General features: G+C 70.1%; 50 protein-coding genes and 1 pseudogene (2 of these 51 cut by a window edge). 30 read left to right on the top strand and 21 right to left on the bottom strand.

Annotated features, from left to right (window positions below):
- Both FMP39_RS01015 and FMP39_RS01010 read left to right on the top strand, forming a co-directional pair.
- On the top strand, positions 1-649 hold the 3' portion of the coding sequence (locus tag FMP39_RS01015; protein ID WP_228557542.1) for a lipase maturation factor family protein. It extends 1,265 nt beyond the left edge of the window; 649 of the gene's 1,914 nt are visible here — the last part of the coding sequence; the start codon falls outside the window, past its left edge; its stop codon occupies positions 647-649.
- A 112-nt stretch (positions 650-761) separates the two neighbouring features.
- Positions 762-1,595: an Ig-like domain-containing protein gene (locus FMP39_RS01010; protein WP_141588162.1), complete on the top strand. Its 834-nt coding sequence runs from the start codon at positions 762-764 to the stop codon at positions 1,593-1,595.
- Positions 1,596-1,611: 16 nt separating this feature from the next.
- On the opposite strand, the gene traB is transcribed toward FMP39_RS01010, so the two are convergent.
- The 4 genes from traB to FMP39_RS00990 all read right to left on the bottom strand — a co-directional run bounded on the left by traB (position 1,612) and on the right by FMP39_RS00990 (position 8,491).
- Positions 1,612-3,243, bottom strand: a complete 1,632-nt coding sequence (gene traB / locus FMP39_RS01005; protein ID WP_141588161.1) for an outer membrane exchange protein TraB — start codon at positions 3,241-3,243, stop codon at positions 1,612-1,614.
- Positions 3,240-5,342, bottom strand: coding sequence for an outer membrane exchange protein TraA (traA, locus tag FMP39_RS01000; protein WP_228557541.1), 2,103 nt, complete (start codon positions 5,340-5,342; stop codon positions 3,240-3,242). Before traA ends, traB begins: the two co-directional genes overlap by 4 nt.
- Before the next feature lie 167 nt (positions 5,343-5,509).
- A complete protein-coding gene (locus tag FMP39_RS00995) occupies positions 5,510-6,580 on the bottom strand; it encodes a hypothetical protein (protein WP_228557540.1) in 1,071 nt (356 codons plus the stop codon).
- Between the two features lie 168 nt (positions 6,581-6,748).
- Entirely contained in the window at positions 6,749-8,491 is a 1,743-nt protein-coding gene (locus FMP39_RS00990) for a GTPase domain-containing protein (RefSeq protein WP_194858178.1), read from the bottom strand.
- 107 nt (positions 8,492-8,598) lie between these two features.
- On the opposite strand from FMP39_RS00990, the gene FMP39_RS00985 reads away from it, so the two are divergent.
- The gene (locus FMP39_RS00985) at positions 8,599-9,954 is read left to right on the top strand and encodes a thioredoxin family protein (protein WP_141588157.1); all 1,356 of its coding nucleotides are present in this window, start codon (positions 8,599-8,601) and stop codon (positions 9,952-9,954) included.
- On the opposite strand, the gene FMP39_RS00980 is transcribed toward FMP39_RS00985, so the two are convergent.
- The 3 genes from FMP39_RS00980 to FMP39_RS00970 all read right to left on the bottom strand — a co-directional run bounded on the left by FMP39_RS00980 (position 9,926) and on the right by FMP39_RS00970 (position 12,896).
- Entirely contained in the window at positions 9,926-11,095 is a 1,170-nt protein-coding gene (locus FMP39_RS00980; RefSeq protein WP_141588156.1) for a metallophosphoesterase, read from the bottom strand. The genes FMP39_RS00985 and FMP39_RS00980 overlap by 29 nt on opposite strands.
- Positions 11,092-12,219: a helix-turn-helix transcriptional regulator gene (locus FMP39_RS00975; RefSeq protein WP_141588155.1), complete on the bottom strand. Its 1,128-nt coding sequence runs from the start codon at positions 12,217-12,219 to the stop codon at positions 11,092-11,094. The genes FMP39_RS00980 and FMP39_RS00975 overlap by 4 nt, the downstream gene beginning before the upstream one ends.
- 329 nt (positions 12,220-12,548) lie before the next feature.
- Positions 12,549-12,896 (bottom strand): hypothetical protein, encoded by a 348-nt coding sequence (locus FMP39_RS00970; RefSeq protein ID WP_141588154.1) that lies wholly within the window; start codon positions 12,894-12,896, stop codon positions 12,549-12,551.
- A 226-nt stretch (positions 12,897-13,122) separates the two neighbouring features.
- Between FMP39_RS00970 and FMP39_RS00965 the strand changes: the two genes are divergently transcribed.
- Positions 13,123-14,121, top strand: a complete 999-nt coding sequence (locus FMP39_RS00965) for a hypothetical protein (RefSeq protein WP_228557539.1) — start codon at positions 13,123-13,125, stop codon at positions 14,119-14,121.
- Entirely contained in the window at positions 14,121-16,907 is a 2,787-nt protein-coding gene (locus FMP39_RS00960; RefSeq protein ID WP_141588152.1) for a DUF4105 domain-containing protein, read from the top strand. The genes FMP39_RS00965 and FMP39_RS00960 overlap by 1 nt, the downstream gene beginning before the upstream one ends.
- Here FMP39_RS00960 and FMP39_RS00955 read toward each other — a convergent pair.
- Positions 16,849-17,373 carry a hypothetical protein gene (locus tag FMP39_RS00955; RefSeq protein ID WP_141588151.1) on the bottom strand — a complete coding sequence of 175 codons (525 nt, stop codon included), beginning with the start codon at positions 17,371-17,373 and terminating at the stop codon, positions 16,849-16,851. The genes FMP39_RS00960 and FMP39_RS00955 overlap by 59 nt on opposite strands.
- 266 nt (positions 17,374-17,639) lie before the next feature.
- Between FMP39_RS00955 and FMP39_RS00950 the strand changes: the two genes are divergently transcribed.
- On the top strand, positions 17,640-18,125 hold the full coding sequence (locus FMP39_RS00950; protein ID WP_228557538.1) for a hypothetical protein: 486 nt from the start codon (positions 17,640-17,642) through the stop codon (positions 18,123-18,125).
- A 25-nt stretch (positions 18,126-18,150) separates the two neighbouring features.
- On the opposite strand, the gene FMP39_RS00945 is transcribed toward FMP39_RS00950, so the two are convergent.
- Entirely contained in the window at positions 18,151-18,825 is a 675-nt protein-coding gene (locus FMP39_RS00945; RefSeq protein WP_141588149.1) for a dienelactone hydrolase family protein, read from the bottom strand.
- A gap of 105 nt (positions 18,826-18,930) precedes the next feature.
- Here FMP39_RS00945 and FMP39_RS00940 point away from each other — a divergent pair, with 105 nt between their 5' ends.
- Complete coding sequence (locus FMP39_RS00940) at positions 18,931-19,434, top strand: GreA/GreB family elongation factor (protein WP_141588148.1); 504 nt, start codon at positions 18,931-18,933, stop codon at positions 19,432-19,434.
- A 7-nt stretch (positions 19,435-19,441) separates the two neighbouring features.
- Here the strand turns inward: FMP39_RS00940 and FMP39_RS00935 are convergent, their stop codons facing one another.
- Positions 19,442-20,158, bottom strand: coding sequence for a class I SAM-dependent methyltransferase (locus FMP39_RS00935; protein WP_141588147.1), 717 nt, complete (start codon positions 20,156-20,158; stop codon positions 19,442-19,444).
- Between the two features lie 126 nt (positions 20,159-20,284).
- On the opposite strand from FMP39_RS00935, the gene FMP39_RS00930 reads away from it, so the two are divergent.
- The 5 genes from FMP39_RS00930 to FMP39_RS00910 all read left to right on the top strand — a co-directional run bounded on the left by FMP39_RS00930 (position 20,285) and on the right by FMP39_RS00910 (position 23,990).
- Positions 20,285-20,716, top strand: a complete 432-nt coding sequence (locus FMP39_RS00930) for a hypothetical protein (protein WP_228557537.1) — start codon at positions 20,285-20,287, stop codon at positions 20,714-20,716.
- A 121-nt stretch (positions 20,717-20,837) separates the two neighbouring features.
- The gene (locus FMP39_RS00925) at positions 20,838-21,563 is read left to right on the top strand and encodes an SDR family oxidoreductase (RefSeq protein WP_140800261.1); all 726 of its coding nucleotides are present in this window, start codon (positions 20,838-20,840) and stop codon (positions 21,561-21,563) included.
- The gene (locus FMP39_RS00920; protein ID WP_141588145.1) at positions 21,560-22,399 is read left to right on the top strand and encodes a dihydroneopterin aldolase; all 840 of its coding nucleotides are present in this window, start codon (positions 21,560-21,562) and stop codon (positions 22,397-22,399) included. The genes FMP39_RS00925 and FMP39_RS00920 overlap by 4 nt, the downstream gene beginning before the upstream one ends.
- A gap of 30 nt (positions 22,400-22,429) precedes the next feature.
- Complete coding sequence (locus tag FMP39_RS00915; RefSeq protein ID WP_141588144.1) at positions 22,430-23,209, top strand: SDR family NAD(P)-dependent oxidoreductase; 780 nt, start codon at positions 22,430-22,432, stop codon at positions 23,207-23,209.
- A gap of 40 nt (positions 23,210-23,249) precedes the next feature.
- Complete coding sequence (locus FMP39_RS00910; protein WP_194858177.1) at positions 23,250-23,990, top strand: queuosine precursor transporter; 741 nt, start codon at positions 23,250-23,252, stop codon at positions 23,988-23,990.
- A 17-nt stretch (positions 23,991-24,007) separates the two neighbouring features.
- Here the strand turns inward: FMP39_RS00910 and FMP39_RS00905 are convergent, their stop codons facing one another.
- The 6 genes from FMP39_RS00905 to queD form a co-directional block, all read right to left on the bottom strand.
- On the bottom strand, positions 24,008-24,916 hold the full coding sequence (locus FMP39_RS00905) for an alpha/beta fold hydrolase (RefSeq protein WP_141588142.1): 909 nt from the start codon (positions 24,914-24,916) through the stop codon (positions 24,008-24,010).
- Complete coding sequence (locus FMP39_RS00900; protein WP_141588141.1) at positions 24,913-26,037, bottom strand: alpha/beta fold hydrolase; 1,125 nt, start codon at positions 26,035-26,037, stop codon at positions 24,913-24,915. The genes FMP39_RS00905 and FMP39_RS00900 overlap by 4 nt, the downstream gene beginning before the upstream one ends.
- A 1-nt stretch (position 26,038) precedes the next feature.
- Positions 26,039-26,482: a hypothetical protein gene (locus FMP39_RS00895; protein WP_141588140.1), complete on the bottom strand. Its 444-nt coding sequence runs from the start codon at positions 26,480-26,482 to the stop codon at positions 26,039-26,041.
- Positions 26,483-26,532: 50 nt separating this feature from the next.
- The gene (locus FMP39_RS00890) at positions 26,533-27,096 is read right to left on the bottom strand and encodes a Uma2 family endonuclease (protein WP_141588139.1); all 564 of its coding nucleotides are present in this window, start codon (positions 27,094-27,096) and stop codon (positions 26,533-26,535) included.
- A gap of 138 nt (positions 27,097-27,234) precedes the next feature.
- Positions 27,235-27,984, bottom strand: coding sequence for a bifunctional NADP-dependent 3-hydroxy acid dehydrogenase/3-hydroxypropionate dehydrogenase YdfG (gene ydfG / locus FMP39_RS00885; RefSeq protein ID WP_141588138.1), 750 nt, complete (start codon positions 27,982-27,984; stop codon positions 27,235-27,237).
- A 42-nt stretch (positions 27,985-28,026) separates the two neighbouring features.
- The gene (gene queD / locus FMP39_RS00880) at positions 28,027-28,389 is read right to left on the bottom strand and encodes a 6-carboxytetrahydropterin synthase QueD (protein WP_141588137.1); all 363 of its coding nucleotides are present in this window, start codon (positions 28,387-28,389) and stop codon (positions 28,027-28,029) included.
- A 401-nt stretch (positions 28,390-28,790) separates the two neighbouring features.
- On the opposite strand from queD, the gene FMP39_RS00875 reads away from it, so the two are divergent.
- The 3 genes from FMP39_RS00875 to FMP39_RS00865 are packed head-to-tail and all read left to right on the top strand — an operon-like array spanning position 28,791 to position 34,392.
- Positions 28,791-30,449 (top strand): nitrous oxide reductase family maturation protein NosD, encoded by a 1,659-nt coding sequence (locus FMP39_RS00875; protein WP_228557536.1) that lies wholly within the window; start codon positions 28,791-28,793, stop codon positions 30,447-30,449.
- 54 nt (positions 30,450-30,503) lie between these two features.
- Positions 30,504-32,486, top strand: a complete 1,983-nt coding sequence (locus FMP39_RS00870) for a PAS domain S-box protein (RefSeq protein WP_228557535.1) — start codon at positions 30,504-30,506, stop codon at positions 32,484-32,486.
- Positions 32,476-34,392, top strand: coding sequence for a GAF domain-containing sensor histidine kinase (locus FMP39_RS00865; RefSeq protein WP_228557534.1), 1,917 nt, complete (start codon positions 32,476-32,478; stop codon positions 34,390-34,392). Before FMP39_RS00870 ends, FMP39_RS00865 begins: the two co-directional genes overlap by 11 nt.
- Before the next feature lie 8 nt (positions 34,393-34,400).
- On the opposite strand, the pseudogene FMP39_RS00860 reads toward FMP39_RS00865, so the two are convergent.
- Positions 34,401-35,360: pseudogene (locus tag FMP39_RS00860) on the bottom strand (bifunctional methionine sulfoxide reductase B/A protein); the annotation flags it as partial.
- Between the two features lie 341 nt (positions 35,361-35,701).
- Positions 35,702-36,592, bottom strand: a complete 891-nt coding sequence (locus FMP39_RS00855) for a general secretion pathway protein GspE (RefSeq protein WP_141588134.1) — start codon at positions 36,590-36,592, stop codon at positions 35,702-35,704.
- A gap of 325 nt (positions 36,593-36,917) precedes the next feature.
- Here FMP39_RS00855 and FMP39_RS00850 point away from each other — a divergent pair, with 325 nt between their 5' ends.
- From FMP39_RS00850 to FMP39_RS00825, 6 genes are all read left to right on the top strand, one after another.
- On the top strand, positions 36,918-37,655 hold the full coding sequence (locus FMP39_RS00850) for a MotA/TolQ/ExbB proton channel family protein (protein ID WP_011556787.1): 738 nt from the start codon (positions 36,918-36,920) through the stop codon (positions 37,653-37,655).
- A gap of 122 nt (positions 37,656-37,777) precedes the next feature.
- A complete protein-coding gene (locus tag FMP39_RS00845; RefSeq protein WP_141253243.1) occupies positions 37,778-38,266 on the top strand; it encodes a biopolymer transporter ExbD in 489 nt (162 codons plus the stop codon).
- 25 nt (positions 38,267-38,291) lie between these two features.
- Complete coding sequence (locus FMP39_RS00840; protein WP_090487714.1) at positions 38,292-38,876, top strand: biopolymer transporter ExbD; 585 nt, start codon at positions 38,292-38,294, stop codon at positions 38,874-38,876.
- Between the two features lie 86 nt (positions 38,877-38,962).
- The gene (locus FMP39_RS00835; RefSeq protein ID WP_141588133.1) at positions 38,963-39,622 is read left to right on the top strand and encodes an HAD family hydrolase; all 660 of its coding nucleotides are present in this window, start codon (positions 38,963-38,965) and stop codon (positions 39,620-39,622) included.
- A gap of 177 nt (positions 39,623-39,799) precedes the next feature.
- Complete coding sequence (locus tag FMP39_RS00830) at positions 39,800-40,987, top strand: lipopolysaccharide assembly protein LapB (protein ID WP_228557532.1); 1,188 nt, start codon at positions 39,800-39,802, stop codon at positions 40,985-40,987.
- Entirely contained in the window at positions 40,984-42,105 is a 1,122-nt protein-coding gene (locus tag FMP39_RS00825; RefSeq protein ID WP_141588131.1) for a HupE/UreJ family protein, read from the top strand. Before FMP39_RS00830 ends, FMP39_RS00825 begins: the two co-directional genes overlap by 4 nt.
- A 57-nt stretch (positions 42,106-42,162) precedes the next feature.
- Here FMP39_RS00825 and FMP39_RS00820 read toward each other — a convergent pair whose 3' ends face one another.
- Entirely contained in the window at positions 42,163-42,384 is a 222-nt protein-coding gene (locus tag FMP39_RS00820) for a hypothetical protein (RefSeq protein WP_026114050.1), read from the bottom strand.
- Positions 42,385-42,515: 131 nt separating this feature from the next.
- Here FMP39_RS00820 and FMP39_RS00815 point away from each other — a divergent pair, with 131 nt between their 5' ends.
- Positions 42,516-45,044 carry an MASE1 domain-containing protein gene (locus FMP39_RS00815; RefSeq protein WP_141588130.1) on the top strand — a complete coding sequence of 843 codons (2,529 nt, stop codon included), beginning with the start codon at positions 42,516-42,518 and terminating at the stop codon, positions 45,042-45,044.
- A gap of 30 nt (positions 45,045-45,074) precedes the next feature.
- Here the strand turns inward: FMP39_RS00815 and FMP39_RS00810 are convergent, their stop codons facing one another.
- A complete protein-coding gene (locus tag FMP39_RS00810) occupies positions 45,075-46,064 on the bottom strand; it encodes an alpha/beta hydrolase family protein (RefSeq protein ID WP_141588129.1) in 990 nt (329 codons plus the stop codon).
- Between the two features lie 52 nt (positions 46,065-46,116).
- On the opposite strand from FMP39_RS00810, the gene FMP39_RS00805 reads away from it, so the two are divergent.
- The 7 genes from FMP39_RS00805 (at position 46,117) to FMP39_RS00775 (ending at position 53,000) form a co-directional block, all read left to right on the top strand.
- The gene (locus FMP39_RS00805; protein ID WP_141588128.1) at positions 46,117-46,728 is read left to right on the top strand and encodes a hypothetical protein; all 612 of its coding nucleotides are present in this window, start codon (positions 46,117-46,119) and stop codon (positions 46,726-46,728) included.
- Positions 46,729-46,774: 46 nt separating this feature from the next.
- The gene (locus FMP39_RS00800; protein ID WP_141588127.1) at positions 46,775-47,431 is read left to right on the top strand and encodes an LON peptidase substrate-binding domain-containing protein; all 657 of its coding nucleotides are present in this window, start codon (positions 46,775-46,777) and stop codon (positions 47,429-47,431) included.
- Between the two features lie 78 nt (positions 47,432-47,509).
- The gene (nadE, locus tag FMP39_RS00795; RefSeq protein ID WP_141588126.1) at positions 47,510-49,402 is read left to right on the top strand and encodes an NAD(+) synthase; all 1,893 of its coding nucleotides are present in this window, start codon (positions 47,510-47,512) and stop codon (positions 49,400-49,402) included.
- Between the two features lie 90 nt (positions 49,403-49,492).
- On the top strand, positions 49,493-50,704 hold the full coding sequence (locus FMP39_RS00790; RefSeq protein ID WP_141588125.1) for a hypothetical protein: 1,212 nt from the start codon (positions 49,493-49,495) through the stop codon (positions 50,702-50,704).
- A 150-nt stretch (positions 50,705-50,854) separates the two neighbouring features.
- Positions 50,855-51,178 (top strand): FKBP-type peptidyl-prolyl cis-trans isomerase, encoded by a 324-nt coding sequence (locus FMP39_RS00785; protein WP_011556774.1) that lies wholly within the window; start codon positions 50,855-50,857, stop codon positions 51,176-51,178.
- A gap of 13 nt (positions 51,179-51,191) precedes the next feature.
- The gene (trxA, locus tag FMP39_RS00780; protein ID WP_011556773.1) at positions 51,192-51,569 is read left to right on the top strand and encodes a thioredoxin; all 378 of its coding nucleotides are present in this window, start codon (positions 51,192-51,194) and stop codon (positions 51,567-51,569) included.
- A 195-nt stretch (positions 51,570-51,764) separates the two neighbouring features.
- A complete protein-coding gene (locus FMP39_RS00775; protein ID WP_141588124.1) occupies positions 51,765-53,000 on the top strand; it encodes a hybrid sensor histidine kinase/response regulator in 1,236 nt (411 codons plus the stop codon).
- A gap of 7 nt (positions 53,001-53,007) precedes the next feature.
- On the opposite strand, the gene FMP39_RS00770 is transcribed toward FMP39_RS00775, so the two are convergent.
- Complete coding sequence (locus FMP39_RS00770) at positions 53,008-53,919, bottom strand: hypothetical protein (RefSeq protein ID WP_141588123.1); 912 nt, start codon at positions 53,917-53,919, stop codon at positions 53,008-53,010.
- A gap of 92 nt (positions 53,920-54,011) precedes the next feature.
- Between FMP39_RS00770 and FMP39_RS00765 the strand changes: the two genes are divergently transcribed.
- Positions 54,012-55,956, top strand: the 5' portion of a protein-coding gene (locus tag FMP39_RS00765; RefSeq protein WP_141588122.1) for a TonB family protein. The gene runs 686 nt beyond the window's last position; 1,945 of the gene's 2,631 nt are visible here — the first part of the coding sequence; it begins with the start codon at positions 54,012-54,014; the stop codon falls past the right edge of the window.

Below are 55,956 nucleotides of genomic sequence, written 5' to 3'. Positions count from 1 at the left end.
TCCCGCTCAGCCACGGCCCTGGTGGCGTACCGGCGTGTCCGCGCTGGTGGTGTCGCCGCTGCTGGTGCTGGGGGCGTCGGAGGTGCTTCGCCGGTTCGAAGGGTGGCAGCGGTACCGGCCCGAGCGCGTCGGCGCGATGCTGACGTGGCTGGAGTCCCGGGCGCGGCCCCTGCGTTCGGTGAATCCCTACGGCCTCTTCAGCGTGATGACGGTGCAGCGGCCGGAAATCGTCGTGGAGGGCTCCGACGACGGTGTGGAGTGGAAGGAATACTCCTTCCGCTACAAGGTGGGGGACCCGGCCCGGCCTCCCCGGCAGGTGGCTCCCCACCAGCCGCGGCTGGACTGGCAGATGTGGTTCGCCGCGCTCGGCTCGCCCCCTGGCTGGTTCGTCGCGTTCCTGGCCCGGCTGCTGGAGGGCTCGCCGGACGTCCTGGGCCTGCTGGCGGGCAGCCCCTTCCCGGACCGGCCGCCCCGGATGGTGCGAGCGGTGCTGTACGACTACCGGATGACGGACGTGGCCGAGCGGCGGCGCACGGGCATCTGGTGGCGGCGGGAGCGGCTGGGCCTCTACGTGCCGCCCCTCTCGCTGGCGCCCGGACCCCGGCCTCGTGGACGCATTCCCGCGCTGCAATGGCATGCCGGGGCGTGAGGCGGGTGGGAGCAGGCGTGCGGCCCTGAACCTCGAAGGCCCCTTTTCGTACGCCGCTGATGGGGTGGGGCTACAATGGGGGCTTCCCACCCATCTCCGCCGTCGTGACGCCGTGAAGACGCCGCGCATTCCTATTTGCCTCCCCCTTGTCGCCGTCATCGGGCTGCTGAGCGCCTGCGGGCCCACGCCCACCACCATGAAGCTGGAGCCGCTGGAGACGAAGTACCTCCGCACACCTGGGCAGACCGTGAAGCTGGCGTACGAGGTCTTCGACGCGGAGGGCCAGCCCATGTCCAACCCGAAGCTGCGGTGGACCAGCTCCGCGCCGGACGTGGCGCAGGTCCAGGAGGGCTTGCTGACGGTGCGCAAGTCGGGGAAGACGACCATCGGGGCGACGGGTGGCAAGGTCCGCGCGGCGTTGCCGCTGGAGCTGACCATCCTCAACTCGCTGGACGTGCGTGCCCCAGGTGCGGACTTCCTCGAGGTGGGGCGCGTCATCAAGCTGCGCGTGGTGGCGAGGAACGAGCAGGGCTCTTCGTTGCAGGACGCCATGCCCACGTTCCGCTCCTCGGATGAGACGGTGGCGCGGGTGGAGGATGGGCAGTTGGTGGCCGTGCGCCCGGGCAAGGCGACCCTGAGCGCGACACTGGGGCACCTCAGCCGGCACATCGCGGTGCAGGTGGTGCCGGCGGACTTCGCGCGGCTGGGCCTCAACCTCACGCACCACGCCTTCCAGCGGAGGGGGCAGTCCGTGCAGCTCCAGGCGCGCGCCTTCAATCGCAGCGGCGTCGTGTTGGACACGGTGCCGCTGGAGTTCTTCACCTCGGACTCCGCCGTGGTGTCGGTGTCACCCGAAGGCCGCGTGACGGCGGTGGGGTCCGGGCGCGCGGTGGTGTCCGTGGTCGCCGGTCGGCGCCGGTCGGCGGCGGAGTTCGTCGTCCCCTAGCGAGTCTTCCCCGCGTCTACGGCTTCGGCGCCGCGGGAGCCTTCGACTTCGCCTTGGGCGTGGCAGGCGCTTTCTTGGTGGGGCGCTTGCGCTTCTTGTCCTCCGCGTCCTCCGGGCAGGGCGGACGCGGTCCGTCGCTCGGCGGCTGGATGGTGAAGTCGACGCGGCGGTTGAGCGCCATGCCTTCTTCCGTCGCGTTGTCCGCCAGCGGCCGCGAGCGGCCAAAGCCCTGCGAGCACAGCCGCTCCGCCGCCACGCCGCTCTCCACCAGGAAGCGCATGACGCTGGCCGCGCGGCGGCGCGATAGGTCCAGGTTGTACGCATCGCTGGCGCGAGAGTCGGTGTGACCCTCGATGTGCACCCGGTCGGCCTCGGTGTTCTCGTTCATCACCCGCGCGACCTCCTCTAGGATGGGGAAGGACTCGGAGAGGATGATGTCCTGGTCGGTGGCGAAGTTGAGCTGCTCCAGGATGACAATCCGGTTGCCCTCGCGGCGGGCCAGCGGGCACCCGTCCTTGCCGCGGCTGCCAGCGGGCTGGTCCGGGCACCGGTCAAGCCGGTCGACCACGCCGTCGCCGTCCTTGTCCGTGTCCGGGCAGCCCATGTTGGCCACGGGGCCGGCCACGTCGGGGCACGCATCCGACTCGCCAATCACGCCGTCACCATCCGGGTCGATGGGCGGCGGCGGGGGCTCGGGCGGCTCCTTGAAGCGCTCCAGGGCCTCCCACTCGCGCGTCTTCGCCGGAATCCACAGGATGGACGTGAAGAAGCTCAGCGAAGGCGAGGCGATGGAGCAGCCGCAGCCCATGCCGCCGCCGAACGTGAAGGTGAGGCCGGTGGAGCTGTACCAGCGCAGGCCGAAGAGCGCCTCCGCGGGGACCTGTCGGGGCTCATTTGGCTGCTTCTGCAATCCCACCGCGCCGTGCACCATGCCCACCGCGGTGACACCGCTGCCGCGAAGGATGGGGACCTCCGCGCCGACGCCGAAAGGCATCATGTCGCCCACGGACACGCCGCTGAAGACGCGGTCCGGGCGCTTCCAGAAGCCGCCGTTGAGCGCCAGGAGGATGCCGTTCTCGAAGCGGTAGTCCAGCACCAGGCCCGGGGCCCAGGTCAGCTCGCCGTCTCCGGCGAAGGCGTCCTGGGCGCCGGTGGGGAAGCTCACGTTGAGCGTCACCGCGCCGCCCCAGCCCTTGCCCTCGGCGGGCCGGCGCAGGCCCGGGATGGCCACCTTGCCGGTGAGCCGGAGGTCACCGAGCACGAAGCTCTCCACGCTCCCCTCGGTGCCGATGACCTCCAGGTTGGCGCCGCCCTGGGCGAGGATGAGCGGCATGTCCACGCCGACCTCGGCCCAGTCGAAGAGGCCAATGGTGGCCATGACGTCGAGTTGAAGGCGGTTGCCGACCAGGTTGATCTTGCTCAGGTCTCCGCCCTCGGGAATCAGGGACAGGGGGTTGAGCGAGTAGCTGAGGTACGGCCCGGCCGAGATGGACAGGTGTGACAGCGGACGCGACTGCTGCACCACGACCAGGTCCTGGGGCGCGCCGGACGGACGGAAGAGCTGAATGTTGAAGCGTGCGTCTGGCTGCGCAGTGGCGGCGGTGGACAACCCCAGCGCCACGATGAGGAACAGGTGCGAGGGCTTCATCGAGCAGGGCGCCGGGGGCGGAGGAACGTGAGACCCGCGGCGAGCAGTAGCAGGAAGGTGGTGCTTCCAGCGGGCGTGGCGTCTGCGGTGGTGCCGCAGCAGAAGGCGCCGCCTTGGGGCTCGGTGCCAGGCTTGCGGCGGCCGCGCTCGCACTCCATCGTCTTCGCGGAGCAGTGCTCCACGCCCAGGCAGTCTCCGCTGTCGGAGCAGGCGGTGGAGCAGGTGTTGGTCGCGGTGTCGCAGGTGCCGCCGCAGGGGCAGTGGGCATCCGCGAAGCACTCCACGCAGGAGGTCCCGTCACAGACCGTTCCCGGCTCGCACGTCACCGCGCACGCGCCCGAGTTCTCACACGTGCGCGTGGTGGGATTGCACACGCCGCTCCCGCAGTCTCCGTCATCCGTGCAGCCCACGCAGGTGCTGCCCTGCGTGGTGCCGTTGGAGAGGCAGAAGGGGGTGTCACCACCGCAGGCGCCACAGCGGGGGCCGCAGTGCTTGTCCGTGGTGCAGGACGCGCATTCGCCACTGAGGCAGAACTGGCCGTCGCCGCACTCCAAGTCGTTGCGGCACTGGACGCAGACTTCGCCGTCGAGGCAGTAGGGGCGCTCGCCGGGGCACTTCACGCAGCCAGGGCCGCAGCTGTCGGCCGTGTTGCACGAAGGCACGCTGTCCACGCAGCGGCCGTTGGCGGTGTCGCACTGCTGTCCTTCGGCGCACTGGCTGCTGGTGGTGCACTCCACACAGGTCGGCGTGGCACCGGGCGTCAGCGCCAAGCACTGGGTGCCGTTGGGGCAGCAGTTGCAGGAGTTGCCAGCGCACGAATCATTGGTGGCGCAGGGCGAGCACACGTTGTCGGTGCAGGACTCGCCTTGAGGGCAGTGGGAGTCTTGCGTGCACTCGCGGCACTCGTTGATGTCGGTGGCGCAGACCTCGCCGTTGGTGCACTGGCTGTCGTTCTTGCACTCGACACATGTGAATGTTTCGGTGTCACAGGCGCCCGTGGCGCAGTCACTGTCTTCGTTGCAGCCGGTGCACTGGTTGGTTTCGAGGTCGCAGCGGCCGTTCGGGCACTGGCCGTCCTCGGTGCACTGCACGCACTGGGTGCGGCCGTTGACGTTGGCGCAGTGGGGCGCGGACTCGCCGCAGGGGGAGCAGTACTCGCCGCAGAAGAGCGAGGAGTCGCAGGGCGCGCAGAGGGCCGCTGCGTTGCAGTGGAAGAAGGAGCCGCAGCCTCCGTTGCCGGGCGAGTTCGCGTTGCCGCGGTTGCACTGCTCGCAGCGGTCGGGCTGGCCTGCGAAGGAGAGGATGCCGTTCTCCGTCTGGAAGAACTGTGCGGGACGGAGGAGCTGGAAGCCGGAGCTGAAGAGGTTGATGACGGGCGGCTGGTTCGCGGCACGCTCGAAGTCAGTGAAGGCGCCCGTGTGCATCGACATCTCGAGGGCTGCGTGCTCGCCGACCTGCGAGTAGAGCATTTCGACGGCGTACAACCCCGGCGCATTGAACGTAACGCTGTTGGTGGTTCGCCACGTCGCGAATCCGAGCACCGGTGGCCGGTTGATGACTTGGTAGGCTTGGCTGCGGTCGTAGATGACGAGGCTGATGCCATCGTCCACGTAGTAGCCGAAGTGAAGCGGCTGACCCGCTAGATCCGCGGTGACGTTCAGGTAACCGCGAAATCGCGACGCGAACGGGGTGAAGGCGTCGTCGTCCTCGATGACGTTGAAGGTGCATCCGCCAATCGAACACCCGGGTGCCGTAACCTGATTGACGAAGTCGCCGTAGCTCAGCGTGCGTCCGTCATTGAGGTTGTTGGACAGGTCGAAGGGCGTACGCAGCACCGTTGTGACACGGCTCTGCCTGCTGGCGGGTTCCTCGAGGAACCCGTTGATACCGTCGATGTACGTTCCGCGCGACTGCGGAAACTCATTCAAGGGGCGCGTCCACACATTGGACGCCACGCACAGTCCTTGCCCATCACCAGCGAGTGCGGGGGCAATGGGAGGCCCTTGGATGACGACATCGGGCAGCTTCTGGCCCCAGGCGGTCGAGGCCGCGAGGCACACCGCCAGGACAGTGAGCGCGGTACGCGCGATGCGGGACACGGGCGATTTCAAAGCCCCGCAACAATGCGGGATATCTCCCACAACCGCAATTCCGGCAACGTGCGGCTTTCCGCTACGACGTCGCAGGTCCTCCGGAGGTCGCTCAACGGCGGAGATTCAGTGGGCCGTTGCTACTCGGAATAGTTTGAAATGCAGGTCGCTCTGACTCAGACCCGCTTGCAGCTCACGTCCCCATCCTGGGAGCGGATGAACGCGGCGGTGAGCTCCGTGCCCAGGGCCGCGCACAGCACCTCGAAGGTCCGCCGCCGAGCGCCGCCAACCACAGACGGCTGGCTGGCCAGTGTCTCGGGATGTCGCACGAAGATGTTGTAGCCCACGATGCAGCCATCCGCGCGGAGCACGGTGATGCCATCGGTGGCCATCATTCCCCGCAGCAACTGCGCGGCGGCGCGCACCGCGGTGCCCGCGCTGTCGGTGGGGTCCGCGTGGTAGCGCTCCAGCAACGCCACGATGTCCAGCGGACGGGGCAGGATGATGCCGTCCACGAACAGCGTGGAGCCCGCGCGCTCCCGGGGCAGCACCGCCACGAGCGCTCCGTGGGAGCCCTGCATTACCTCGAAGAGCACGCGGCGGAAGAACCCTCGCGCACGCTCGCGGCTGTGCGTGGTGACGCCGGCCGTGACGACGTCCGCCAGCTCATCCATCACCTCTGGAGGAGAGGCCGACTCCACCCTCGCGCCGGACAGGTACACGTGCCGGCACAGCCCTCCGCCCGAGCGCAACTCCAGGATGTTGTCGGCGAGCTGAAGCACACCCACGACGCCCGCGCCCCTGTCCTCGACACGGCGCAGCCGCTCCAGCGGCGTCTCCGCCAGAGGGAAGGGGTCCGTCCGGAAGACGCCGTAGGCGAAGCCCTCCGGGACGCGCAGGAGGTACAGCGCCCACCAGCGCCCCTGGCCCAGCGGCGCGCACTGCTTGAGCGCGCGCTGGATGGTGGCGCGCGAGCGCGGACCGATGCCGATGGCAATCGGGTCATGCCCGCCCAGGTATTCGAGCATCTGTCCCAGGTCGTCTCCCACGAAGGCCATGGGAAACAGCGGGGCTCCCTCTTCGCGATAGCGCGACAGGGTGACGATGAGCTCTCCGATGGCGTCCGCCGTCAGCTCGCAGGACATGGATGCTTCGTCCAGGAACGTGCTGACGGCGTCGGTCAGCAGGTGGCGGAAGGACAGGACGAGAGGTGGGGAGCCCAGTCCGGCTGGGTCCGAGCCGTTCATGAGACCCACAGCATGGCGCATTGCCGCCGGGCACGCACGGACGGAGTGACAGCGGGCCAGGAGGCTCGTTCCCTCGCCGAGGCGTCATCGTGCGCCGATGTCCGCCGGTTCAACCCCGGCTGATGCAGGGTGTCAGCGCCGCTGGATACACTCGCGACTCAGGGCCCGTCAGGACAAGCCTGCCCGGGCCTCGCCCAGGCGGGCCGCCGTCTGGCTCCAGTCGCTGGCCAGCCCGTCGAGCTGCTTCAAGATGTCGGAGAAGTACCGCGCCTCTAGGGCCCTCGACAGGGTCGCGCCGTGGGCATCCGCCCACTTCTTCGTAACACGAGCCCGCACCTGGGCGCCCAGCAGGTCCACGAAGCGCTCCATCAGTGGCGTGGACAGCAAGGTGCCCGCCCAGACGACCGCGTCATGGCCCATGCCGCCCGTGGCCACCGTCACCGCCGCCGCCGCGCCTGACGGCACGGAGTACACCAGCGTCGTCAGCGTCTGGAGAATCTCCTCCCGCATGTCGCCCTGAAGCTCCGCGGAGACCAACTCCCGGCAGTACGCATACAGCGTGGCCCGGTCCGCCGCGTGCGCGTGCAGGGGCTCGAAGCCCAGCGGCTCCTCCAGCTTCGCCAGCGTCACCGGACCGAAGGTTTCCTCCAGCTTCGTCCGCGTCTGCGCGTCTGCGCGCCACGCGGCCACTTCCGGAGCGAAGGCATCCACCAGCCGCCGCACCCCGTCCTTCAGTGACTCGTCCACCGCGTGGGTCGGCGTGTCCGCGCCCGGGGCCTCGGGCGCGGTGAAGGACTCGCGCACCTTGCGCGTGACGAAGGTGAGCGCCGTGGCCAGCCCCCGGAAGGGCAGGCGCACCCACTTGTGGAACTGACTGCGCGCATCCAGTTCGTCGCGGAAGGCGTCGATGAGCACGTCCGCGGGCACGGCCTTCAGCGCCGCGTGCGCCCCCACCACGTCCAGTTCGTGGCGCAGTCGCTTGCGGAGCCGGTCGGGCTCCCGCGCCGCCTCCGAGGCCGCGCGCGACACGGCCTCCATCTCCGCGCGCGCATCCGCGAGCGAGGCTTCCAGCGCCCGGGCCTTCAGCTCGCGCGCGTGTTCGGCCTGTCCCAGCAGCGCGCCCAGCGCGGGCTTCCCGTCCAGGGGCTCCGTGGCGAGGGGCTTCAGTCCCGCCTCCACGTCGGGCTGGTGCGGCGCCAGGTAGCGCGCCAGCGCGGCGTGGCCCACGTCCTCGGCGAGCTTGTCCAGGTGCCCGCGGGCCACCTCCTCGCGCGTGGCCTCGTTGTAGACGAGCAGGTACGGCCGCCCATGCCCCACGGCCGCGCGAAGGAAGTCCACCAGCGCGGCGTTCTGGTACGTCTGCCGGCTCACCACGAACGCCAGCACGTCCACGGTGACGAGCAACGCCTCCGCGCGCTCGCGGTTGTCGCGGTACACGCTGTCGAAGTCCGGCGTGTCCATGACGAGCAGCCCGCGAGGCACCGCGTCCGACAGCGTCAGGTACAGCCGGCCCGGAGGCCCCGCCTGGTCCACGGGCGCCGCGTCGCCGGAGGCCACGGGCACGATGTCATAGCGCCGCGTCAGGAAGTCCTTCAGCGGCCCGGTCCACGTCTCCGGGTGGGCCGCCGCCAGGCACTGCTTGGTGAGCCCGCCCTCGGGCCTCGCGGGGGACAGCGCCGCGCCCACCAGCGAGTTGAAGAGGGTGGACTTGCCCACGTTGTTGGGACCGGCGATGGCCACCAGCAGCAGGGGGGAGTCCGCGGAGCCCAGGCGGGGGAGCAGGTCGCGGCGCAGGCGTTCGGCCAGACGGCGCGCGAGCTCGGCGTCCGAGGCGTCCGGGAAGCGCTCGGGAGCGGGCAGGGCGTCCAGGGCGGACGCGAGGCAGGTGCGCAGGGTGTACGGGTCTCTCATCACCAGAAGTCCTCGCACCACAGCACGCGGGACGCCCCGTGCCCAGGTACTTGTCCCACCGGGTGTCGGCCGGGGACAGAGCGGGTGGAGCGCGGTAGGGTGGTCCCATGCGCCTTCTCGCCGCCTGCCTGCTCCTGTCGGGGCTCGTCGCCTGCACCGCCGCGAATACGAATGCCCCCGTGGCCGCCGCGTCTCACGCCAAGGGCCCGTTGCCCTTCATCGAGGATGACTACGCCCGCGCGCTCGCCGAGGCCCAGGCGAAGGGGCTCCCCCTCTTCGTCGACGTCTGGGCGCCCTGGTGTCACACGTGCCGGTCGATGAAGGCCTACGTCCTGTCCGACGCGTCGCTGGCCCGGCACGCGGACCGCTTCGTGTGGCTGGAGGTGAACACCGACCTGACGTCGAACGCGGCGTTCCAGGAGAAGTACCCGGTGGAGTTCTGGCCCACGCTGTACGTCATCGACCCGCGCCAGGAGAAGGCCCTGCTGCGCTTCGCCGGCAGCGCCACCGTGGCGCAGTTGGAGAAGCTCTTCGAGGACGGTGAGCGCGCGTACCAGGGCGGCGTCACCGGCGCCGAGGCCCTGCTGGCTCGCGGAGACGCGCTCTATGCGGAGGGCCGTTCGGCCGAAGCCGCGGAGACGCTCGTGGAGGCCCTGGCCGAGGCGCCCGCGGACTGGTCCCGCCGGGGCCGCGCGGTGGAGTCGCTGCTGACGGCGATGTACGGCGCGAAGCAGCACGAGGCGTGCGCGCACAAGGCGCTGGAGGAGCTCCCGAAGACGCCCCGCTCGCTGTCCTGGGCCAATGGCGCTCTCTTGGGCATGTACTGCGTGCTGTCGCTGCCGGAGGACCACGCGGCGGGGGCGGAGCTGCGCGGCGGCCTGGAGGCCAAGGTGGCCGAGGCCCTGGCGCCCCCTGCCATCGAGATGTCCGCGGATGACCGCTCCGGCCTGTACGAGGTGCGCGTGCAGGCGCGCGAGGCGGCGAAGGACACGGCGGCCGTGAAGGCCCTGTCGGAGGAGTGGCTGGCGTTCCTGGAGGCCGAGGCCGCGAAGGCGCCCAATCCCCAGGCGCGGACGGTGTTCGACTCGCACCGCATGCTCGCGGCGATGAAGCTGGAGACGCCCGCCCGGGCGATTCCCGCGCTCGAGCAGAGCGAGAAGGACCTGCCCCAGGACTACAACCCGCCCGCGCGCCTTTCGACGTTGTACCGGCTCGTCGGCCGGCTGGATGACGCGCTCGCCGCCAGCGACCGTGCGCTGGCGCGCGTCCAGGGCTCGCGGCGGTTGTCGGTGTTGTCGGGCCGCGCGGACATCCTCGTGGCGCGGAAGGACACGGCGTCCGCCGTGAAGACGCTGGAAGAGGCCATCACCTTCGCGAAGTCGCTGCCTGCCTCGCAGGTGTCGCCGCGCACGGTGGCCGGGCTGGAGAAGAAGCTCAGCGGTCTTCAGGCCGCGGCGCGGTAGCCGCCGAGCGCGTGTCCAGGTCGAACAGCTCGTAGTCCGGGGCCTGGCACTCGCGCATGGCTCCGTCGGTGAGCACCAGCATCGCGGTGCCGGGTGCTGGTGGAGGCGGCGCGCCGTGGGCGTAGTCCACGCGCGTTCCATCCGTGATGAGATGCCGCAGCACGCCGTCGCGGGCGCCGTCGGGTGGCATCCCCAGCATCGCGCGGCTTCGCTTGTCGCGTGTATGGCCCACCACCTGCGTCAGGCCCGTGGGCAGCCGTCTCGGGTCGAAGCGGCGCCGGGGCGTGCCGCGCACGCGCTCGGCGTCCTCGGGCAGCAGGCTGGGGCGCTGGTAGAAGATGCCCGTGCCCTCGCCGTGGGCCGCGTCGCCTGGGTGGTGCAGTCCCGGAATGACGAGCGGACCTCGGGTCCAGCCCGCCACCGCCGCATCCAGGGCCGCGTTCAGCGCCGCCGCCACCTGGTTCGCGTCCTCGCGCTGGGCGGGAGGCAGGCCCGTCACGTCCAGGTCCTCCTGTGTGACGCCCGCGTGCAGCACCAGCAGGTCAGGGGCCGCGGCATGGGCCACGCGGAAGCGCTTTACCCGCAGCAGGTGTTCCACCCAGGTGCGCTGCGCTTCGCGGAAGTTGCCGCAATCGCGGGCCACCAACTCCGCGGAGGGAACTTCGGGCCAGCGCGCGAGGAACGCCTGCTCCGCCGCTTCGTCCGGAGTGCCTCCCTGGTAGATGCGGTCCGCTTCGGCCTGGGCCTCGGCGAAGCGCGCATCCGTGAAGCCGGCCAGCTCACCCACGCGCGCCAGGTCATGGTTGCCCAGCAGCATCACCGCCTGGGTCGCCGGGTGGGCGGCCAGCCACGCCACCAGCGCCAGACCACTGGCGGCGGCGGACTCACGCTCGGCGGGCTTGCCCCAGTCGAAGTGGTCGCCCACCGAGATGAGCTGCACGTCGGAGCGAAGCCAACCCTCGCCGGTCAACAGTCCGTGGTGCGCCAGGATGGCCAGGAACTGGTCCAGGTCGGCCTGCGGGTCCCCAATGACGAGCCGCCGGCGCCAGACATGGTCCTCCGCCGGGACGGAACGCGGCGCCTCCGCCGCGGCCTCGGCGGCCCGCGCGCGCGCGGCCTGGATGGATGACGTCTTGTTCATGAACTCTGGAAGAAGCGGGCGATGAGCGCCGAGCGGCTCTCCACCTGTGCCTTGCTCAGCAGATGCGTGACGTGGACTTCCACCGTGCGCTCGGCGCAGCCCAGCCGGCCGGCGATGGACTTGTTCGTCTCGCCCTGGATGATGTGCGTCAGCACCTCGGACTCGCGCGCGGTGAGCGACCAGCGCGCGGACAGCGCCTGCACGCGCGCGGCGGCGCTGGACGCGGTGCCGGTGTCGATGGCCAGGTAGTGCGGTGGCAGGCCGGTGGTGAGCAGCGGCGTCATGGTCAGCGGGCCGGAGCAGGGAATGCCCTGGGCGCCGCGGCGCAGGGACTCCATCAGCTCCGGGTCATGCCGTTCCAGCCGCGCTCGGCCGGCATTGTTGGCGTGCACCACGCGGCCACTGGAGCTGACAATCCAGGCGGCGCGCCCCAGCGCCTCCATGGCGACCTGCAGCGCCGTGGACATCAGGCCCGACTCGCGCAGCCGCGTCTCCATGGTCAGCCGCCGCTGGAGCGCGGGCGTCAGGGCCTGGAGCAGGCGCTGCTCGCGCTCGGTGAAGGGCTCGGCGCGGGCCAGGCCCACCCAGCCCAGGAGCACCGGCCCATCACAGACGAGCGTGCGCAGCCATTGCATGTTCTCCACGCCGAGCTGCCGGAATATCGCCGCGGAGCGGGCGCTGATGCGCTCCCGGGTGCTCTCCAGCGATTCCTCGCTCATGCCCAGCCGGCGCCCCACCTCGCTGGCTGACAAGTCATGCAGCGGCAGCTGGCGGGCCGTCTCGGTTTCCGTCAGCGAGCGGAAATGCAGCGCGCGGTTGCGCTGGGCAGGCTCGGGCCGGGCGGGATTGAACCAACCCCAAGGTTCTCCCCAGGAAGACACCTGGTTCTCGATGGCCGCGTGCACTGTCGCGGCGGGGAGTGGGAAGCCCGCGCAATGGGCGTAGCTCGCGTGGTAGCGCTCGGGGCCCACGTCCACGCCATAGGCGACGGCGCGCTCGGCCCGTAAAGCCTCTCGTAAAGCGCCGAGCACCGGGGGCAGGGATTCTGTCCCGGGCTCGGCCTCCACGAGCATTGCCTCAAGGTCCGTCAGCAGGCCTTGCTCCTCGGAATTCAAACGAATCACGGTTTTGGAAGTATACGCCCGTCAGGGTTTGCGCCCAGTCCTTGCCCTTTCTTCACGCCCGTCTTGAACGTTCAGAATTGTCCCTACGGGGACTTCTTGGCTTTCAAAGGTTCTGGGTTTTTAATGACCCAGGGATTTCCCCAATAGCCGGACACGGGGCAGTGGCGGAACACTCTCATGTCGGCCCCCGGGGGGAGGGCCGCCGCGGTGAACTGTGAGCGCGCGCCGGGCGCTCGGTTTCGGGTACCCGGTGCGCTGCTCCTTTCCCACACGCCTGGCGCCCGCACTCCAACCCACGAGGATGGCTGCCTTTGTGGGCCCACCAGACCTCATGGGACATGCAGGAAGCGAGGCAGGCGCCCGGGGGGCACCACCCTGCCCAGGAAATGAAGCATGCCCAGGCCCAGGTAGGCCATGCCCAGGGCCAGTGCAGCCCAGCCCAGCCAGGCGCTGATGGCGCCCGTGCCCAGGCCCACCAGGGCCCAGATGGCGAGCGCCGTGCCCACGCCCCAGGGCATGGCCGTGCGCAGGTGGGGTGGACTGAAAGCACCACCCAGGGCGCAGAGGGCGGCCGCCATGACGCCAAAGCCGAACCACTTTGGCTCCTGGACGGGGAAGATGGCCGCCATGGATAGCAGCGCCGTGAAGAGTCCAAGAATCGCGAGTCCCAGGGTCATGGCTTACTCCGTGGCCGTTCCTGGGAAAGGTGCTCACCGAGCGCGTAGCGCGTAACGCACCTTCGGTTCGTGGGCTTCGCGGCATGCCGCATGGTGTCGTGCGCAAGGGCGCGAAATCGCAACATCCTTCCGCTCGGCACGCTGCTGGCTAGGCTGCCAATCGGTTGTACCACCGTGCGACGGCCGGCCCACGTGAAGAACGGATGGACACCTGGAAATGCGTTCGATGAAGACGAAGAAGTCCGTGAAGCGCGCGTTGTGCATGGCAGTGGTGATGACGGTCTCCGGATGCAGGGCGCCCGCGGCGTTGGGGCCCGGAGGCGGCATGAGCGCTTCAGAGGGCTCCGACTCCGCCGCTTCGTCCGAGGGCTCTGACTCCGCCGCTTCATCCGAGGGGTCCGACTCCGCCGCTTCGTCGGAAGGCTCGGGTGAATCGAGCCAGTCGGACTCAGGTGCGTCGTCGGAGGGCTCGGGCGACTCCAGCAAGTCGGAGTCGAGCGGTTCCAGTGGAGAGGGCTCCAGCCAGTCGGAGTCGAGCGGCTCGGGTGAAGAGGGCACGAGCCACTCCGAGTCGAGCGGTTCCAGTGGAGAGGGCTCCAGCCAGTCGGAGTCGAGTGGCTCGGGTGAAGAGGGCACGAGCCACTCCAAGTCGAGCGACAATGAGTCCACGGAGCTCGCCTCTCGAAGCTCCGAGGAAGGCGGCACGAGCGAGGGCTCCTCGGGAACGGAGAAGGCGGACGGTGAGGCGTCGCGCTCTCGCAGCAACAACAGCAGCCAGTCCAACAACAACGACGTGGCGTCCTCGGTGACGGTGGCCGCGCTGGTGGTGGGGCTCGGCATCATCATCTGGCAGGCGTATGCCGCGGCTGAGCGGCGCCGAGGGGTGTCTCCGAAAGAGGCGGGCCGCGCGGCCCAGGTGTACCTGCGGGCGCGCACGCACCAGCTGCGTGAGGACCTCGCCCTGGGCGCGGGGCCGACGGTGGAGGACCTGGCGGCGGCGGCGCGCATCCGGCGTGAGCACCTGGGCCTCTTCGGGCGCGTGCTGCGCGCGAACCGGAAGGAGCTGCTCGAGATGGCCGAGGCGAACACCCTCACGCCGGACCGCGCGCTCGCGTGGCTGGAGCGGGTGGGAGAGCTGGCGCGGGCCGAGCCGCGGCTGGAGGAAGATCGCCGCGCGTTCCTCGCGGCACCGCCTCAGGAGGGCACCGCGACGGTGGCGCACTGATGCGCTGGCTGCGGCTGCTCGCGCTCGTCTTCGCGCTGCCGGTGCACGCCGACGATGCCCTGTCCGCGCGCGTCCACGCGCTCGAACAGGCGGGCGTGGTCCTGCGGGGCGCCGCGGCGGCCGACGCGGACCTGGTGACGGAGGTGGAGGCGGGGCTGGAGGCGCTGCCCCCGGCGATGCGGCGTCCGCCCGGTGGTCCCCTGGAATTGGTGCTGCACCCGGAGGCCGCGCCGCTGGGCCTGGGCGATGGCTCCCCCGAGCGCCCCGACTGGACGGAGGGCCGCGCGCGGTTCCACCTCTACCAGTACGCCCCATCGGAGGAACGCCGGGCCACGCTGCGTCTGTCTCGACTGACGGACGCGGAGGTGGAGCGGTTGTGGCGCCGGCGCGCGGTGGTGCACGCGGTGATGCAGCGCTGGGATGACGCGAAAGGCTGGAGCGGCACCCCGGCCTGGCGCCGGCTGTCGGGTTGGATGAAGCCCTTCGAACGGCCCCTGGTGTGGAAGGAGGAGGTCCGCCTTCGCTACGCCGGAGCCTTCAGCCGCGCCATGGGTCAGCGCAGCGCCTCATTGGATTGGGTGACGTTCGCCGAGGAGCTGCTGGTGCCCGTGGAGTCCCTGCGCGCGGACGCGCTGCCGGTGGATGACCACGTCCGCTGCCAGGAGTTCTCCAAGGCCCGGGCGCTGACGGAGCAGTTGGAAGCGTCGGGCCTGGGCACGCTGCCGCCGCGCGGTGACTGCCCCGCCTTCGAAGCCTGGGCGGAGCTGGAGTCCCTGTCGCACTTCGAGGTGCTGCTGGTGGCCTCCACGGGCCGTCAGCCGGAGTCCCTCTTCGGACACCTGCTGCTGCGCCCGGTGTGGCACGAGGGCGAGGTGCCACGGGGGCCCACCTTCGAACGGGTGGTGCAACTGGTCGCGCTGACAGGGATGGAGTCCAAGGGCCTGGGCTACGTGGTGAAGGGAATGACGGGGGCCTACGACACCGTCTTCCTCACGGGGACGATGGGCGACCTGTCCCACGAGGCGCTGGAGCTGGAGCAGCGCTCCATCCGCCGCTTCCGCCTGCGCCTGAATCCCGGCGAGGAAGCGCGGATGCTGGAGCGGGTGTGGGAGCTCGAGCGCCGCGGGTACATGGGCTACTACTTCTTCACGGACAACTGCGCGAGCGCGCTCGTTTTCCTGCTCAACGGCGCGCTGGAGGGGGGGCGGCAGCTGCGTCCTCCCGGCGCGCTTTGGGTCCTGCCCACCGCCACGCTGGACACCCTGGCCCGGGTGCAGGTGGAGGAGCCAGGGGGCGAGACGTCCTCCCTCCTGGAGCACATCCCGGACGCGTTCGAGTCCACCGGGGACCGCGCGGTGCGCGCGCACGCGGCACAGCAGGAGGCACTGGACGCGCTGGCCGGACATGTCGGCGCAGATGAGCTCGCGCGTCTCCGGGGCGTGCATGCCCGGTTGGCGTCGCCGGAGCCACAGGTCCGCGCCCCGGCCTATGACGAACTGCCCGGGGTGGTGGCCGCGCTGATGCACTCGGCGAAGACGGCGTCCCGCGACACGGTCCGCGCGCACCTGCATGCCTACGTGGCGCACGCGGTGCGGGTGGAGCGCGCCGCGGTGGACCGTGCCGACGGCGAGCGCCTGCGAATCGAGCGCGAGCGGATGCTCGCGATGAAGGTGTCGGTTGCGGGCTCGGCAAGGGCCGGCACGGCCGAGCGTCAGCGCGTCTTCGAGACCGAGGACGCGCTCCAGCGGAGGCTCGCGGTGTTGGACCGCGCCACCCTGCTGAAGGACGCGCTGGCCTCCGCGGAGCGCCGTCCACCCACGCCCGAGGAGCTGCGGACGCTGGTGTGGGCCGAGCGAACCGAGGCCACCTTCCACCGTGCCACCGACGTGCAGGGCGCGCTCAATGACGGCTTGCTGGCGACCGTGGACCCGGTGGCCTTCCTGCACGAGGACCGGCGCCGCAAGGTGGCGGCGGAGACGGCCTGGGCGGAAGGGGCGCTGCGGGAGTCCGGAGCGGGGCGCGTGATGGTGGCCCTGGGCGTGGACTTTCCTGAAGGGGCCGCGGCCCGGCCCCTGGTGGGGCTACGCACCGCGGGCATGGCCGAGGCGCTGGGCGATGCGCGGCTCCACGGCTTCCAGCCGAGCAGTGAGCTGCGGGTGCTCGATGGCGAGCTGTTTCTCCTGCCGCGCTGGGGGCTGCCCAAGGTGGTGGCCTCGGACCTGACGCTGTTGGGCTACCGCACGCTGCTGCGCGAGCTTCCCCAGTTCCGTGACTCCTTCTGGGATTCGCTCGGCTGGGGTGCCGAGGCCCGCGTGGCGTCGAGCGACGCGCGCCTGCTGCGCTATCGCGCGTCGGTGCAGGCGGAGGCGTTGATGGTGCTGGACGAGGACGCGCGCTTCTCGCGCTTCACCACGGTGGGCGTGGGCGGCCTGGCCGCGGTGCACTGGAACCGGGATGTGCTGACGCCGGCCGCGGGGCCGCGCCTGTCACTGGCGCATCGGATGGGGCTGTTCGGCTCGGGTGCCAACGCGGTGCGGCTGGAGGCGGCCTACGCGCCCACCTGGAGGGTGGGGGACACACACTTCACCCACGAGGCGGGCGCGGCGCTCCAGTTGGAGGTGTGGCTGGGGCGCGCGGGGCCCTTCGGCGTGCTCCTCACGCCCCGCGCGCAGGTCCGGTGGGAGGGGGCGATATCGCCCACGCCCCACTGGGAAGCCCTGTCGCCGTCTACGTGGTTGGCTGGCTCGGCGGAGCGGCGTCTGGCACTCGGGTTCGAGGTGCGCTGACAGAGGCGGGCTCGCCGATTTTGTAGCTCGTCCAGAACGGGTGGCTGATGGCCCCCGTCACGGCGCCGATGAAGAGGCCGATGACGTAGAGCGCCGTGTACCCCCAGAAGCCCAGGCCATAGAAGATGTGGCCCTGGGTCGCCGAGCCGATGAAGAGGAAGAAGGCGAGGGCGGCGGGCACCGCGACGGCGGAGAGGACGGCCGCGCCGAGCGCGCGCGGCAGCCTTCGCGCGTGGAAGCCGCCGAAGGTGCCGGCCAGGAGCCCGTTGAACATGGGCAGGAAGAACAGGGCCAGGCTGATGAACGCCATCACCAGCGTGCTCACGATGAACCGGTTGTGGACCGGATTGATGGTGTCTGGCTTGAAGGTCAGGTCCGCGGGAATCTCCCGGCGGATGTATTCGTAGCGCGGCTTGGGACCGGCGAGGGCCTTCTCCGGGTCTTGCGTCAGGATGCGCTCGGGCATGTCTGGCTACCTCCCTCGGGGGCAAATCAACGTGTGCCTGATGGCCATGAGTTTGTGACGCCAGCGGGTGTGCGGAAGGGCCGCTGGCCGCATCGGGGGGCGGGCCACCTGCCGGGCCCTGGAATTCTCCCTCCGGAATACTCGCGGAGTCCCTGGATACCCGAGTCGAGGGGCCCGAAGATGCGCGCCGGACTTGGCGGACGGTGGCCTCCGGCTATGCTGCCGCGCCCGGCAGCACCTCCATCTCTGCCCGTACGGAATTTTCCATGAGCTTTCGCCGCAAACTGCTGACCCTCGCCCTTGCCTCTTCCTCCCTGCTGGCCGCCTGCGTCGTGCAGCGTCCGTTCTATCGCGACGTCGTCCAGCCCGCGGGCTCCTCGGTGGCGGCCGGCACCCTGGTGGACCTCATCGTCCTCGACTCGGACACCAACCAGCCCGTGAAGGGCGCCAAGGTGCTCTGGGGTGAGGACTCCCGTTCGCGCGAGTCCTACGTCACGGACGAGGACGGCCGGGTGTCCTTCGACGTGACGCCGGCGCTGCTGAAGGAGAACCCGCTGGTGGAGGTGGTGCTGCCCAGGGGCGTTCGGAGCTACCGCCTGCAGGTGGTGCCCGCGACGGATGCCGCCGCGCCCGAGGCGGCGGAGGCCGCCGCGCCCGAGGCCCCTGCTGCTCCCGCGACGCCCGAGGCTCCCGCCGTGCCGGAGACGCCGGCGACGGAGGCTCCCGCCGCGGCGCCTGACACCAGCAACTGAGTCCGTTCTCTCTTCCGCGCGAAGCTCAGCCGAGCTTCGCGTGGAGGAAGTCCACGGTGCGCTGCCACGCCTTCGCGGCGTTGTCCGGTGAGTAGACCTCCGGACGCGTGTCATTGAAGAAGGCGTGCTGTGCGTCGTAGCGGTGAATCTCCACGGGGATGCCGCCGCCCTTCAGCTTCTTCTCCAGCGCGTCCACTCGCTCCGGCGAGCACCATTCGTCATTGTTCGCGTAGTGCCCGAGCACCGGCGCGCGGATGCGTGACACGTCCGCGGCCTCCTCCGGGGGGATGCCGTAGAAGGGCACGGCGGCGTCGAGCCCCGGCTCATTCGCGGCGGCCAGCAGCGTCAGCGCGCCGCCCATGCAGAAGCCCATGATGGCCACCTTGGTGCCGGGCTTTCGCGCGCGCAGCGCCTCCACCGCGGCGTGCAGGTCCGCCGTGGCCTTGTCCCAAGCCATTGCCTTCAGCATCGCGTTGGCCTCGTTGGCGTCCTTCGTCACGCGGCCTTCGTAGAGGTCCACCGCGAAGACGGTGAAGCCTTCTCGCGCCAGCCGGTCCGCCACGTCGCGCGTGTGCCCGTTGAGGCCCCAGTACTCGTGGATGAGCACCACCGCTCCGGGCGCGTCACCCTTCGGGGCTTCACTCAGATAGCCCGCCAGTGCCTGGCCCTGCTTGCCGATGAGCTGCGTCTGTCCTGTCATGGCTTCACCCTTGCGAGGTTGTGGAAGGGGGCGCAGCTTAACGGCCGATTCCGCGAACGCGCGCGCGAACCCGCCGCCGTGCCCGCTTGGCGACAGAGGACCGGCATGTCGAAGGCATTTACGAAGGAGGACTCGGGCGATGACAGCGTGATGCCCGTCCGCCCACGCGCGTCCTCCGGGGAGAAGCGCTACATCACCCCGGAGGGCTACCGGGCGCTCCAGGAGGAACTGGCGGCGGCGCAGGGGCCGGACCCCAGGGCGGGTGAGTTCACGGAGCTGGAGGCGGGCGTGCGCCGCAAGGAGCGCGAGCGGCGCGTACAGGAGCTGGCGGCGGTGCTGGAGGACGTGCGGGTGGTGGAGCCCGACGCCTCGCAGGCCGGCCGCGTCTTCTTCGGCGCCTGGGTGGAGCTGGAGGACGAGGACGGTGCCCCGGTGCGCTACCGCATCGTCGGGCCGGACGAGTCCGACGTGAAGGCGGGGCGGCTGAGCGTGGAGTCGCCACTGGCCCGGGCCCTGCTGGGCAAGGAAGTGGGCGAGTCCGTGGTGGTGGAGCGCCCCCGCGGCCCCGTGGAGTACACGGTGACAGCCGTGGACTACGCCGCGCCCTGAGCCGGGCTCAGCGCCTGGTGGCGATGACGGTGCTCAGCACGGAGAAGGGCTCCGGCATCAGGCCATCGCGCACCTCGACGGTGAAGCCTTCCGCTTCGAGCAGCGCGCGGGCCCGGGGCACCAGGAACGTCAGGTAGTACATGACGAAGGGTGGCTTCCACAGCGCGTTGCGGGCGCGCATGGCGGCGTTGAAGCCCTTGGCCATCCAGTAGCCCGGGCGGAGCTTCGACGGCGGGTGCGCGGTGACGAAGAGGAAGCGGCCCCCGGGGCGCAGCGCGCGGGCGATGCCTTTCACGAGCTTTGGCTCGTCCTCTTCGAGGATGTGACCGAAGGCGCCGAAGCTGGTGACGACGTCGAACGCGCCGTCGAAGGGGAGCGCCAGTGCGTCGCCCTGGATGAACTCCAGCGCCGCGGTGCCCGGCGCCTGCGCGAGCTGCTGGCGCGCCTCGTCGAGCATGCCCTGGCTGAGGTCGAAGCCCACCACGCGCTCCCGCGCGAGCGGACGCAAGAAGCGCATGGCCGCGCCGGTGCCGCAGCACACGTCCAGCGCGCTGCCTACGCTGCCTGGCGCGCCCAGTTGGGCAATGGCGGCCTCGAGCACCGCGTCTGGCGTGCGAAAGGGCGTGTACTCGAACTTGGGCGCGAGCAGGTCGTAGCCGTGCTCGACGGACGTGAGGGCCTGCGCGGCCAGCTCCCGGAGGGTGGGGCCCTTGCGGTGGAACATAGTGTCTCGGGGTGTATCGCACCCACACCGGCCCCTCCCTCTGAAAATGCGGCCGGTATCGGGCATTGAATGTTCCGCGGGGGGCCCCGTCAGAAGGTTCAAGCAGGACGACGGAGGAGGACGACAATGGCGCTCAAGACGGGTTTCGCGGTGCTGGCTTTCGGAATGATGTTCCTCGGCTCCACGGCCGCGCATGCGAAGGACGACAACGAGAAGTCGCGGTTCTCCCAGCAGCACCGGCATGACGGCCGCGGCGGCAACTTCGGTGTCCACGTCGACGCCCGCCGCCACCCGGGACCCGCGCCGCTGCCGCCGCCGCACGCTCGGGGCCGCTACGAACTGCAGACGGTGAACCGCTGGGTGCAGGGCCGCTACGAGCAGGTGTGGGTCCCCGAGGTGTGCCGTGAGCGTCACAACCGCCGCTCGCGGGTGACCCGGTGCACCGGGGGCTTCTACGAGCAGCGCTGGGTGCCGGCCCGCTACGAGCCGGTCCAGGAGTGGGTGTGGGTGACCTACGCTCCGGGCCGGGTGCACATGGCCAGCGCCGGCCGCCGCTAGACGATTCGAGTATCGGGGGACCGCGCCGCGGGCGCGCCGGGATACGGGGGTAGCCCGGCGCGCCTCGCGGCAGCAGGTCCACAGTGCCTTTCCCTGCCGGGCCTGTTACTGAATGCGCCGCATGGCGACCGCATTCATCACCGGGGCTGGCATCCGCATTGGCAGCGCGGTGGCCCGGGCCCTTGGCCGCGCGGGTTATGACCTGGCGCTCCATGCGAACCGTTCCCTCGAGCCGCTGGAAGCGCTGGCGGACGAACTCCGAGGCCTCGGCCGTCGCGTCACCCTGCACGCCGCCGACCTGAGCCGCCCGGAGGCTGTGGATTCCCTGGCCGCGCAAGTGCGTGAGGCGTGGCCCGCGCTGGACGTGGTGGTCCACAACGCGGGCCTCTTCGAGCGCATCGACTTCGCCGCCATCTCCCGCGACCAGTACCGCACCATGATGGCGGTGAACCTGGACGCGCCCTTCTTCCTCACCCAGGCCCTGCTCCCCGCGTTGCGCGCCGGCAAGGACCCGTTGGTGGTGCACCTCACCGACGTCGGTGGGGAGCGGCCGGTGAGCCACTACGCGCACTATTCGGTGAGCAAGGCGGGCCTCATCATGCTCACCCGCGCGTTGGCGGTGGAGCTGGCCCCGCACATCCGGGTCAACGCCGTGTCGCCCGGCACGGTGGCCTTCCCCGAGGACTTCGACGCCGAGGCCCGCGACGCGGTGCTGCGCCGCATCCCCATGGGGCGCGAGGGCAACGTCGAGGACATCGCCCGCACCGTCGTCTTCCTCGCCCGCGAGGCGCCGTACATCACCGGGCAGGTCATCGCCGTCGATGGCGGCAGGAGCGCACAGCTATGAGCGCGGAACACGCATTCCATCCCCCCGTCGTCATGACGCCGGATGGCCGCCCGCTGGACGTCATCGAACTGCGCGGCCTCACGGTGGACTGCATCGTGGGCATCTTCAACAGGGAGCGCATTGCGGCCCAGCCGCTGCGACTGGACGTGGCCCTGTTCCTGGACACCCGCGCCGCCGCGGTGGGAGGCAGGCTGGCGCACACGGTGAACTACGGCCGGCTCGCGGGGGAGCTGCGCTTCCTGCTGGAGGCCTGCCGCTTCGAGCTGCTGGAGTCCGCCGTCGAGACGGTGTGCCGCTACGTGCTGGCGCCGCCCACCGACGACGTCCCGCGCGCGCAGGTCCACGCGGCCACGGTGCGGGTGACGAAGCCGCTGGCGCTGGGCGGGTTGGCGGTGCCGTCGCTCCAGATTCACCGGACGGCCGCGGAGATGGTGTACGGCCGGGAGGAGAAGGGCTTCGGCCGCGTGGACATTATCCACGAGGGCGCAGGCTATGGCGTCTACCGGCTGCGGGTGAGGCCAGGAGGCTGCATCCCCACGCACGTGCACCAGCAGATGGAGGAGAGCGAGCTGGTGCTGGGCTCGGGGCTGCTGCTTCAGTTCAAGCCGGTGGCCCGGGGCATGGCCTTCCACTGGCCGCGGGGCTTCCTGCACCGCTACGACAACCCTTCATCCACGGAGCAGACGGTGCTCTGTGTGGACAGGCCGGGCTTCATCCCATCGGACGAGGTGGAGACCGAGCCGCCGCCGGAGGGGCTGCTGCCCGTCACCGGCCACTCCTATTACCCGCTGGATGAGCCCGCGGCGCCGGGCTCTCCCGCGGAGCACCAGCCGTGAGCGGGGCCGTGTCTTCAAGGAGCGCCTTTCATGAGTGAGGTGGGCACGCGCAAGGTGCTCGTCACTGGCGGCGGGACGGGCATTGGCCGCGCGGTGGCGGAGGCCCTGCTGCGCGCGGGGGGGCAGGTGGTGGTGTCGGGCCGGCGCGCGGAGGTGCTGGCGTCGCTGACGACAGCATGGCCGGGACGGGCCTTCGCGCTGCCGTGTGACCTGGCCTCGCTGGAAGCCCGCGAGGGGCTGCTTCGCCGTGCCGCCGGGTTGCTGGGAGGGCTGGACGGTTTCGTCCACAGCGCGGGGCAGGTGGTGCACCAGTCGCCGGGCCACATCGGCGAGGACGCGCTTCGCGCGCAGCTCGAGGTCAACCTCATCGCGCCGCTGCGGCTGGGCGAGCAGGCGCTGGAGGTGCTGGAGCCGGGTGGGGCGCAGGTGTTCATCGCGTCCACGCTGGCCACGAGGCCCGTCGTCACCAGCGCGGTGTACAGCGCGGCGAAGGCAGGACTCCTTCAGGTGATGAAGGTGCTGGCGTTGGCGGGTGCGGCGCGAGGCGTGCGTGCCAGCGCGGTGCTGCCGGGCGTGGTGGAGACGGACATGGTGCGCGAGGTGCGCATGGCTCCCGGCGAGGGGCCGCTGTCCGAGCCCGAGTATGCGCGGCGGCAGGAGGCCCAGCTTGCGGGCTTGCGGGCGCTGCATCCGCTCGGACGGCTGGGGCGCCCCGAGGACGTCGCCGAGGCGGTGCGCTACCTGCTGGGCGCGTCGTGGATTTCCGGTTCCGAGCTGGTGCTGGATGGAGGGCTACTGCTGCGGGAGTGAGGCGCGGTATGAGGTGGCCTCGGCTCACGAGAACGATGAGATGCTCCTCGACAGACGGCTTCAGCTCTTCGTGGTGTTGGTGGGGGTGTTCGTCACCTCGCTGGTGGTGGGCGACATCATCAGCGTGAAGCTGTTCGAGGCGAAGGTGGGGCCGGTGGTGGCGGTGATGTCCATCGGCATCCTGCCCTTCCCGGTGACGTTCCTCCTCACGGATATCCTCAACGAGTTCTACGGGAAGAAGGCGGCCCGCTTCGTGACGTGGGTGGGCTTCTTCATGGCCGTCTTCGCGGTCGTGGTGATTGCCATGGCCGTGCAGGTGCCGTGGGCGCCGCTGACGCGTGCGCCGGACTTCACGGGGACGGTGGAAGGCTCGTTCAACAACGTCTTCGCCGGCTCACAGCGCTTCCTCGTCGCGTCGATGATGGCGTACCTGGTGGGCCAGTTCTGCGACATCGCCATCTTCAACGGGCTCAAGCGACTGACGCGCAACCGGTTCTTGTGGGTGCGGGCGACGGGCTCCACGCTGGTGTCGCAGCTCCTCGACACCGTGGTGGTGCAGTACGTGGCGTGGACGGGCGTGCTGCCCAACGCCACCATCCTCGGCATTATCTACACGTCCTACGTGGTGAAGTTGCTGGTCGCGGTGGGCCTGACGCCCTTCATCTATCTGGGCCACGCCTTCGTTGAGCGCAAGCTGGGCATTGCCCCCGTGGTGCTGGGGGAGAACGGTGAACCCATTGCCCCGCCCGTCACCCAGGAGGAGCAGCCCCGCGCCGCCTGAGCGTGCGGCTCAGCGGCTCAGCTTCCCTGCCGCACCAGCGGCGTGAGGATGTCCGTCCAGTGGGAGAAGATGGAGAAGTGTCCGCCGCCGGGGAAGAAGCGGGGCACCGCGCGCGGAATCCGGTTCGCGAGGTACCGCCCCATCTGCGGCGGGACGATGCTGTCTCCCTCCCAGTACCAGAGGTCCACCTCCGCCCGAATCTCCTCCAGGGGGACGTTCCACGGCTGCGCGAGGATGTGCGCCTCGCGCCGCATGCCTGACACGCCGTTTCGCGTGGCTTCGTAGCGCCAGCCCTGCACCTGCGCGGCGATGCGCGGGTCCGCGAGCACCGCGCGGTCATCCGCCGACGCCTGGGAACGCAGGCCCGCCAGCGCCCGCGCGGGATTGGCGCGCACCTGCCGGTCATGCATGGCCATCAATGGATGCAGCAGCCACTCCGGCCACGCGGCCATGTTGTACGCGTTGCGGTAGTCCCGGTTCACGCCCTCCATGGCACCCGGCCGGGCCAGGGGCGCCGCGCCGGAGACGAGCGCCGCGCGGGTGATGCGCTCGCCCAGCTTCCACGCGGACGCGGCGACGTAGGGGCCACCGGCGGACACCCCGAAGAGGGCGAAGCGGCCAATCCTCAGCGCGTTGGCCAACTGCTCCAGGTCATCGGGGAAGTCAAGCAGCGTGCGCCCGGGCTGGTAGTCCGACAGGCCATAGCCCGGCCGGTCCGGAGTGATGAGGCGCACGCCCAAGGCGTGAGTGAGCCGGTCATCCGGGTGGCGCATGTGGCGCGAGCCCGGGTTGCCGTGGATGAAGAACACGGGCAGGCCGCTCAAGTCTCCAGACTCGACATAAGCGAGCCGCCGGCCATCCCGCAGGTGGACGGTGCCTTCGCGGACCTGCACGCCCATGGCTTCGGTGTCGGACGAGGCGTTCATGGTTCCATCGGCTTCGAGCGCGCGCCAATCCACGCGGAAATAGAGGGCCACACCTTCGTCGCGCCCTTGCTGGAGGCGGACAGGCCGATGTGGCCCACGGGGTAGCGCCGCGTCTCACAGTCCTTCGAGCTGACCAGGGAGGGCAGCGGCTCGCTCATCGCCGGCAGCGCGATGGTGTCGTGCTCGGCGATGACGTTGAGGATGGCGCACTGGATGCGGCGCAGGTCCACGCGCTCGCCGCCCACTTCCATGAGGCCCTGGGGGAAGAGGTTCTGCTGGTAGCAGTCCTTGATGTACTGCCGGTACACCTCACCCGGGAAGGGCACGGGGTCCGCGCCCCAGCGCTCCATGGCCAGGAACGTGGTGACGAACTCCGGGTCGTCAATGCGGCGGCACACCTCCAGCCACCGGGTGAGGCGCTGCACCGGCGCGGCCATGAGGAAGCCGCTCTCCAGCACCGGCGTGGGGACGTTGCCGTAGGCGTCCACCAGCGAGTCCACGTCGAAGTGGTTGGCGGACGTCCACAGCGTGTAGAGGCCACCCTTGCTGAAGTCCACCGGCGTGGCCTGGGCCACGAGGTTGCGGACGCCCTCGGGATACAGGGCCGTGTACGCCAGGGCCATGGTGCCGCCCATGCAATAGCCGTAGAGCGTCAAATCCCGGCTCTTGCTCACGCGCAGCGTCCACCGCACCGCCGTCTGGATGAGCCCGCCGAGCAGGTCATCCCATGTGAGCCGCTCCTCGTCCTGTCCCGGCACGCCCCAGTCGATGGCGTAGACGTCATAGCCCTCGCGGGTGAGGTGCTCGATGAGGCTGCGCCCTGGAAGGAAGTCGAGGATGTACCAGCGATTGATGAGCGAATAGACGAAGAGGATGGGCGTGCGGTGGCGCCGGCGCGGGGCCGCGTAGCGCAGCAGCCGCATGCTGCCGCGCGTGTACACGACGGTGTGCGGCGTGGCGCTGATGGGCGGCTCGCGCACGCCCGAGGCCCTTTCGATGAAGGGCTTGAGGTACGGGTACGGATTGAAGGGCCGCGACTTGAGCGCGTGTGCGACGGCGCGGGTCAGCTCGACCTGCCCGGTGACGAAGGAGCGAAGACGCTGGGGCGTGGACGCGGTCATGTCAGCGGCGGCGCTTGGAGGGCGCGCGCTCCTTGGGCGTGGGCTCGGGGGACTCAGGCTCGGGCTCCGCGCCTTCCTGATGGTGGAGCAGGTCCACCACCAGTTCCAACTGGGTGCCGAGCGCCTCCACCTGGTCATTCATCCGGCGGAGCTGGTCGCGCAGGTTCTCCACCTCGGAGGTGGTGGGCAGGCGCAGGGTGCGCAGCGCGCCTTCCACCAGGCCATTGCGGCGGATGCGGGCGTTGAAGCCCTGGCGCATGAGGGAGCCGCTCACGCGCAGGTACGCGGGGCTCTCGGTGACCTTGGCGGCCGCGCGGGTGAGGCCCTCCTCGGCGCGGGTGAAGACCTTGCCAGTGCGCGTGTCCGGGTGGGTGAGATGGCCCAGCAGCTTCAGTCCGCGGGCGAGGAGCCCCAGGGACGGCGGCGGTCGTTCCGGATGACTCATGGCCGGCAGGTTATCTCAAGGCGCGGCGCAGGGGACGCCGCAGCCTGGCTCTATCGCTCCCAAAGTGAACCAAGATTCAACTTGCGTGCCTCGAAGGGCTCGGCATGGACATGGGCGCTACCGGTGTACGCGCCCAGGCGCTGCCAGTGGTTGCCTTCCCGACGATAGACCTCGAGCAACTGAATGCGCGGGTCCACGAACCACAGATGGTTCACACCCTCGCGGGCGTAGAGCGTCATCTTCCTCGAACGGTCCAGGGCTTCGGTGGAGGGAGACAGGACTTCGCAGAGCCAGTCGGGGACGAGTTCCACGCCCGTCACGTCTGGAATCTCCGGCATGCGTTCGCGCCGCCACCCGGCGAGGTCTGGCACGAGCACGTTGCCGCCCAGGTGGAGCTCAGGCTCCGGGAGGATGACCCAGCCGCCCGGGCCTTCCGCTCCGAGCTCCAGGTCGAACGGCGCCAGTTGCTGGCTGAGCCGGATGGCGGCCCTGCCGTGAAGCATCCTCGGACGGGGGCTGACATGCAGCTCACCCTCGATGATTTCCCCGACGACGTGCGGGGGGAGGCGCTCCAACGCCTCGTACACCTGCTCCGGCGGTGGCTTGTCACCCATGCCCCCAGGATGCGGCCATGCCTGGGGCCTCGCAAGTCGCGCCGCTTCTCGTTCGTGGATGGCTTCGCTCATGTGTCGAGCATGCGCCATACCTCTGACATCCTCCGGGGTGCAGGGTACCCCGAAGGTCCTCCTGGCTCAGCCCTGTCGCTTCACCGGCAGGGGCCCGAAGGACTGTGACACCGGCATCAGGGACATGACGTTGATGTTCACGTGCGCGGGCCGCGTGGCCACCCAGTGCACCGCGTCCGCGATGTCCTCGGGCGTCAGCGCCTGGGTGTTGGCGTAGACGGACGCCGCGCGCGCGTCGTCGCCCTTGAAGCGGACGTTGGAGAACTCCGTGCCGCCCACCAGGCCGGGCTCGATGTCCGTCACGCGCACGGCGGTGCCGTGCAGGTCCGCGCGGAGGTTGAGGCTGAACTGGTGCACGAAGGCCTTGGTGGCGCCGTACACGTTGCCGCCCGGGTAGGGCCACTCCGCCGCCACCGAGCCCATGTTGACGACGTGGCCCCGGTTGCGCGCCACCATGCCGGGCAGCACCGCGTGCGTGCAGTACAGGAGGCCCTTCACGTTGGTGTCCACCATCGTGTCCCAGTCCTCCACGCGCGCCGACTGCGCCAGATCCAACCCCAGCGCCAGGCCCGCGTTGTTGACCAGCACGTCCACCTCGGCGAACTCCGCCGGCAGCGAGCGGATGGCCCGCTCCACGGCCTCACGGTCCGTGATGTCGAGCGTCAGGGGGAGTACCCGCTCGCCCAGCTCCGCGCGCAGGGCCTCCAGCCGCTCGGTGCGCCGCCCGGAGGCGATGACGCGCGCGCCGTCCTGGATGAAGCGGCGGGCAATGGCCAGGCCGAATCCCGCGGTGGCCCCGGTAATCAGAACGTTCATGGCAGTCCCCTCGAGGAGCCAGCCCCGCGAGGGCCCGGCTTGTCAGTCGTCTTCGCCTTGATAGATGCAGCCACTGGTGCACGTCTCGCGGACCACCACCCGGCTGAGCAGGGGCAGGCTCGGACGCAGGCGCTTCCAGATCCACCGCGACAGGTTCTCGCTGGTGGGGTTCTCCAGGCCTTCCACCTCATTGAGGTAGTAGTGGTCCAACTTCAGCCGCAGGGGCTCGAAGGCCTCCTTGATGTCGGAGAAGTCCATCACCCACCCGGACTGCGAGCCCACCGGGCCACGCACGTGGATTTCCACCCGGTAGCTGTGGCCGTGAAGCCGGCTGCACTTGTGCCCGGGCGGCACGTTGGGAAGCCGGTGCGCGGCTTCGAAGGTGAATTCCTTGAAGATGTCCAAGGCGTCTCCTGACAGCGGGTGGAAGGCGGCTCATATCCCGCGCGTTCCTCCTGGCGTCAAGGTACGCCCTGCCTCCCTGAAACACCGGCGTGTCTCGCCCCGCTGTGCGCCCACGCGCCCGGGGACGCCCGGCTCGGTCCTTCGCTCTGTGTGAAAAAGCCCCGGGAATATTCCCGCGCGCATTGCACACATCACACTTCAGCTCCCCGCGAAGGCCCACCTGTCGGTGATGCGGAGCATCCGTCCCAACCCCGCGAAACCACGTTTCCTGTCTCCTCCCTCTACGTCCCGGCAGGCAGGGGTTGCCGCGCTCGGGGGGAATGAACAGCGCGGGGCTCGGAATTGGCGGCCGTCCTCGCGAGCGCCTCCCGCGCCGCGACCCACACCAGGAGTCCGCCAGGATGCGCAACCGCTCGCCGTGGTCCACGGCCCTCTGCTCCGCTGCCCTGCTGTCCTTGTTGGCCTGCAATGGGAAGGGGGAGCTCACCCAGGAAGGTGGCTCGCCTCCGGGCTCCAGCGAGACGCCGTCGACGGGAAACCCGTCCGTTCCTGGCACGCCTCCCACCAACGATGACGACGACACGACGAACCCTGGAACGTCGGAGCCTCCGCCCGTCATCGTCGACATCCCGGATCCGGCCCCTCAGCCCGAGCCCGAGCCCCAGCCAGAACCGGAGCCTCCGCCTGAGCCCCAGTACTCGCGCATCCTCTGGGTGGCGCCCAACGGCAGTGACAGTGCTTCCGCCACGGAGGCGGCGCCGCTGCGAACGGTGACGCGCGCGCTGGCGTTGGTGCGGCCGGGCGAGGCCATCTACCTGAAGACGGGCACCTACGCCGAGCGCCTCAAGTTGGAGGAGAAGGGTGGCTCGGCGTCCAACCTGCTCACGCTGCGGGCCGCGCCGGGCGCGAAGCCGGTGCTGAAGCCGTCCGGCAGCGGCTCCGCCATGGTGGACGTGCGCGGTGCGTACTGGAGCATCGAGGGGCTCACCATCGACGCGGCGGGCACTGCCTCCTTCGCGGTGCTGTTCCGCGGCGTGGGGTCCCACCACGGCGTGCTGCGCGGCTCCACGCTGAAGAACGGCACCGCGGGCGCGGGCGTCAACGTGTGTGAGAAGGCCAGTGATGTCCTCATCGAGGGCAACACCATCTCCCACTTCAACCGCAACGGAGATGACAGCCACGGCGTCATCGTCCAGACGACGGCGCGCAACGTGGTGGTGCGTGGCAACGACATCCACCACAACTCCGGGGACGCGGTGCAGTGCATCGGTCCGGAGGGCGGCGCCACCATCTCCGGCACGCCCTTCGACAACCTCCTGGTGGAGGACAACGAGCTGCACGAGAACCGGGAGAATGGCGTCGACGTGAAGACGTGCACCCGCGTCACGCTGCGCGGCAACATCATCTGGGGCCACAAGACGTCATCCACTTCGCGCGGCGAGGGCGTGGTGGTGCACCTGTCCGCGAAGGACGTCACCCTGGAGGACAACGTCTTCTACAACAACGGCCGCGCCATCAGTATCGGCGGGGTGCGCCAGGGCTCGCCGCCCACCAACATCGTCATCCGCCGAAACCTGGTGCGGGACGGCCTGGGCGCCGGTGAGGAGGGCAGCGGCATCCGCGTGGACACGACGTCGAACGTGAAGGTTCATCACAACACCGTCTGGAACATGCCCGGGCCGTGCCTCACCTTCGGCCATGGCGACACCGGGGCCAGCGCCAGCCTGGATGTGCGCAACAACGTCTTCTCCGGCTGTGGGGTGGCGGTGCGCGGCGGCCCCGGGCGCTCGGGGGCGGTGGTGGACGCCAACCTCTACTTCCGCAACTCGGGCTCGGCCCTCTTCCGGCTGAACGGCGTGGACATGGGCTTCTCGCAGTGGCGCTCGCAGAGCGGGCTGGACGGCCGCTCCCAGGAGAAGGCCCCTGGCTTCGTCAACATCGACACCGGGGATTTCCGCCTGGGGTCGGGTTCCCCCGCCCTCAACGCGGGGCTGTCGCTGGGGTTGACCTGGTGCGGGCCAGGCCCGGACCAGGGCGCTTTCGAGTCGGACTGCCCCTGAGCCCTCAGGGCGTGTAGAGTGGGGGCCCCTTCTGCCCTGGACCCCACTCTCCACGTGCCGTCCTCGCTGGAATTCGTATCAGGCATCTCCCTGGTGCCCTCGGACTCACCCGCGCGGGAGCTGCTGGCCGCGGCCGCCGCGCGTGCGGGTCTACGGGTGGTGGGCGGTCTCGAAGAGGCCTCCCTGGCGCTGGTGGACCTCACCGCGCCGGGAGGGCTCGCCGCGGGGCAGGCCCTGATGGACGCCGCCCTCGCCGCCCACCTCACGTTGGTGGTGCTGGTGGCACCGGGCGAAAGCCCCTTCGCCGAGGCGCAGTCCCTCAAGCCGGCGGACGTCCTCACCGTGCCGGTGGCCATGCACGAGCTGGCCTGGCGGCTCCAGTGCGCCGCCGAGCGCCATGTAGAGCGCGAGGAACAGGCGCGCAGCCAGGAGGACCTGGCGCTCCTGCTGGAGCTGACGGCGGACTACGCGGAGACGTCCGACGTGGAGGCGCTGCTGCACGGCGTCACCCGGCGGCTGGCGGAGAAGCTGGACATCGCGCGCGCCACGCTGGTGATGCTGGGGCGCAGCGCGGATGAGGGCATCATCGTCGCCGCCAGCGACGACCCCACGCTCAAGGACCTGCGCATCGACCTGTCGCGCTACCCCGAGATTCGCGAGGTGATGCGAACGGGCAAGCCGGTGGTGATGCAGGAGGCCTCCACCCACCCGCTGCTGGGGGACGTGGAGCGGCGCGCGGTGGCCGCCCGGGGCATCCACGCCATCGCCGCGCTGCCGCTGCCAATCCGCGGGCAGGTGCGCGGCGTGCTGCTGCTGCGCGCGGCGGGACGGCGGCGCACCTTCACGCCGCGGGAAATCGACTTCCTCACCACCGTGGCGCACGCCACCGCGGTGGCCCTGCGCAACGCGTCCGTGCTCCAGTCCGTGCGCGGGCAGACGGAGGCGGAGAAGACGGCCCGCCTGGCCGCGGAGGAGCAGGCGGCCTCGTTCAAGCCGTACCAGCTCTTCTTCGCGCACGTCAGTGAAGGCGTGGCCATCCTCGACGACAAGGCCTGCGTGCTGTCGCTGAATCCGTCCGGCGCGGCCATGCTGGACGTGGATGCGCCGGACGCGCGGGGCCGCCACCTGCACCAGGTGACTCAGCCGGTGGATGAGAACGTGCTGATGGAGCTGGTGACCACCGCCGCGCGCGGCGAGGCCCGCTCCGGCGCGGACGTGCAGGTGTGCACCCGCACGGGGCGCCGCCTGACGCTGTCCATGTCCGCGGCGCCGCTGCGCGACGAGGAGGCGGCCACCATCCTCTCCTTCCGCGACGTCACGGACGCGCGAAGGCTGGAGGACGAACTGCTCCAGACGAAGGACTTCCTGGAGCGGCTCATCGACTCGTCGGTGGACGCCATCATCGCGGCGGACTTGAAGGGGCGCATCATCCTCTTCAACAAGGGCGCGGAGGCGCTGTGCGGCTACACCGCGCAGGAGGCCCTGGGCGGCGGCCTCTCCGTGCACCAGCTCTATCCGCCGGGCGTGGCGAAGCGGGTGATGGCCATGATTCGGGCGCCCGAGCACGGCGGCAAGGGCCGGCTGTCCCTCATCCGGGAGGAGCTGGTGCACCGCTCCGGTGAGCGGGTGCCGGTGAACATGACGGCCTCCATCGTCTACGAAGGGGGCCGTGAGGTGTTCAGCGTGGGCATCTTCACGGACATGCGCGCGCGCATGCAGCTGGAGCGCAAGCTGTCCGACGTGGAGACGCGGCTGGAGGAGAGCGAGAAGAGCGCGGTCATCGTCGCGCTCGCTGGCACCGCCGCGCACGAGCTGAACCAGCCGCTCACCTCGGTGATGGGCTACGCCGAGCTGCTGAAGCGGAAGCTGAAGGAAGACGACTTCGCCTGGAAGCCGGTGGACATCATCTACCGCGAGGCGGAGCGCATGGCGGAAATCGTCCGGAAGATTGGCAAGATTACCCGCTACGAAACGAAGTCCTACATGGGGGCGCAACAGATTCTCGACCTGGACAAGGCCACCTCCCATGAAGACTGAGACCCGCGCCGTGCGCATCGCCGGCGGCCCTGCCCCCGAGTCCTTCCAGGCCCTGTTCGAGGCGCTCGACGCCCCCGCGGCCATGTGTGACCCGGCCCTGCGCCTGGTCGCCGTCAACGACGCCTTCCGCCGCTTCTGCGCCGACCAGCACGTGTCCGTGGAGGAAGTTGCGCGCACCCTGTCCGGCGCCAGCGTGCCGGCGGATGGCGCCAGCTGCGACGTGGAGCTCTTGCCCGACCTGCCCGGCGTGGTGCTGACGCTGTCCCGCCGGGGCGACGTGGTGGCCGTCCGCGCGCGCAACGAGCCGGAGCTGTCTCGCAACCGGCTGGTGGTGGCGGAGCGGGCCCTTCTGGAGCAGGCGCGCACCGAAGGCGTGCTGTTGGACCTGGGCCGCAGCGTGGCCGAGGCCGGCGGCGAGGAGGAACTGGTCGCCGCGGTGGCTCGTGGCGTGAAGGAGCTGTTCCCCGGGCGTTCGTTCTGCATCCGCATCACCGACTCGCGGACGGGCGGCCTCACGTCGCTCTACGCGGAGGGGCGGCTGAAGGAAGGCGCACACGAGCCGCTGGTGCTGATGGAGCGCGCGGTGGAGAAGACGAGCCTGGACCGCGCGTCCCTGCCCGTGGACCGCGTGGCGGTGCTGGGCGAAGTCCCGCTGCTGTTCCAGGACAGCACCCATGGCGTGAGCGCGCCGCTGGTGGCCAGCGGGCAACTCTTCGGCGCCATCAACATGGAGTACCCGGCGGACTTCGTCTCCGACGTGCCGCATGACGAGCGCGTACTGCTCCAGCTCGCCAACCAGGTGGCGGTGGCGGTGAAGAACGCGAAGCTCATCGATGAGCTGACGTTCGTCCGCAAGTACCTGGAGGACCTGCTGGAGAAGGCCAATGCCCTCATCCTGGTGGCGAACCGGGACAAGCAGGTCGTCGTCTTCAACCAGGCGCTGAGCGCGCTCACCGGCTTTGGCAAGGAAGAGGTGCTGGGCCGGGACTTCTTCTGGCTCATCCCGGAGAGCGAGCACCTGCGGCTCAACCAGCTCATCGCCGCGGCGATTCGCGGCGAGCCGGTGAACAGCTTCGAGACGCGGCTGCTGACGAGCAGCGGCGCGGAGGTGCGCGTCTCCTTTGCGACCTCCTCCAAGCTCTCCCAGCACGGGGAGGTGGAGGGCGTCATCGCCATCGGTCAGGACATCACGGTGGTGAAGGAGCTGGAGAAGCGCATCATCCACGCGGAGAAGCTGGCCTCCATCGGTCAGCTCGCCGCCAGCGTGGTGCACGAAATCAACAACCCGATGACGGCGGTGGCCACGTACGCGGACGCGCTGCTCCAGCGCTCGCGGATGACGCCGGGGGCCAACCCGGCGGACCAGGAGAAGCTGCGCAAAATCCTGGAGAGCAGCCACCGCATCCTCCGCTTCACGCGAGACCTGGTCAGCTACGCGCGCCCGGCGCAGGACCGGCCGGAGCGGGTGCAACTCAACGCCATCGTGGACATGGCGGTGGGCTTCTGCGAGCACGTCGTGGCCCAGGCGCGCGTCAGCATCCAGCGCGAGTACATCGAGCTGCCGCCCCTGTCCGCCGTGCGCGCCAACCTGGTGCAGGTGTTCGTCAACCTCATCACCAACGCGTGCCACGCGATGCCGCCGGGAGGCTCCGTCATCCTGGCGACGGGCCGTGACGGGCAGGACGCGGTGGTGAAGGTGCGCGACACGGGCACGGGCATCGAGCCCAAGCACCTGCAGCGCATCTTCGAGCCCTTCTTCACCACCAAGCCGGAAGGGCGGGGCACCGGCTTGGGGCTCTCCATCTGCCAGGGCATCGTGGAGAACCACGGTGGCCGGCTGACGGTGGAGAGCACCCTGGGCGAGGGGACCACCTTCATCGTGCGCCTGCCGCTCCAGCAGGGCTGAGCCCGCGCTCAGTCCCGCATGTAGTGGCAGGTGTAGCCGCCCGGGTTCTTCACCAGGTAGTCCTGGTGGTAGTCCTCGGCGGGGGTGAAGGCGCCCGCGGGCACAATCTGCGTGACGACGGGCCGGGGCCACTTCTTGGAGGCATCCACCCGCGCCTTCACTTGCTCGGCGACGCGCTTCTGGGCGTCGGACAGGTAGAAGATGGCGGAGCGATACTGCGTGCCCACGTCATTGCCCTGACGGTTGAGCGTCGTCGGGTCGTGCATGCGGAAGAACCACTGCTCCAGCAGCGTCTCGTACGTCAGCCGGGTGGGGTCGAACACGACGCGCACGGCTTCGGCGTGCCCCGTCTTGCCCGAGCTCACGTCGTGATACGTGGGATTTCGGAAGGCGCTGGAGCCGCCCGTGTAGCCCACCTCCGTCTGGACGACGCCGGGAATCTTGCGCAGCAAATCCTCCATGCCCCAGAAGCATCCGCCCGCCAGCAGCGCCGTCTCCGTGAAGGGGGAGGTGTCCTGGCGCTTCGTGGCGGCGGCCGGAGCGGGGCGGCCGAAGAGTGGCAGCCAGGCCCCATAACCCTCCTTCGCCAGGTCCTTCACCGCGACGAAGCGCAGGGCCGCGGAGTTGATGCAGTAGCGCGTCTTCGCGGGCGCGGGGCCGTCCCCGAAGAGGTGGCCCAGGTGTGAGCCCGCGGCCTTCGAGCGCACCTCCACGCGCTCCATGCCCTGCGTGCTGTCCCGCTTCTCGACGACGCGAGCGCTGTCCACCGGGCGAGTGAAGCTGGGCCAGCCAGTGCCGGAGTCGAACTTGTCGCGCGAGGAGAAGAGGGGCTCGCCGCTCACCACGTCGACGTAGAGGCCCTCTTCGTGGTGATTCCACAGGGGATTGCGGAAGGCGGGCTCCGTGGCTCCCTTCTGCGTCACCTCGTAGGCCAGCGGGGACAAGGTGCGCCGCAAGTCGGCGTCCGAGGGCTTCTCGTAGTGGCGGGTGTCCTGGATGGTGGGGCCTGGCGCGGTGGGCGCGGCTCCGCGGGCCTCGGTGCACGCGGACAGCACGGCGAGCGCGGCAAGGGCCAGGGGCATGAGCCGCCGGGCCAGGGACGAGGAGGTGGAGGCGGTGGGCATGGACGCGGTCTCCGGAAGTTCCCGCGAGCGCGGGTGCTTCTGTGTGTACGCGCGAGGCCCCCAGGTGGTTTCCGAGGCGGTGACATCGGGCCTCGGCCAGCCGGGCATGCAGGCGGGCGCCCCGCGCAGATGCCCCGGGCCACACGAGCCGCCACGAGCCGATTCCTTCCGGCTCCGGCGCATCGTCACGACTCGCCGCTGGCCTTGTCCTCGTCGTCCAGCTCGCGGGTGAACTCCTCGTTCGTGAGCAGGCCCTTGCGCGCCATGATGCGCATCAGCGCCCAGAACTTCCGCTCCAGCTCCTCGACGCGATCCGGGTCTTCTCGTGCTTGTCCGAAGAGGTAGTCCAAATCGTCCAGCACGCCGCCCGCGTTCGCCACGGCGGCCTTGGGCTTCGCGGCGCCGCCCTGTCCGCGCTTCTGCTTGCTCTGCTCCTCGCGGGCGCGAATCAGCTCCGCCAGGGACGTGCGCTGCGTCGCCTCGCCGGGCGGCAGCTCCTCGCCGATGATGACCTCCTCGTCGTCATCCTCTTCGGACGGCGGCGCCGTGGGGCGTGTCACCGGCGGCGCGGCCTGCACCGGCTTCGCGGTGGGCCTCGCGGGCGCGGGGCGGATGGCGGAGGGCGAGGCCACCGGCACCTTGTGGTAGTAGCGGAGGATGGCGCCGCGCACGGTGGACAGCGGCGCCACGCGCGGGCTGACCTTGAGGCCGGTGGTGAACTCAATCTCCTCCACCGCCGTCACGTTGAGCGGATCACTCATCGCCACCACGAGCTGTTTGCGCCCGCCCGTGCTCTCCAGTGCGACGGGGAACAAGTCGTGCTGTTCGCAGAAGCGCGCGCGCAGCATGTGCACCGCCGCCCACTCCGGCGTGGTGGCCGCGAGGTCCACGCGCGGCAGCCCCAGGGCCTGGCTCAGCGCGTCCGCGAGCGTGGCCTCCGTGATGGCACCTTGCGCGATGAGGGTGGCCCCCAGCCGCTGTCCTGATTTCCGGTGAGCCGCGAGCCCCGCCTCGAGCTGGGCGACGCTGATCGCCCGCTGCTCCAACAGGAGCTCGCCAATGCGCTTCCTCGCCATGAATCCGGCCTTAACACGCGCGACGAAACCCAGGAAGCAAGCGCGGTGTCACATCTGGAGGCACTTGGGAATACCCCCGAAAATGCCCGCGCTGCTGCCTGGAGGACGGCCTGGCAAGAGGGGGCTCAGCGCAAAATTCCTGTGAGATTTCAGCACTTAACGGCGCTGCCCCTACCTTGACACCCCACACGCCCATTCCTAAAGTCGGCACACCGTTTTCAACATCCATTCCTGCCGCCCAACCGGGTGGACCGTCCGCTCGGGGGGACGTCAGGTCTGGAAGGTCCGCTAGAGCGGGCCAAGCTGCCTGTGGAGGCAACACTCGATGGACCTGGCGTCTGTGACGAACCTGACCGTGCTGGCGAATGTCGGCGGCCCTCAGCGGGGCTTCTTCGAAGAAATCGCCATGCGCTGGGAGGCCGGCCAGTGGGGTATGTACCCCATCGCCGCCTGCCTCATCGTGGCACTCGCCATCATGGTCGAGCGAAGCATCATTCTTTTCGGCAAGGCCTCCATCAACAAGGAGGCCTTCCTGCGTGGCCTGAAGAAGCACATCTACGCGGGTGACCTGGACAAGGCCATCAACTACGTGGCCGGCCAGAAGTCCACGCCGCTGACGAACGTCATCAAGGCTGGTCTGATGAACGTTCCGAAGGGCAACGACGAGGTCCAGGCCGCGCTCGACGAGGCCAGCCTCCGCGAGACGCCGAAGATCGAGGCCCGCACCGGTTACCTCGCCATGCTCGGCAACGCGGCGATGCTCGCCGGTCTGCTCGGAACGGTGTCCGGTCTCATCGCCTGCTTCGAGGCCGTGGCCAACGTGAACCCGGCTGACAAGGCGGCGATTCTCGCCATCGGTATTTCTGAAGCCATGAACTGCACCGGCTTCGGTCTGCTCACGGCCATCCCGGCGCTGATCTCCTTCTCCGTGCTGACGGGCCGCACGCAGAGCCTCATCAACGACATCAACGAGACCAGCGTCTCCGTCCTCAACCTCATCGTGGCCAACAAGGACAAGTTCAAGAACCTGAACGTCCCCACGGCGGCTCGCGACGAGGAGTAGGCAGTCCTTCGGGAACCCGGAGTCCGGGCGCGCTGTCCTGTCCCCACGGATGTGGGGACGCGCGGCGCGCTCCCATCAGTCTCACCGACGCTCACTGAGCGCGGCCGAAGGAGAAGAACGCCATGGCCGGCGGAATGGACACAGGTGGAGGCAAAGGCGGCAAGAAGTCGCTCGACACCTCTATCAACCTCACGGCATTCATCGACCTGATGGCGGTGACCATCAGCTTCCTCATCCTGACGGCGGTCTGGACCCAGATTGGCCGGCTCCAGGTTTCGCAGGCAGGTGGCCCCTCCACGGAGGAGGAGCAGCAGCAGGAGGAGCAGACCAAGACGGTCCAGCTCAACCTGCTCATCACGCCCACGGAGCTGCGGCTGACCGCGGACCAGAGCGCCTTCGATCCGATTCCCCTCACCAAGGATGCGAAGGGCAAGACGGACCTGTCCAAGCTGGTGGCGCGCTTCAAGGAACTGAAGGCGCAGCTGCCAGACCAGTCCGCCATCACCCTGCAACCTGAAGACAAGGTCCGCTACGAGGACCTGGTCCGCATCATTGACGAGTGCATCGGCGCTGGGCTGCCCCAGGTGTCGGTGTCCGCGGCGATGGGCTAGCCGACCAAGGAGCTCACGACACGTCATGGCCATTCAGGTTCCAGGCAAGCGATACGGCAAGCGGCTCCAGCACTCCAAGGTGTTCGGGCACGGCGGGACCGCGAAGAAGAGCGGTTACTCCGACCTCCTCATCACCCCGCTGGTCGACATGTTCATCATCATCGTGCTCTTCCTCATCGCGAACTTCTCCGCGACGGGTGAGGTGCTGATGATGACCAAGGACATCGAGCTTCCCGAGGCGGTCAACGTCAAGGAAGTGGAGATGCACCCGGTGGTGATGGTCTCCGGTGACCAGATCAGCGTCTCCGGCACCATCATTGGCCGCGTGGAGGACTTCACCAAGGACGAGTACCTCAACATCCCGTCGCTGGAGGAGAAGCTCCGCGACATGAAGAAGCAGTACGAGGACCTCCACTCCATGGCGCAGGACACGGCCAACACCTTCAAGGGCGACATCAACATCCAGGCCCACAAGGACGTGGAGTACTCCATCATCAAGCGGGTGATGTTCAGCTGCGCCACGGCGGGCTACAACAACATCAACTTCGCGGTGATTACGGCGGGCGATGCCGAGGCGGTGAAGGCCGCCAGCACCAAGGCCACTCCGTAGCTTCCAGGTGATTGGGCCTTGGGGCCCCGCGACGCCCTGGTCCTCGTGGCCAGGGCGTTTTCGTTTTTGAAGAAGGACGCGTCTTCATGCTGCTTCGTGCCGTCATCTTCGACCTCGATGGAACCCTGGTGGACTCGCTGGGGGACATCGCCGATGCGACGAACCACGCGCTGGCCCACCACGGTCTGCCCACCCATCCGGAGTCCGCGTACCTGCGCTTCGTGGGCAGCGGTGTCCGGGAGTTGATTCGCCGGGCGGTGCCTTCCGGGCAGGACGCGCTCATCGAGCCGGTGCTGGCCACCTACAAGGCCTACTACGACGGCCACCTCTTCGACCGCACCGCGCACTACCCGGGCATCCCGGAGATGCTGACCGCGCTGGCCGCGCAGGGCACGAAGCTGGCGGTGCTCAGCAACAAGTCAGACGACTTCGTGAAGCGCCTGGTCGCGCGCCTGCTGCCGCAAGCCTCCTTCGCCGCCGTGTACGGTGAGCGGCCGGAGCTGCCGCGCAAGCCGGACCCGACGGCGGCGCTGGCGCTGGCCTCGGAGCTGGACGTGCCGCCCGCGGCCTGCGCCTTCGTGGGGGACACGTCCATCGACATGGACACGGCACGCGCGGCGGGGATGTACGGCGTGGGCGTGGCCTGGGGCTTCCGCGAGGTGGACGAGCTGAAGGCCCACGGCGCGCGCGCGGTGGCCGCCACCGCGGCGGAGTTGCTGGTGGCGCTGCGGGATGCCAGGCCTTGAACAGGAGGAAGTCCCACGCGGGCGCACCCCAGTCCCGCTTCGCTGTTGAGTAGAGGGCGGGGACCCTGAGCGGTGTGTTGCTCCGGCGACCCATGTCCCCAGGCGGCCGCCATTCGAAAAACGGCTGCGTACAGTGCGGAGCCCATGCGAGCTCCGATGTGCCGCCGCCCTTCCGCCGTGAGACGCGCCGTGGTCCTGGCCACGGCGTGGGTACTCGGTTGTGGGCGCTCGCCTTCCTTCGGGGAGCGCGAGCCCTTCATTCCCCGGGACGCCGCGGAGGTCCTGGCGCGCGTGCCGGCCGTCGGTGTGGATGCGCGCGCCCGCGAGCGTGCCGCGCTTCGCAAGGCCCTGGCCGGGCACGCCGGACAGTTGGACATGGCGCTGCGCCTGGCGCGGTTGGAAATCGAGGCGAGCCGCGTGTTGGGAGAGCCTCGCTACCTGGGGCGCGCGCAGGCGGCGCTGCGTCCGTGGTGGGACCTGGCCACGCCGCCGCCGGGCGTGCGGCTGGTACGCGCCACCTTCCACCACGCGCGGCGCGACTTTCCGGCGGCCTTGGAGGACCTGGACGCGGTGGTGAAGGAGGACCCCGGCAACGTCGACGCGTGGTTGCTGCGCGCGGAGGTGCTGGGGATTCGGGGCGAGCATGCCGAGGCGGCCCGCAGCTGCGCGAGGCTCACCGCGTTGACCTCTTCGTTGACGGTCGCGGTGTGCGAGGCCCGGGTACGAAGCCTCGCGGGGCATTCGCGCAAGGCGCACGCGCTCCTGTCGGAGGCGCTGCGGCGCAGCGAGCGCAGTCAGGAGTCACGCACGCGCGCACTGGCCACGCTGGCGGAGGCCGCCGCGCTGGCGGGGGATGTCGGTCTGGCGGAGCGTTACTTCCTCCGGGCGCTCTCGCTGGATTCGAAGGACTACGCCGCACGCGCGGCCTACGCGGACCTGCTGCTGGACGCGGGCCGCGCGCGGGAGGCAGCCGTCGTGGTGATGGACCACACGCAGGACGACCGGCTGCTCCTGCGCCACGCGTTGGCGGAGAACGCGCTCGGGTCGTCTCGCGCGTCTGAAGTCACCCAAGCCTTGTCCCGCCGGTTCGAGGAGAGCCGCCTGCGGGGGGACAGTCTCCTCGCGCGCGAGGAGGCCCGCTTCGCGCTCCAGGTGGAGAAGGCGCCGGAGAAGGCGCTCCGGCTGGCGCAGGCCGTGTGGGCATCACAGCGTGAGCCATGGGACGTGCGGCTGTTGATCGAAGCCGCGCTGGCCGCGGGCAGACCGGAGGCGGCCCGGCCCGCGCTGGACTTCCTTCAAGCTTCGGGCTGCGAGGACCCGGGGCTCGTCTTCCTGGCCGAGCGCGTGCGGAGTCTGCTGCCATGAGCCGCGTTGCCCTGCTGTCGCTCCTGCTGGCCTCCCTGTCCGCCCTGGCGCAAAAGCCGAGCGACAGCTACCTGCAAATCATCGAGGCGGACGGCCAAGGCATCTCCGGCCGGTGGGACGTGTCGCTCCAGGACCTGGATGACGTCCTCGGGTTGGACGCGGGCGGAGACGGCGCCATCACCTGGGGCGAGGTGCTGGCGCGCGAGGCCGACATCCGGAACTATGTGCTCGGCCGGCTGGTGCTCGGGGCGGAAGGTGCGCCCTGTGCGCTCGTTTCCCAGCGCGGGCTGCACATCAGGCAGCACTCGGACGGGGCCTATGCGGTGCTGGACTTCGACGCGCGCTGTACCGGCTCCGCCACGCGGCTGGACGTGGACTACACGCTGCTGTTCGACCGCGACCCGCTTCACCGGGGCATCGTGCGCGTGGGCGCGCGCGAGCCGCTCATCTTCTCCGCGTCTCAGCACTTCGCGCGGGTGCGTCTGCGGGACGAGTCTCCCTGGCGCACCGCGGAGCGCATGACGGTGGAGGGGGCGCTGCACGTCGTGACTCGGGCCGACCACCTGCTCTTCCTCTTCGCGCTGCTGCTGCCCTCGGTCCTTCGCCGTGACGCGGACGGGCGGTGGGTGGCCGTCTCGGATTTCGGCGCGGCGCTGTGGGACGTGGTGAAGGTGGTGTCCGCCTTCACCGTGGCGCACGCGCTGACGTTGGTCGCCGCCACGCTGGGCTGGGCATCTCTGCCGCCGCGCTTCGTGTCGGTCGCCATCGCGTTGGGCATCCTGGTGGCGGCGCTCGACAACGTCCGCCCGTTGGGGTGGGGGACTCGCTGGACGGTGGCCTTCGTGCTGGGACTGCTGCACGGCTTCGGCTTCGCATCGGTGCTGGCGGGAATGGGGCTGTCCGCGGGAAGCCTCGCGCTGGCGCTGCTGGGCTTCAACCTGGGCGTGGAGCTGGGACAGGTGGCCTTCGTGGCCGCGTTGCTGCCCCTGGCTTTCGTCTTGCGCGAGGCGCCGCTCTACCGCCGCGCGGTCGTCGTGGGCGGCTCGGTGGCCATCGCGCTGCTGGCGTGCGTCTGGTTGGCGGAGCGCGCCCTGGGCCTGGGCGTGTCGGTTACCTGACACGCGGGCGCGCCGTGTGCTCCGCCCGCGTGTCAGCAGTAGGGCCGCATGGCCGCGTCAGACGACTGTGACTCTGTACTTGTCCTTGTCCTCCGCCCGGTTGTGGGCGGTGACAGCGGCGACGATGTGGCACACCCAGCCCAGGCACCCACCCGTGCCAATCCAGAAGCCTGGGGTGATGATGAGCCAGAACAGGCCCCGGAGCAGGTCCCCGTTGTAGATCTGCCCCACGCCAGGGATGAGAAAAGACAGCAGGGCTGCGATTGCGGGACGCGACATGGTTCGGGTGGCCTCCTTGTCTTCCCCTACGGGCGAGTTCCGAAGCCATTGCACTGCGCCTATCGGCTCCTGGACGGTTGCCTTCCAGTCAACCGGGGGGCAGGTGCAATGCCGGCGGTGCCCCGGCTAGCATGGCCTTCATGGATACCCGCCGGGTCGGCGGGCGGGTGTCGGGGGGAAGGGTCATCTTCGGGCTGCTCCAAGCCAGTGTACGTGGAGTCCAAGGCCGGCATCTGCTGGAGATGCTGGGCCTGGTCGTCGTGTACCTCCTCGCGGGGGCCCTGGGGCTGCAGGTGGCCATCGTGGGCAACATCAGCCCGGCCTGGGCTCCGGCGGGGGTGGCCCTGGCGGCGCTGCTCGTGCTGGGGGTGTCACGCTGGCCCGGCGTCTTCGTGGGCGCGTCGGTCATTTCGGTCCTGGGGGATGCGCCTGTCGTGGCCTCGCTCGGCGTGGGCGTGGGCAGCACGCTGGCGGCCGTGCTCGGCGTGGGCCTTCTGCGGTGGGTGGGTTTCGACAAGAGGCTGGAGCGGATCCGCGATGTCGTCGCGCTGTGCGCGGGAGCGGGCGCGCTGTGCCTGGGCGTGAGCGCATGGGTGGGCGTGGCGAGCCTCGTGCTGGGCGGGCGGCTTCCCGCGACGTCCCTGGCCGCGGGCCTGCGGGTGTGGTGGGTGGGGGACTTGATGGGCGTGCTCGTGGTGGCGCCGCCGTTAATGTTGTTCAAGCGGTGGTCCTGGCCGCGGCGAGGCGGCGAGGCGGTGGTGCTCGCGGGGCTCACCACGGTGCTGGGCGGCGCCATCTTCTTCGTGCCGGACCTGCCGCACAGCGCGGCGCACGCGGCCGCCTTCCTCCTCTTCCCCATGTCCGCCTGGGCCGCGCTTCGCTTTGGTCCTCGGGGCGCGGCGGCGGCCACGCTGTGCATCGCCGCCGCTTCCATCGTGGGCACCGCGCGGGGGCAGGGGCCCTTCGCCACGGATGACCTGACGCAAGACTTGTTGGTGTTGCAGCTCTTCATCGCCGCCAACGCCGTCACCGGGCTGCTGCTGGCGGCGGCGAGCACCGAGCGTCAGCGCGCCATCGGCCAGCTCCAACTGCTGGGCACCTCCGTGCGGAGCGTGCACGAAGGCGTCCTCATCGCGGAGGTCCGCGCGGGAGGCACGCTGCGCACCGTGTTCGCCAACCAGGCGCTGTGCTCGCTCCTGGGATACCGGCTGGAGGAGCTGGTGGGCCAGGACCCGTGCTCGCTCTACGGCGCGGAGGAGCCGGAGTTCCGTCAGCGCACGCGGCAGTCACTGCTCGCGGGCGAGCCGGTGTTCGCGGAGGTGAAGCTGGCGCACAAGCAGGGCGACCTCGTGTGGAGCGAGGTGCTGCTGTCCCCGGTGCGCGCCACGGGCGAGGACATCACCCACTTCGTGGCCACCCACCGCGACATCTCCGCGACCAAGGAGCTCCAGGCCCGCCTGGTGGCGGCCGAACGCGTGGCCGCGGTGGGGACGCTCGCGGCCGGGGTGGGGCACGAAATCAACAACCCCCTGGCCTACCTGGTGCTGAACCTGGAGGCCGCCGAGCGCGGATTGAGCCAGGGCGGCATGTCGGGCATGCGCGACGCGATGACCAACGTGCGGGGCGCGTTGGAAGGCGCCGAGCGCATCCGCCTCATCGTCCGGGACCTCCAGGTGTTCAGCCGCCAGGGGAACCAGGACCCGGGGCTGGTGGACCTCAACGCGCTGGTGCCGCCCGCGGTGCGCATCATCAGCCACGCGCTGCGCCACCGCGCCCGGTTGGTGGAGGAGTTCGGTCCGGTGCCGCGCGTGTCGGGGAGCGAGGCGCGCTTGGGACAGGTGCTGCTCAACCTGTTGGTGAACGCGATGCAGGCCATCCCGGAGGGCAACCCGTCCATGAACGAGGTGCGCGTGCGCACCAGCACGGATGCCTCCGGCCAGGCCCGCGTGGACGTGGTGGACAGCGGCGCGGGGATTCCCGCGCACGTGCTGCCGCGCATCTTCGAGGCCTTCTACACCACCAAGTCCAGCGGCGAGGGCACGGGGCTGGGGCTCGCCATCTGCCAGCAGATTGTTCGCGCGCACGGGGGCGAGCTGGAGGTCCGCAGCGAGCCGGGCCGGGGCTCCGTCTTCAGTGTGCTGTTGCCGCCCGCGCGCGTGCAGGCACCCACGCCGCCGCGGCCGTTGCCCCGCGTCAGTCTGCCTCAGCCCTCCGCGGCCCGGCGGGGCCGGGTGCTGGTGGTGGATGATGAGCCGCGCCTCGCGCAGTCCATGCGGCTGCTGCTGGAGCCGTTCCACGACGTCGTCACCACCACGCGGGGCAGCGAGGCGCTGGCGCTGGTGGACGCGGGCCACCGCTTCGACGTCATCCTGTGTGACTTGCAGATGCCGGAGACGGACGGCGCCGCCGTCTACCAGCACCTGTGCGCCCACGCGCCGGACCAGGCCGCGCGGGTGGTGTTCATCTCCGGCGGTGCCTATACGCCGGAGTCCCGCGCGTTCATCGACACCGTGCCCACCCGCGTCTTGGAGAAGCCCGTTCGGCCGGACCTGCTCATGGCCACGGTGGCCACGGCCCTGACGGCAGCGGACGCAATGGGGCCGGAACCGCGCGTGGATGAGGCGTCGCCCGTGGCGGCCGTGAGCGGCGTGCGGCACTGAGGCATGCGCGCGCTCCGGGCCGCGTCGTGCTCACGTCGTGGCATCCACCCGCGATAGCGCGTCCCGGATGGCGGCGCACAGCGCGGCCCGCTCGGTGAAGAGGGCGGTGACGTGCCCGGCGTCCACCCAGCGCAGCTCGCTTCGGGGCCAGTGCGCGTGCAGCGCGAGCGTTTCCTCACCGGGCACGAACCCGTCACGTCGGCAGGCCACCAGGACGGCTGCTTCGGGCTGCCGCGGAGGCGGGAAGCGCGTGAGGTTCGCCAGGTCGAAAATCCGTCCCAGCCGCCGCCGGGCCTGCTCCGCGTCGCGCCGGGGGCCATCCAGCAATGCAAAGGCAATGGACCAGGACAGCAGCCCCTGCGTGAAGACGGGGACGGGAGACGCGCCAGCCGCGAGCGCCGCCACGGCGAGCGGCTCCGGGACGACGGCCGCCGTCAGCGCCGCCATGTAGCCACCCATGCTGTAGCCCGCCACGCCCAGGCGCGCATGGCCCTCACTCCGCAGCCACGCGAGCAGCGCGCGGGCCTCGTCGACCATGCCCAGGTTCATCAAGACGTGGTCGCTGACGGTGCGCAGCGCGCCGCCCTTCTGTCCCACGGGACGGCGCAGGCCGTAATAGGGGTTCTCCAGCAGGAACAGGTCGATGCCTTCCCGCGCGAGCGGCGCGTACATGCGCTCTCGCAGGGAGAAGCCCTCCTCACGGGACGCAGCGAGCACGACGCAGGCGCCGCGTGAGGGCCCTTGCCCCGCGCTCAGCCACCGGACATGGGCCGTGCGCGCTGCCGCGTCGAGCCGGGCCAGGGGAGACGGAAAGGTGCCATCCCGGACCTGGAGACCGCGCTGGAGCCGGGGCGCGCTCCACTCGGGTGTGATGGGCGGAGGCCGCTGCTGGAACGGCGCGGCCGCCGCGACCTCTTCGAGGAACTGCTCATCACCCCAGCCCTGGGAGAAGAGCCGGGCGCGGCGGGACAGGCCCGCGAAGAGGACGTCCACCGGATGGGTTCGCAGCACCCGCGCCATCCTATGCCCCCGCCCTTGACGCCGCGACCTGTTTAATCAAATGATTGAATCAATGGATTCATTCAGGGGATTGTTCCAGTCGTTGCCCCGGGTGGGAGCCTGGTTCCGTCAGGGGGACATCCAGCCCGAGGAAGTCCAGGTGTTCTGGCGGCACATGCAGCGGTGCTTCCCCACGGACGCGGTGTGCGGCCACGCGAGCCCCGCGCGGTTCTTCCCGCGCGCGGGCGTGGCCCCAGGGCATTGTCTCCACCTGCCTTTCGAGGTGGGCGTGCCCCGGGCCGGGTGGGACTTGTGGCGTCAGGTGGTCGCGTGCACGCACGCGGTCCAGCACGCGCTCCAGGTCGAAGAGGACGGCCTGGAGGTGTCCCTCGCTTCTTCCGCCGCGCGTGCCCGGAGTGAGGCGGAAGCGCTGCGGTGCGACCTGGAGTTGCACTTCTGGCGCCACGGCACCACGCCGCCGCTTTGGAGTCTGGCCTGGCGGCTGCGCGCGCAGGGCTGTCACGCGGAGGACATCGCGGGGGCGGGGCATGTCCTCGCCTTGTCCGCCGCATCCATCCGTCAGGGGGCCGTGGAGAACGAGGCCTCGCACGTGGCGCTCCAATGGTTGGAAGCGCACGTGCCCCATTTGCGGTGGGACCGGGCGTATCATTCCCGGGCCCGTTAGGAATGCGGCCGGGGGGAACCGGGCTTATCACTGCAAGGTGCCCCCCATGACCGCTCAAGAACGCATCGAGCGTGCCGCCAGCGCGCTGAAGGTCTTCCCCCTCCCGTCGGCGGTGCTGTTCCCGCACACCGTCATTCCGCTGCACATCTTCGAGCCGCGCTACCGGGCCCTCGTCCAGGACGCGCTCGCGGGAGACCGCGTCCTGGCGTTGTCCCAGCTCGAGCCCGGTTGGGAAGGCAACTATGGGGGCCGTCCGCCCATGCTGCCCATGATGTGCGCGGGCGTCATCGTCTGGGACGAACAGGTGGAGGAGGGGCGCTACAACATCCTCCTCCAGGGCGTGAGCCGCATCCGCATGACGTCCGAGCTGACGACGGAAAAGGCCTACCGGGAGGTGCTCGCGGAGGTGCTGCCGGACGTGCCCTACGAGGGCCCCGAGGAGGAGCAGCTGCGGCAGGCCGTCTTCGAGCTGGCCGGCCGCGTCCCGCCGTCCTTCGCGGAGAACCTGCTGCCGGTGGCCGCGCGGGCCCAGGGCGGCATGCTCGCGGACGTGGTGGCCTCCGCCGTCATCCCGGAGCCGGAGCGGCGGCAGGAACTGCTGGCGGAGCTGGACGTGCGCAAGCGCCTGGAAGGCGTGCTGGAGGACGTGGGGGCGCTCATCGGCAGGCTCCAGCCCCTGCGGCCCACCGGCCCCTTGAACTGAGCGGGTTGCGCTTGCCTTGTCCGGCGGGCCGCGCATTGCTGCGCGCCGGACGCGTCATCGAAAGGGACGGGAGCAACCATGCGGCTCGTGAAGCTCGGGCTTGCCAGTGTGAACACCACCGTGGGGTCCTTCACCCGGAACACGGACAAGGCGCTGGCGTTGGCGGGGAAGATGGCGGCGGAGGGCGTCACGCTGGGCCTCTTCCAGGAGCAGCTCATCGCCGGCTACCCGGCCGAGGACATGGTGCAGTGGCAGGGCTTCATGGACCGCCAGTGGCCGGAGCTGGAGCGCTTCGCGCGTGAGACGGCGTCCCTGCCCACCGTCTTCGTGGTGGGCGTGGGCGTGGCGCACCAGGGCCTGCGCCTCAACTGCGCGGCGGTGGTGGCCGGTGGCCGCATCCTGGGCCTGGTCCCCAAGGAGAAGCTGCCCACCTACAGCGTCTTCTACGAGGCGCGCACCTTCGGCCGCGGTCAGCCGGGCATGGCGGAGGTCCACCGGGGGGTGCCGCTGGGGGACTACCTGTTCCACTTCGACTTCGGCGTGGTGGCCCCGGAGGTGTGCGAGGACATCTGGAGCGCGGACGGCCCCATGCGGCGGCGCACGTACTCCGGCGCGGAGCTGGTGGTGAACCTGTCCGCGTCGCCCTTCCGGCTGGGCTTCGTGGAGACGCGGCGCGAGCTCATCGCCACCCGCGCGGCGGACCACCAGTGCACCATTGCCTACTGCAACGCGGTGGGCAGCAACGACGGCCTCATCTTCGACGGCGGCGGCTTCCTCAACCAGAACGGCCGCCACGTCATGGAGACGCCGCGCTTCCAGGAAGGCTACGCGGCGGCGGTGGTGGACCTGGACCGCACCCTGCGCCTGCGCGCCGAGGCCACCACCTGGCGCGTGGACCGCGAGTCATGGCTGGCGCAAGGCGGCCAGGCGGTGCCGGTGCTGGACTGCACCCAGGTGGTGCACACGAAGCGCGACGCGCTGACGTTCCCGGTGCCCCCCCACCGCAGCTTCTTCCTGCCGTCTCCGGACACGCGCCGCACCGCGCGGGATGCGCTGTGCGAGGACATCCTGGACGCGCTCTCCCTGGGCGTGGGCGACTACTTCGAGAAGACGCGCGCCTTCAAGGTGCTGGGCATCGCGCTGTCGGGTGGACGGGACTCGCTGCTGACGCTGCTCATCGCGCACCGCTACGCGAAGCGCGCGCGGCCGGAGAACCCCGGTTCGCTCATCCAGGCGTTCTACATGCCCAGCCGTTACTCCAGCGATGCCACGCGCGACGCGGCGGAGACGATTGCGCGCGAGCTGGGCGTGGCCTTCCAGGTGGTGTCCATCGACGAGGCCTTCGAGCGCGAGCGCGAAGTCGCGAAGACGATGCTGGGCGGCAAGGACGTCACGCCGATTACCGAGCAGAACATCCAGGCCCGCCTGCGCGCCCAGCGCATGTGGAACTGGAGCAACTCCTGCGGCGGACTCTTCCTGCAGACGGGCAACATGAGCGAGAAGTCCGTGGGCTACACCACCATCGGGGGGGACCTCATGGGCGCGCTGGCCGTCATCGCCAACGTCCCGAAGACGGTGGTGATGTACCTGCTCGACTACCTCCAGGACACCACGGGCTATGAGGGCATCCGCAAGGTGCTCGCCAAGCCCGCGGGGCCGGAGCTGGCGCATGACCAGGTGGGCGAAGAGGAGTTGATGCCCTTCCCCATCCTCGACGCCTGCTTCTACCTGTACGGCAGTGAGAAGCTGACGCCCGCTGAAATCCTCCAGGCGCTCACCGCCATGTTCCCGGAGGTGCCGGCATCCCGGCTGAGCGGCTACGTGGAGAAGTTCGTCCGCCTCTTCCAGCAGTCCATCTACAAGTGGGTGCAGTCACCGCTGTCGCTCCACATCGGCAACCTGGACCTGGACCGGGAGCGCGCGTTGCAACTGCCCGTCGTCACCGGCACGGAGTGGATGCGGCAGGGGTAGCACGCTGCCATCCGCTGCCCGCATCGCGCAGGTGTGGGCAGTCCTCCACGCCCGGTGGCCTGCCCCCCTGGCAATTACCCCCGGGGGTGAGTGCCGTCTCCGCGCCTTGCCGGACGTCGCGCGGGAAACAACCTTCATGTCTGCCACTCGACGATGGAGGCATGGATGAAAGCGAAGATTCTGGCGGGCGCCGTTGCGGCGCTCATGTACGGAGGCGTTGCTGTTGCCAATGACGGCGACTGCCCGCCACCGCAGGCCAGCACCAGCCAGGGCCAGCAGGACGCGATGGTGGCCCAGGCACAGCAGGAAGGCCTGGGCGGTGATGACCTGCTGCAGGAGGACGACACCCTCATCCTGGAGACGGAGCCCGTTCCCGGCGTCTCCGGTCAGCAGTCGCAGGACGGCATGGGCATCGGCGGCAGCGGCCAGCAGCCCTCGAGCGCGCAGGGCGAGGTCTACATGAACGTGCCCGTCCGCTGCGAGCCGGTGGGCCAGCAGGGCACGGGCGGCAGCGGCCAGGAGTCCATGACGCCGCCTCCCGCCGCGCCCCAGGGCACGCATGACAGCGAGCAGCTCATGGTGCCGCCGGCGCCGCCGTTGGGCACGGGCGGCAGCGGGCAGCCTTCCTCGAAGCCTGTCTACCCGGAGCCGGAGTCCGCGTACCCGCCCCCGGAGGGCGCCACGGGCGGTAGCGGCATCGCCACGACGCCGCCTCCCTCCAACTTCCAGCCGTCGGCCGAGCGCGCCGAGCCGATGAAGGCGGAGAAGCGCGAGGACAAGAACAAAATCAAAGGCCTCTCCGTGATGCTGGGCGGTGGTGTGGAGGGTTACACCGGCGCGCTGGCTCCGCAGCTCAGCCCCGGTGCCACCGCGGGCGTTCGCGCGTCCATCAAGCCGTCCAAGGTGCTGGGCCTCGAGCTGGGCTACACGGGCGCGCTGAACAACATCCGCCGCGGGGAGACGGGCGCGAGCGGGCCGGACCTCGTGCGTAACGGTGGTCAGGCCGTCCTGACGCTGGGCATCACCCCCACGGCGTGGCAGCCGTACCTGCTGGGCGGCATCGGCATCAACGACTACAACTTCCGGGGCGGTGAGTCCCTGGGGTACCACGACGACACCGTGGGCAACGTGCCCGCGGGCTTGGGTCTGCGAGGCCACGTCGGCCACTTCGTCGTGGACGCGCGCGCCAACTACAACTTCCTCTTCGACAAGGACTTCGCCCCGGGCATCGATCGCGGCGGCGATGACTTCCAGGGAGGCGGCAGCTACCAGGGCACGGTCAGCGTCGGCGGTACCTTCTGACGCGGAGATGAAGCCCCAGGTGGTTTGAGCAGGAATCGGTGGCGCGGTGCCCGGTAGCGAACGGGCCCGCGCCGCTGTGTTTTCCAAGGGGGCATGGGCGCCGAGGTCGCGCTAAGGTGCCGTCCTTTCACGCGGTCAGAGGAGCGTTGGATGGGTTTGAATGTGGAAGACGTGAAGGTGGGCACCGGCACGGAGGCAACGGCCGGCAAGTCCGTTACCGTGCACTACGTGGGGACGCTGACCAGCGGCTCCAAGTTCGATAGCAGCCGGGACCGGGGCCAGGGCTTCACGTTCCGCCTGGGCGCCGGGCAGGTCATCGAGGGTTGGGACAAGGGCGTGGCCGGCATGAAGGTAGGCGGCGTGCGCAAGCTCACCATCCCGCCGGAGATGGGATATGGCGCGCGAGGGTTCCCGCCCGTTATTCCCCCCAACTCCACCCTGCTGTTCGAGGTGGAGCTCCTGGACGTTCGTTGAAAGCGAGGACCTGATGGCGGCGGTCGAAATCACCAAGGACAACTTCAAGGAGACGGTGTCGAAAGAGGGCATCGTCATCCTGGACTGGTGGGCGTCGTGGTGCGGCCCCTGCCGTGCCTTCGCACCCATCTTCGAGCAGACCTCGAACAATCATCCGGACATCGTCTTCGGGAAGATTGATACGGATGCCCAGCAGGAGCTGTCCGGGGCGTTCGAGATTCGCTCCATTCCCACGCTCATGGTGTTTCGTGACGGGATTCTCCTGTTCGAGCAGCCCGGAGCGCTGCCGGCCGCCGCGCTGGAGGACCTGCTCAAGCAGGTGAAGGCCCTGGACATGGAGCAGGTCCGCAAGGAAGTCGCCGCCAAGCGCGGTGAGCCGCCGCAGGCCTGACGGCTGCTACCAGGTGCCGGGTGGGGGGCCGGTGGCATGTTCGCCGCCGGCCGCCCGCTGCGTTTCAGGGCCCGTGCATCTGGGGTGCTGGAACGTGAGGGCCCCGAGGTGTGTTGTCGGAGCGTGGCTCGCGTCGGTCATGCCCGGATGGGTCGGCCAGCGGGGCCGCGTATTCCCACCTCACACCTGGATTCGATGCCGCCTTCCGTTATTCGAGACGCCCCGGGTGAGGACGCGCCGCGCGCGCGCGTCCTCCTGGTGGACGACACGCCCGCCAACCTGCTGTCCCTGGAAGCCATCCTGGAGCCGCTTGGCCAGGAGCTGGTGCTGGCCCGCTCCGGCGAGGAGGCGCTGCGCGAGCTGCTGCGAGGAGAGTTCGCCTGCATCCTCATGGATGTGCAGATGCCAGGGCTGAATGGGTTGGAGACGGCGCATCTCATCCGGGCGCGCGAGCGCACGCGCTACCTGCCCATCCTCTTCATTACCGCGTTGAGCCGCGAAGCGGCCTTCGTCACCCGGGGCTATGCCCAGGGGGCGGTGGACTACCTGCTCAAGCCCGTGGACCCGGACATCCTGCGCGCCAAGGTGCAGGTCTTCGTGGCGCTGTACCTGCGCGGCGAGGAGGTGAAGCGGCAGGCGGTGGAGCTCGCGGAGCGGCGCCGGTCTGAGGAAGCGGCGCAGCGGGCCTCCGAACTGGAGCAGCAGCTCATGGGCATCGTCGGCCATGACATCCGCACGCCCCTCTCCGTCGTGCTGACGACAGCGAAGAGTCAGCTCGCCAGTGGCGCGTTGGAGCCGGCGCAGCAGAAGGCGTTCGAGCGGGTGGCGCGCAGCGGCGAGCGCATCCAGCACATCGTGGACCTGCTCACGGACTTCACCCGCTCGCGGCTGGGGGGCGGCATCCCCGTCATACCTCGGGCGGGCGACCTCAACGAGCTGTGCCGCGAGGTGGTGGACGAGCTGCAGGTGGCCCGGCCGGGTCGCGTCATCCGGTGCGACTTCTCACACGACAGCCTGCACGGCGTCTGGGACCTGGAGCGCATGGGGCAGGTGGTGGCCAACCTGCTGGACAACGCCTTGAAGTACAGCCCGGAGCCGTCCGCCGTCCGCCTCTCCACCTGGGAGAAGCCGGACGCCGTCTTCCTGGAGGTCCACAACGAAGGCGCGCCCATTCCTCGCTCGCTGCTGCCGCACCTGTTCGAGCCCTTCCAACGGGGCGAGGACTCGCGGGAGCGGGCCCGCACCAGCCTGGGCCTGGGGCTCTACATCGCCCGGGCCGTCGTGGAGGCGCACCGGGGGCGGCTGACGGTCCGTTCCTCGGCAGCCGACGGCACGACCTTCCGGCTCTGCCTGCCCCGGCGGGCGGACGTGCGGTTGCCCGCCAGGGGTGCGAGCGACGCGGGGACCTCCCCCGCGCCCATGACGGCGTGACGCGCCGTCACTTCACCACGGTGCAGACGCCGCCGCCGTTGAGGTGGGCCTGATCCACCACGCTCTGGGTGATGAACTCCTGGAGCGTGCGCACGTCGAACGCGCCAGGCTGGTAGATGACGGGCTGGCCCTGGGCGTCGCGCAGTTCGTTGCCGTCGCGGCCCCGGAGGTCGGTGAGCTCCTGCGTGGCGAGCCCCTCGGGGGTGATGACGTGGTCCTCGCCCGCGGTGGCGGCGATGGCCTCGAAGCGCAGCTGCACGCCCCGGTGCGTGCCCAGCCGGTCGTAGAACATGTGCTCGGCGTGGATGGTGACCTCGGGCCGGGCCACGGAGCCCTCGGGGACGATGATGCCCTGCGTTCCGTCCGCGCCGTTGATGCAGTTGTTCATCAGCGCGTTGACGGGGAAGCCCATGCGGAAGCGCAGCACGGGCTCGCTCTGCTTCGTCGCGTGGCCTTCCACGAAGTAGCTGAAGCCGCGCTCGCGCATCATCGCGAGGTCCTCCGCGGAGACCTGCCCGTCCGCCAGCTCGGTGCGCGCTTCGGGTGGGCTCACCCGGAAGCCCACGTCCCAGCGGCCCGCCGGAACGCCCGTCAATTCCACCAGGGGAATGTCGCCCTTCTGCACGTCCACCAGCACGTGGCGGCTGCTGCTGTGGGTTTCGCCAGACGCGGAGGTGAGGGTGACGTCGCCCAGCGACACCAGGTAGCGGGTGAACTGGATGGACCAGCCATCCTGGAAGAGCGTGTCCGGGAGTCCTCGCTGCGTGCCATCACCCCCACTCATCGTGACCTGGACGTCGCCCGTGGCCACGTTGTCACAGGCCGTTCCCGCCAGGCCCCAGACCACCAGGGTCGCACACCACCACTTCCGGGACATCCGCCGCTCCGTGTTCATGCAATAGATGGTTAATTGCAACATGGTTGCGAGTCAATCAGGTCGTGGTGTATCTGAGGTGTGGATGCAACCCGGATGCATGAACTCCGCCCCAGGGCGGGCCGCTCCGGAACCTAGTGAGGTCATCACCCGTGTGGATTCCGACTCTGGTGCTCTGCGTGCTGAGCGCCACGGGCGAGTTGCCCGTGACTCCACCCGTTCCGCTGGATGCGCCTGGGCCCGTGCTGCCCGCTGAGGTGCCTCCGCCCGAGGTGCCCGCCACCGTCCTGCTGCGGCTCACCATCGACCGCATGGGCGAGGTATCCCAGGTGGAGGTGCGGCAGTCCGCTGGCGTGGCGTTTGATCGCGCCGCGATGAGTGCCGCGCTGCGCTGGCGGTTCCAGCCGGCACGGCGCGGCGAGGAGCCCATCGACGTGCGGGTGGATGTGCCCGTCACCTTCGTGCCGCCGGTCCATGGCCACCACATCGAGCCTGTGGCTTCCGGACATGACGGGGCGGATGCGCCTCCGAACGAGGCGGTAGCGCACGCTCCGGGAGATGCGCATGACCCAGGTGGCGCCGTGTCGGGGACGGAAAGCCCGCCAGCCGCGTCGGCGGGGACGAGCCAGGGCGCCTCTGGGACGGAGCACTCGGAGCCTCTCGGGCCCGTGGCGCCGCAGCCACCATCCTTCTCCACCACGGTCCGTGGCGCCTCCCAGGCACCGCCGCCGGTCGCCGTGGGCGACTTCCACATTCCGGTGGGACAGCTCGCGGACGTGCCGCGCCGCTCCGCGTCCGACCTGATGTTGCTGGCGCCCGGCGTCATGCTGGCCAACCACGGCGGCGAGGGCCACGCGGAGAGCATCTACATCCGAGGCTTCGACGCGGGAGAGGGCAAGGACGTGGAGTTGCGCCTCAACGGCGTCCCGCTCAACGAAGTGTCCCACGCGCACGGCCACGGGTACGCGGACACGTACTTCATCATCCCGGAGCTGGTGGAGTCCCTGCGCGTCACCGAGGGGCCCTATGACCCATCCCAAGGCGACTTCGGCGTGGCGGGCACGGTGGAGTACCAGCTCGGGCTGGCGCGGCGCGGACTCACCGCGTCCCTCTCCACGGGCAGCTACGCCGCGCGGCGGCTGTCCCTGCTCTGGGGGCCGCCGGAGGCCAGTGACGCCACCTTCGTGGGACTGCTGCTGCGTCAGGGCCACGGCTTCGGCCCCAACCGCTCCTACGCCAACGCGGGCATCATGGCGCAGGTAGAGCTGCGCGTCGGCGACGAGTCACGGCTGCGCCTGTTCGGCACCAGCTATGGCTCGCGCTTCGCATCGCCGGGCGTGGTGCGGGAGACGGACGTGGTGGACTCCCGGATGCCGTGCGCTCCAGATTCGGACTCGCAGTTCTTCTGCTCCTACGGCCCCAACCAGGGCGGGGCGGGGCAGCGCCACATCCTCTTCGCTGAACTCCAGTCACGGCTGAAGCGCGGCGGGCGCTTCGTCCAGCAGGGCTACGTCATCCTGCGGCAGACGCGCATCCGCGACAACTTCACGGGCTTCCTGCTGGACACCAATCCGCCGGACGGAGCGCGCCAGCGCGGTGACAACACGGAAGGGTACTACCGCGGCTCCACCCTGGGCCTGCGAGGTCGCTACACGCCGGGGCTCACGCTGCTGGGACAGCCGCAGCCGCTGGAGCTCGGCTACGTGGCCCGCTACGACGACGTGCGCACGCGCTCGCGCCGGCTGAGGGACAGCGGCGGTGTGCCCTACGCCACCGTCTTCGACAACCAGGTCCGCACCACGAACCTCGGGGCCTACGCTTCGTTGCGAGTCGCCCCTGTGTCGTGGCTCACCCTGCGCGGCGGCGTGCGCCTGGACACCTTCCTCTTCGGCGTGGATGACCACAACCGGCCCACCGCGGACCGCGATGGTCCCCGCCTCTCCGACGAGTCCCTGGAGGCCTACGGCTTCTTCGCCAGCCCGCGCGCCTCCGCCGAGCTTCGCCTGACGCCCCGCCTCACCTGGCTCACCAGCGCGGGCCTGGGCGCGCGCTCCAGCGACGCCGCTGCGCTGTCCGACGCGG

Source organism: Myxococcus sp. AB056, from assembly GCF_006547365.1.
Taxonomy (GTDB): domain Bacteria; phylum Myxococcota; class Myxococcia; order Myxococcales; family Myxococcaceae; genus Myxococcus; species Myxococcus virescens.
The sequence above is the reverse complement of the archived record's forward strand: the minus strand, read 5'-3'. Positions and strand labels throughout refer to the sequence as shown.

Excerpts from the sequence above, each read along its gene's own strand:
- FMP39_RS00995 (WP_228557540.1), bottom strand. The coding sequence starts at position 6,580 with ATGAACGGCTCGGACCCAGCCGGACTGGGCTCCCCACCTCTCGTCCTG.
- FMP39_RS00945 (WP_141588149.1), bottom strand. The coding sequence starts at position 18,825 with ATGACAGGACAGACGCAGCTCATCGGCAAGCAGGGCCAGGCACTGGCG.
- FMP39_RS00940 (WP_141588148.1), top strand. The coding sequence starts at position 18,931 with ATGTCGAAGGCATTTACGAAGGAGGACTCGGGCGATGACAGCGTGATG.
- FMP39_RS00960 (WP_141588152.1), top strand. The coding sequence starts at position 14,121 with ATGCGCTGGCTGCGGCTGCTCGCGCTCGTCTTCGCGCTGCCGGTGCAC.
- FMP39_RS00930 (WP_228557537.1), top strand. The coding sequence starts at position 20,285 with ATGGCGCTCAAGACGGGTTTCGCGGTGCTGGCTTTCGGAATGATGTTC.
- FMP39_RS00895 (WP_141588140.1), bottom strand. The coding sequence starts at position 26,482 with ATGAGTCATCCGGAACGACCGCCGCCGTCCCTGGGGCTCCTCGCCCGC.
- FMP39_RS00970 (WP_141588154.1), bottom strand. The coding sequence starts at position 12,896 with ATGACCCTGGGACTCGCGATTCTTGGACTCTTCACGGCGCTGCTATCC.
- FMP39_RS00855 (WP_141588134.1), bottom strand. The coding sequence starts at position 36,592 with ATGGCGAGGAAGCGCATTGGCGAGCTCCTGTTGGAGCAGCGGGCGATC.
- FMP39_RS00840 (WP_090487714.1), top strand. The coding sequence starts at position 38,292 with ATGGCCATTCAGGTTCCAGGCAAGCGATACGGCAAGCGGCTCCAGCAC.
- ydfG (WP_141588138.1), bottom strand. The coding sequence starts at position 27,984 with ATGAACGTTCTGATTACCGGGGCCACCGCGGGATTCGGCCTGGCCATT.
- trxA (WP_011556773.1), top strand. The coding sequence starts at position 51,192 with ATGGCGGCGGTCGAAATCACCAAGGACAACTTCAAGGAGACGGTGTCG.
- FMP39_RS00805 (WP_141588128.1), top strand. The coding sequence starts at position 46,117 with ATGGATTCATTCAGGGGATTGTTCCAGTCGTTGCCCCGGGTGGGAGCC.
- FMP39_RS00920 (WP_141588145.1), top strand. The coding sequence starts at position 21,560 with ATGAGCGCGGAACACGCATTCCATCCCCCCGTCGTCATGACGCCGGAT.
- FMP39_RS00800 (WP_141588127.1), top strand. The coding sequence starts at position 46,775 with ATGACCGCTCAAGAACGCATCGAGCGTGCCGCCAGCGCGCTGAAGGTC.
- FMP39_RS00905 (WP_141588142.1), bottom strand. The coding sequence starts at position 24,916 with ATGAACGCCTCGTCCGACACCGAAGCCATGGGCGTGCAGGTCCGCGAA.
- FMP39_RS00915 (WP_141588144.1), top strand. The coding sequence starts at position 22,430 with ATGAGTGAGGTGGGCACGCGCAAGGTGCTCGTCACTGGCGGCGGGACG.
- FMP39_RS00900 (WP_141588141.1), bottom strand. The coding sequence starts at position 26,037 with ATGACCGCGTCCACGCCCCAGCGTCTTCGCTCCTTCGTCACCGGGCAG.
- FMP39_RS00785 (WP_011556774.1), top strand. The coding sequence starts at position 50,855 with ATGGGTTTGAATGTGGAAGACGTGAAGGTGGGCACCGGCACGGAGGCA.
- FMP39_RS00775 (WP_141588124.1), top strand. The coding sequence starts at position 51,765 with ATGCCGCCTTCCGTTATTCGAGACGCCCCGGGTGAGGACGCGCCGCGC.
- traB (WP_141588161.1), bottom strand. The coding sequence starts at position 3,243 with ATGAAGCCCTCGCACCTGTTCCTCATCGTGGCGCTGGGGTTGTCCACC.
- FMP39_RS00850 (WP_011556787.1), top strand. The coding sequence starts at position 36,918 with ATGGACCTGGCGTCTGTGACGAACCTGACCGTGCTGGCGAATGTCGGC.
- FMP39_RS00935 (WP_141588147.1), bottom strand. The coding sequence starts at position 20,158 with ATGTTCCACCGCAAGGGCCCCACCCTCCGGGAGCTGGCCGCGCAGGCC.
- FMP39_RS00815 (WP_141588130.1), top strand. The coding sequence starts at position 42,516 with ATGGCCTTCATGGATACCCGCCGGGTCGGCGGGCGGGTGTCGGGGGGA.
- FMP39_RS00845 (WP_141253243.1), top strand. The coding sequence starts at position 37,778 with ATGGCCGGCGGAATGGACACAGGTGGAGGCAAAGGCGGCAAGAAGTCG.
- nadE (WP_141588126.1), top strand. The coding sequence starts at position 47,510 with ATGCGGCTCGTGAAGCTCGGGCTTGCCAGTGTGAACACCACCGTGGGG.
- FMP39_RS00875 (WP_228557536.1), top strand. The coding sequence starts at position 28,791 with ATGCGCAACCGCTCGCCGTGGTCCACGGCCCTCTGCTCCGCTGCCCTG.
- FMP39_RS00770 (WP_141588123.1), bottom strand. The coding sequence starts at position 53,919 with ATGTTGCAATTAACCATCTATTGCATGAACACGGAGCGGCGGATGTCC.
- FMP39_RS00985 (WP_141588157.1), top strand. The coding sequence starts at position 8,599 with ATGCGCCTTCTCGCCGCCTGCCTGCTCCTGTCGGGGCTCGTCGCCTGC.
- FMP39_RS00980 (WP_141588156.1), bottom strand. The coding sequence starts at position 11,095 with ATGAACAAGACGTCATCCATCCAGGCCGCGCGCGCGCGGGCCGCCGAG.
- FMP39_RS00950 (WP_228557538.1), top strand. The coding sequence starts at position 17,640 with ATGAGCTTTCGCCGCAAACTGCTGACCCTCGCCCTTGCCTCTTCCTCC.
- FMP39_RS00910 (WP_194858177.1), top strand. The coding sequence starts at position 23,250 with ATGCTCCTCGACAGACGGCTTCAGCTCTTCGTGGTGTTGGTGGGGGTG.
- FMP39_RS00820 (WP_026114050.1), bottom strand. The coding sequence starts at position 42,384 with ATGTCGCGTCCCGCAATCGCAGCCCTGCTGTCTTTTCTCATCCCTGGC.
- FMP39_RS00890 (WP_141588139.1), bottom strand. The coding sequence starts at position 27,096 with ATGGGTGACAAGCCACCGCCGGAGCAGGTGTACGAGGCGTTGGAGCGC.
- FMP39_RS00955 (WP_141588151.1), bottom strand. The coding sequence starts at position 17,373 with ATGCCCGAGCGCATCCTGACGCAAGACCCGGAGAAGGCCCTCGCCGGT.
- FMP39_RS00825 (WP_141588131.1), top strand. The coding sequence starts at position 40,984 with ATGAGCCGCGTTGCCCTGCTGTCGCTCCTGCTGGCCTCCCTGTCCGCC.
- FMP39_RS00835 (WP_141588133.1), top strand. The coding sequence starts at position 38,963 with ATGCTGCTTCGTGCCGTCATCTTCGACCTCGATGGAACCCTGGTGGAC.
- FMP39_RS00810 (WP_141588129.1), bottom strand. The coding sequence starts at position 46,064 with ATGGCGCGGGTGCTGCGAACCCATCCGGTGGACGTCCTCTTCGCGGGC.
- FMP39_RS00990 (WP_194858178.1), bottom strand. The coding sequence starts at position 8,491 with ATGAGAGACCCGTACACCCTGCGCACCTGCCTCGCGTCCGCCCTGGAC.
- FMP39_RS00925 (WP_140800261.1), top strand. The coding sequence starts at position 20,838 with ATGGCGACCGCATTCATCACCGGGGCTGGCATCCGCATTGGCAGCGCG.
- FMP39_RS00965 (WP_228557539.1), top strand. The coding sequence starts at position 13,123 with ATGAAGACGAAGAAGTCCGTGAAGCGCGCGTTGTGCATGGCAGTGGTG.
- FMP39_RS00865 (WP_228557534.1), top strand. The coding sequence starts at position 32,476 with ATGAAGACTGAGACCCGCGCCGTGCGCATCGCCGGCGGCCCTGCCCCC.